Consider the following 57,078-nt stretch of genomic DNA (forward strand, 5'->3'; position numbering starts at 1 on the left):
CGGCGAGCCGGGAGGCGGCCGCCGCCGAGCAGGCCGCGCGCGCCGAGCTGGCCGGCGTCGAACCGCTGCGGGTGGCCGCCGAGCAGGCCGCCGAGCGCGCGGCGGCGCTCGACCGGCTGGCGCGCTCCATCGGCGACCCGGATGTCCTCGACAGGCAGATCGACCAGGTCGCCGCCATCGTCGAGGACCGGCTGGCGCAGGCCCGGGCGGCGCGCGAGCATGCCGCCACCGCACGGCGGGCCGCCGCCGCGGCCATCCGCCAGTCCGACGAGGCCCGCCGCAACGCCGACGCGGCCCGCGCCGAGAGCGCCGGCATCATCGGCGCCACCACCGACGACTCCGACCCCGACTCCACCCCCAGCCTCGACACGCCCAGCCTCGACTCCGCGGACGGCGCCACGGGCGGAGCGGGCAGCGGCGGGGCGGAGCAGCCAGTCGCCGTGCTGCGTGCCGCGTACGAGGCGGCGAGCAGGACGTTCGCCCAGGTCGAGGTCGGCGCGGATCTGCGCGGCGAGGTCGAGCGTGCCCGGCGGGAGGAGGCGGCCGCCCGGGCGGACGTCGACGCGGTGGACCCGGCCATCCGCGCACGGGCCCGGGAGCTGCTCGCCGGTACCAGCGGCGGGGACGGCGCGACCCGCGCCGCCGGTGAGGCCCGCGCACGACGCGAGAGCGCGGCGATCGGCGCCGAGCTGGACGAGTCCCGCGAGCGCCTCGGCGCGCTGCGGGAGGAGCTGCGTTCCGCCACCGCGGAGGCACGACGCTTCGAGGCCGCCCCGCTGACCGGTGACGGGGTACCCGCCGACCTCGACGAGGCCGAGCGGATGTTGCGCGGCGCGACGGCCGCGGTCGCCGCCGCCGAGCGGGACCACGCCCGGGCCAGAGCCACCCGCGAGGAGCTTGTCGAGGCGTCCGCCCGCCGGTCCGATGAGGTCGCTGCCTTCGAGGCCATCGCCGAGAACCTCGCCGACCTCGCCGACGCCGCCCCGTCCGGCGACACCCCGCCCGCTGCCACCACCACTCCCACCACCACTCCCACCACCAGGTCCGACACCGCCACCGTGCCGTTCACCGGCGACGCCCAGGCGGCCCGCGACGACGCTCGCCAGCTGCGCCTGGCCTGGCGGGAGACAGCCGCCGGCTACGGCCAGGCCGCCACGGCGGTGCGCGCCGCCGCCGAGGCCGTCAGCGCGTGGGCGGCGCAGGACCGGTTCGACGCGGTGCGCGCCCCGGCCCGCCGGCAGATGCTGCGCGCCGGCCGGGAGACGGTCGCCGACTCGGCGGCCGCCTGGGCGGCGGCGCTCGCTCCCCGGCTGCGCAGCCTCGACGACGACCTCTCCCACATCGGCCGCAACCGCGAGGCGATCGTCGCTCGCCTGGAGGGCATGGTCCGGGCTGCTCTCGGGACGCTGCGCGCGGCCGGCCGGCTGTCCCGGCTGCCCGACCGGCTCGGCGACTGGTCGGGACAGGACTTCCTGCGCATCACGTTCGCCGACCCCGACGACCGGGCGCTGACCGAAGCCCTGGGCCAGGTCGTCGACGACTCCGCCGCCGCCACGGTGGCCGCCCGGTCCCGCGCCGGTGCCGGCCGGCCCACCGGCGATGCCCGCACCACAGGCGGCGCGCTCACCAGCGGCGATGCCCGCGCCGGCGGCGGCGCGGCGGGTCGGTCGGCGGCGGCGGCCCGGCGCGACGGGATGGGCCTGCTGCTGCGTGGGGTGCGGGCGGCGATCCCGCGCGGGGTGCGGGTGGAGATCCTCAAGCCCGACGCGGTCCTGCGCACCGAACGCGTGCGGGTCAGCGAGCTCGGCGACGTCTTCTCCGGGGGCCAGCAGCTCACCGCCGCGATCATCCTCTACTGCACGATGGCGGCGCTGCGCGCGAACGACCGCGGCCACCTGCGGGCCTCGCATGCCGGCGTGCTGTTCCTCGACAATCCGATCGGCCGGGCCAGTGCCGGCTATCTGCTCGATCTTCAGCTCGCCGTCGCCGACCGCCTCGGCGTCCAGCTCGTCTACACGACGGGTCTGTTCGACACCGCCGCCCTGTCGGCGTTCCCGCTGATCGTCCGGTTGCGCAACGATGCCGACCTGCGGGCCGGACGCAAGTACCTGCGCGTCGAGGAGCACCTGCGCCCCGGCCTGACTCCGCCCGAGCCAGCCGGCCCCGCCGGGACGACCACAGGTGTGATCACCGCGACCCGGCTGTTCGCGCGCCCCCGCGCCAACCCCGAGCCACCGGCCGGCCACCATCTCGGCGCACGTGTGGGGCGCACCGAGGGCGCAGGCGGCGAGGCTCACTGACGCTGGGATATCGGCGGTCAGCGCTGGCCTCGCGCCGCCCTTTCCCGCCCGGCCCGAGGCGTTCCGCGGAACGCAATCCCTCATCAGAGATCTCGGGCGGTGGCGGTGCGCCGGCCTACGGCCGGACACGCGGCGGTGTCCGCCACCTGACCGGAGAAGATCCGTAGTTACTCACTGTCTGAGCTGGGACTACTCGTTAGCGTGATGACCGTGCCCGCTCGGGACACGATCAGGGACTTGGCGGGCGGATCTGGAGCTGCCATGATGACTAAGCCGCCCGGCACCCCCCGAGCCGGGCGGCACCATCATTTCCCGGGCGTCCCCACGGCGTGGGGCGTGGCGGAGGTCAGCTCGGGCAGGGCAGCACGGGTAGCGATCCCGGGTACTGCGCCCGTTTGCCGTTCAGGTCGGTGACCGCAGCCGTGTAGGTGATCGTGCCGGTCTGCGATGGAGCCGTAAGCTGCCCCGTCCAGGTCGAGCGGTCACCTGTCGCCGCGCCGAGGTTCATCGCCAGGGTCTGGCTCCGCCCACCGGGCAGGGTCGCCGCCAGCTGCACCGCGAAGATGCCGACCGCGTCGTCGGTCGTGACGGTGACCGTCGTCTGTGACGCCGCGGGGGCAGCGGCCGCGCCCGCCCCGGCGGACGTCGCAGTGGCGCCAGGCGGCGGCGCGGGTGCGCCGGCCGACACACCGCGGGGCGCCGTGCCTCCCGAGGACGCCGCGCTCTGGGAGGCGCCGCCCGTCGCCGGGCAGCCCGAGCGCACGATCCGCGCCGGCGCGGCGGTCACCGAGACGATCCGCGGTGAGCCGTCGACCTTGGCGGTGATGCGCAGGTCCGCACCGCCGACGCCGGTGCGGGCGGTGACGGGCACGGTCACGTCGACGGTACCCTCCGGCGCGGCCGCCCGGTCAAGAGTGATCACGAGGGGGACCTTCACCCCCGGGTCGACCCGCCGCTGGTTCGGGACGACCGCCAGCCACGAGGGGGTGCTGCCGACCGCCACGTCGACAGGCGCCGTCCCGTCGCCACGCAGGTCGACCCGCCAGACCGAGTCGACCGCGCCGAGGTCCACCGACGTCGCGCTCAGCCCGAGCACCGGCCCGCTCGGACGCGGCGCGACCGCTGGGGCCGTGGCGCCCGCGCCCCTGTCACCGCTGCGCGTGCCCCCCGTCCCGGCGCTGACTGACGGGGATGGCACCACCCCGTCGGGCGGGAGCACGTCGAGGGGGGTGGGCAGCGGCGTCGAGGCGGACGCGGACCCGCTCGGCCGTCGCGAGGTGGGGGTGGCGGCCAGCACGTCCGGCGGGGCGCCGCCGAGCGGGCGGCGCTGGGCGCTCGGCGTGCCGGAACGGCCGGAGTGACCGCTCTCGTCCAGCCGCAGCCGCAGAACCACCAGGCTTGCCGCGAGCAGCGCCAGCGCGGCCACGGCCGCGCCGATCCGACCCCACCGGATCGGCAGGATCCGGCCCGACCGACCCCAGGGAGAACGGTGCCGCCCCGCCGAGCCGGGGCCACCAGCAACATCGTGCGTCATCACGGTCGAGGCTAGGCCGACGGATTACCTCCGATGGGCCAATTAGCTCGTTTGCGTCACCAACTCGGCAAAATTCTCACTCCGTCCGCCCGCTGTGACGGTCCGTGCGGGCCCGCCGGCCCCACCAGACCCACCACGACAGCGTCCAGGTGACCAGTGCGAATCCGAACAGCAGATCCTCGATCGGCGCGTGCGCGATCCGCGGCCCGAGGATGGTGCCGGGATCGTAGACGACGATCCTGAACCCGGTCAGGACACCGTTGGCGATGAGCTGGAAGACAACGATGATCGCGTACGAGGTCCAGAAGATCCGCCGGGTCAGCAGCCGCGTGCGCAGCACCCACAGGTCCGCGGCGACCGCCCCGGCCACGCCGAGCACCGCGAGCAACGTGTAGCTCACCGCGGACCGTCCGCCTCACCGCGAGCGGGAGGCTCCTGCGCAGCGACTTCCTCCGCGGCGGGGGGCTCGTCGCCGGCTGGCCAGCCGCGTACGGCGCGTACCGCCTCCAGGGTCAGGATCGCGCAGACGGGGACGACCAGGAAGAACAGCAGCTCGTCCAGCGGCAGGCGGCCCGGCAGCCGGATGCCGGTGACCGAGCGCGGGTCGAAGGTCCACTGCCCGGCGGCGATGGCGTACACGTCCCAGGCGACGAAGACCGCCACGACCGGCAGCAACGTCAGCGCGAGCCGGCGCGGGCGGGCGTAGACGCGGGTCCCGAAAAACCATTCCAGCGGGGCCGTGCCGAGCAGGCAGCCAACGAGGACCGCGAGGTAGCTGAGGTGTCGCATCGACGCTGCCGGCCCGCGGCGAGGCTCAGCCGGCGCGCAGCCGGCGGGCGAGCGCCGCGGCCTCGGCCCCCGGATCGGCGGCCGCTGTCAGGGCCCGCACGACGACAACCCGGCGGGCTCCCGTCGCCAGGATGTCGTCCAGGGTGTCGGCGGACACGCCCCCGGTGACGAACCAGGGTTTCGACCCGGGTTCGAAGGGCGGGGCGTGGCGCGCGGCGAGCCGGGGCAGGCCGAGGCCGACCGGCGGGCGGCCCTGCTTCGTCGGGGTGGCGTGGACGGGGCCGACGCAGACGTAGTCGACGTCGGGATCGGCGAGCGCGGCGAGGAACTGCTCGGGGCTGTGCGTCGACTGGCCGATGAGGACGTCCGGGCCGACGATGCCGCGGGCGAACGCGGGTGGCACGTCGTCCTGGCCGACGTGCAGGATGTCGGCGCCGGTGAAGGCGGTGAGGTCGGCGCGGTCGTTGGCACTGACCAGCGTGCCCCGCGCCGCGCCGGCCGCCCGGATCTGGCGCAGGCCGCGGACCTCGTCGGCCCACTCCAGGCCCTTCTCCCGCAGCTGCACCAGGTCGACGCCGCCGCGGTCAGCGGTGCCGACGACCGCGTCGAGGAACGGGGCGAACTCGGCGCGCCGCGGCGTGCACAGGTAGAGCCGGGCATCGGCCAGCCGCCGCAGCCGGTCGGCCCTGAGCTCACCCACCGGCGACGGCACGGACGATCTCCAGGGTGTCGCCGTCGGCGAGACGGACGCGGGTGGACTCGGAGGCGGTCAGCGCCTCGCCGTTGAGCTCGACGATGACCGATCCAGGCCGCAGGCCGAGCCCCGCCAGCAGCTCGGGTAGGGGCTGACCAGTGGGAACGCCCCGACTCGCGCCGTTGACGACGATCCGCGCCTCGGTCCGGGCGGACGGGGTCCGCGTGGCAGCGGGCGACGCGGCCGCAGCCGACATCGCGGCGGCTGACATCGTGGCAGCTGAGGTGGCGGCGGCGGGTGATGGGGTGGCGGGCGGGCGTTCGGCCATGACCCGACACTACGGGAGCCGGGCATCAGCCATCCGGGAGAGCAAGACGTCGGTGACCCTCGTCCCCGTCTCGGGACGGCGCGGCGTGCGAGACGGCGCGGCGTGACGGACGGGCCCGCGTGGGTCGGGCCGTCCGGTCCCACCATGTCGGGACCGGACGGCGGACTGCCAGCGTGCGAGCCGGGTGACGCGGACGGCTCAGAAGGCGAGGGCCTGCGCCCTGCGCTTGACTTCCTTGCTGCGGTTCTCCGCGAGCGCCCGCATCGGCGTCCCCGGCAGGCTCGGATCCTCCCGGAAGATCCAGTCGAGCGCCTCGTCATCGGTGAACCCGGCGTCCGCCAGCACGGTGAGCAGGCCGGGCAGCCCCTTGATCACGGCACCGTCGATGATGAAGTCCGCCGGCACCCGTAGGACGCCGTCCTCCCGCCGGGCCAGCAACGTCCGGTCGCGCACCATCTGGCGGACTCGGGTCACGGGAACCTGCAGCTGCGCCGCGGCGTCAGGCAGGGTCAGCCAATCCATGGTCAACAGTAAACACCTAAGTCGGGACCCGGTCGTGGCCCAGCCCGGCCGCGATCGTCCGGCACTGCCGAGGTCATAGGTCTGTCCCGTCCCGCCCCGACGGGTCAGGGCCAGGACGGGTCAGCGCGGCGCGGCCTGCTCGCCGCCAGCGGCGGCCGAGCGGGCGGCCGCCTCCAGCACGGCGACGACCGGCCGGGCGGACTCCACGCCGTGTCCCGCCAGCGGCCAGCCGGAGACCAGCAGGTCGGCCAGATCGTGATAGAAGCCCCCGGCGGCCTCCGCCGCGGGCGGCACCGGATACCGGGTGTCGACCCCGTCGTGGGTGAGCAGCAACAGCGCGTCGCCGGCGCCGGGCGGGCCCGACTCGGCCGCGAACGGGCCGCTCGACGGGCCGGCGTGCCGTCCGCCCGGGCGGATGGGACCGACGGCGGAGTCACCTGGCCCGGTGGGGGCGTCGAGCACGAGGCAGCCGCCGCTGCCGAGCACCTCCAGCCACGGGCGTGGAGCCGCGGCCAGGTCCGAGATGGTGATCTGCGCCTCGGCGCCGCCGGCGAAGCGCAGCAGCAGCCGGCTGTGGTCGGCGTTGCTGACGTGGTGCCAGACCCGCTTGAGGGTGGACGCGCTGACCCATTCGACCGGTTCGTCGACGAGGCCGAGCACCGCCTCGACGGCGGCGACGCCGCGGTCGAACAGCTGGCCGCCGCTGATGCGCTCGTCGTCGTGCCAGGTGCCGAGCGGGCGGCGCGGGCCACCGCGGTAGGCCTCCAGCCGCATCGGCTCGCCGACCACGCCCCGGCGCACGGCGTCGCGCATCGCCCGCAGGCCCGCGTCCCGCTCGCTCGCGGCGCACACCGCCAGCACCCGCGAGCGGGCGGCGGCGAGTTCGGCGAGCTGGTCGACATCGGCCGGCGACAGGCACATCGGCGCCTGCACGACGACGTGCTTGCCGGCCTCCAGCGCCCGCCCGGCCCACTCCAGGTGGGTGTGGGTCGGGGTGGCGACGATCACGACCCCGAGCTCGGGGTCGTTGACCAGGTCGTCCGGGTCCTCGACCCGGCGGGGCTGGCGCCCGGGGGCGTGCGCGGGCCCGCGGGCGGCGCTACCGTCGCACAGGGCGGTGAGCGTCAGCCCCTCGGTGGCCTCGACGGCCGCGTGGTGAGCGGCGGCGGTGTCGGGCGTGCCGAGCAGACCGACGCCGACGGGGGCGGTGTCGCGCACCCCCAGGCAGTGCCGCAGCCAGCGACCGACGAGCCGCTGGTAGGCGGGGTCGGCGAGCACCTCCGCGCCGCTGCCGAGGGTGAACATGCCCAGGCCCGTCGACGGCCGCCAGGTGCAGACCGGCTGCTCGGCCATCTCGTGCCGGATGAGGATGAGCCGCTCGACGTCGTCGGCGACCTTCTCCGGGACGACCCAGCTCTCCCGGGGCCGGAACCGCCCGTTCCGGGCCATGATCTCCCCGCCCTGCGGCCCTGGCAGCAGCCGGACCTCGTGCGGGGCCAGGAATCGGCCGGGGATGAGGCCGGAGGCCTCCACAAGCGGGCTGTCCGCCGGTAGCGCGCGCACGGTCGGGCCGGCGAGCAGCACCGGGACGGTCTGGCGGGCACGGTCGAGCAGCTCCTGCTCGACGTGATCCAGCGGCCGGTCGATGAGAACGAGAAGCGCGTCCGCCGACCGTGCCGAGGTCGGGCCGAGACCCGCTGCGCGCAGATGGTCGCCGAGCGCGTTCACACCGGGCAGGTTCGATACCAGGTGAATGCGAGGCACGCCCGGCACTCTAGTGGGCTAACCCACCATGTACCCATTCGGGTGGGGAACGGACGACCGCCCATCCCAGCATTCCGGACGGTTCGTCCCATATCTCCGCAGCCGACGGACGCGAATTCGTCACCTGACCATCCCCACACGGACCAGCGGGTTCCGTCAGCCTGCCGCGACGAGTTCCTTCATCGTCACCGCGACGTCCGCGAAACGCGTCGGGTCGATGCCGCCGCCGGCCATCATCAGCCGACGGGCGGCCACCATGTCCATCGGCCGGCCGACCGTGACCATGCCGCGCAGATGCCCGTCGGGCGCGAACCAGCCGGCCGACCAGCCCACCGGACGGCTGCCGTCCGCCGGCCGCGGCGCGTCCGGGTCACCCCGCCAGACCAGCGCGTCGCCCTCGACGCCGGACATGCCGGCGAACTGCACCATCCAGCCGAACTGTTCCGACCAGAAGTACGGCACCGGGTCGTACACCGCCGCGTCGCCCTCGTCCCCACCGAGCAGGGTCGCGGCGCCGACCGACGGCGACTGCTGCGCGGTGTCCCAGTGCTCGACGCGCAGCCGGCGCCCGTAGCGGCGCGACCACCAGGCCGCGCAGTCCCCGACGGCGACCACCGGCGGGCCGTCCACGCCCTCCCACGAGGCGGCGAGACGCTCGTCGGCGACGACGCCGCGCTCCAGCGCCAGCCCGCTTCCGGCCAGCCACCCGACGCTCGGCCGGGCGCCGATGCCGATGAGGATCTCGTCCGCCGGCAGCACCTCGCCGCCGGCCAGAACCAGCCCGTCCGCGGTGGTCCGCTCCACCGCCGTGCCCAGCCGCAGGGTCACGCCGGCCCGGGCATACCAGGCGATCGTGCGGGCGCCGACCACCGGGCCGAGCGCGGCTCGCAGCGGCGAGTCGGCCGCCTCCACGACGGTCACCTCGGCGCCGATCGCCGCGGCGGTGGTGGCGACCTCCGCGCCGATCCACCCGGCGCCGACGATCACCAGCCGCAGGCCGGGGCGCAGCGCGGACCGCAGGCCGTGGGCGTCGTCGATGGTTCGCAGCACCCGCACCGGACCGTCGCCGGGCAGGGTCACCGGATCGGCACCGGTGGCGATCACCAGGCCGTCGTGCTCGAGCGGGCCGGCGTCGGTCTCCACCGTGCCCGGGCGCAGCGCCGTCGCCCGCCGCCCGGTGAGCACCTCGACACCGTCGAGATCGAACGGGAGGGTCGTGTCGTCGATCCGGCCGGTGAGCACCGCCTTGGACAGGGGCGGCCGGTCGTAGGGCCGGTGCGCCTCCGCGCCGACCATCGTGATCTCACCGGTGAAGCCCCGCCGCCGCAGTTCGACGGCCGTCCGGCCCCCCGCCATTCCCGCACCAGCAATGACGATTCGCCGCATCGCCGCAGACTATTACGCCCCGCCGTCGAGAATCACCTCACGCGCGCCCGCCCCGCTCATCCGGCCGGGCTCGCGTCCACCAGCGGGAAGGCGTCCTTCCACACCGGTTCGTAACCGGCCTCGACCAGCATCGCGGCGACCTCGGCGGGCGGGCGCTCATCCGAGATCGAGAACTGTTCCTGGGCGGTGCCCGGCGTGGAGTAGCCGCCGGGTTCGGTGGACGAGCCGGCGCTCATCGTGGTCACCGCGATGCGGACCAGGCCGTCGCGGATCGGCGCCGGCTCCCTGGTGGACAGCGACAGCGCGAGGTCCGGGCCGAACAGCCGCAGCGCCGCGTGCGCCTGGGTGAACTCGGCGTCGGATACGACGACCACCGGCGGGAAGTCGCTCGCCGACGGCTTGATCCGCGGCAGCGCCACGGACACCTCCGTCCGCCAGTACCGGCGGGTCAGGAACGCGGCGTGCGCGCCGAGGGCGAGCACGTCGGCTCGCCAGTCCGGGGCGAGGCCGAGCAGAGCGCCGATCCCCAGGCGCCGCGCCCCGGCGGCCGCCGCGCGCTCGAACGACGACAGCCGCCGGTCGTAGTCACGTTTCCAGCCGGCGACGTGCACCTGCGCGTAGCGGGCCCGGTCGTAGGTCTCCTGGTAATGGACGACGCCCTCCAGTCCCGCCCGCACCAGCCGAGCGTAGGTGTCGTCCGACCAGGTCTGCGTCTCGATGGACAGCGACGGGAACAGCGGGCGCAGCCGCTCGACGACGGCGACCAGGTAGTCGGCGGACACCTCGACGCGGTGCTCGCCGGCGACGAGCAGCAGGTGGCGGAACCCGCGGGCGGCCAGCAGCCGCCCCTCCGCCTCGACCTCGTCGACGTCGAGCGTGCGGCGGGCGACCGGCAGGCCGCGGGCGAACCCGCAGTAGGTGCACGACGAGAGGCATTCGTTGGACACGTACAGCGGCGCGAACAGGCGCACGGCGCGGCCGAAGCGGCGCAGCGTCGTCTCCCGGGCGGCCAGCGCCAGCTCCTCGAGCCGCTCCCCCGCCGCCGGCGAGAGCAGGACGGCGAGCTCGGCGAGCCCCAGCTGCGCCCGCGCCGGGGCCGGCCGCCCGGCACCGCCCGGGGCGATGCGGCGCAGCAGTGCGTCGACCTGCGCGGGCGTCGCGTCGCGCGACCGGGCCGACAGGGCGGGCAGGTCGACGCCGGCGAGCTCGCGGGCGAACAGTCCCGGCTGCGCGCTCACCCCGCACCCCCGCCCACGCCGCCCCTGGGGGCCGCGGAGGCCGTCGGGGCTGTGGAAGCTGACGAGGCTGACGGGGCTGACGGGGCTGTGGAGGCTGACGGGGCCGCGGGCGCCACCGCGCCGAGGGCGCCGAGAAAGCCGGTGAGGGGCGAGGAGGCCGACGCGACGGTGGCTCCACCGGTGCCGACACTGGCACCGGCCGGCCCGGCGAGATGGCCCAGCCGCCCGGCGACGGTCGCGAGGGCGAAGGCGCGCGCCATCCGCACCGGGTCGTCCGCCACCGCGATCGCGGTGTTGACCAGCACCGCGTCCGCGCCGATCTCCATCGCCTCGGCCGCGTCCGACGGCGCCCCGAGGCCGGCGTCGACCACGACGGGCACCCCCGCGCCGGCGACGATCGCCTCGATCGCGTCGCGGGTGCGCAGCCCCCGGTTGGAGCCGATCCAGCTGCCCAGCGGCATGACGGTCGCGCAGCCGGCCTCCTCCAGCCGACGGGCGAGGATCGGGTCCGCCGAGCAGTACGGCAGCACGGTGAAGCCGTCGGCGACCAGCAGCTCGGCGGCGCGCAGCGTCTCGATCGGATCGGGCGCGAGAGTCCGCGGATCCGGGGTGACCTCCAGCTTGACCAGACCCGTCCCGGTGGCGGCGCGCCCCAGCCGGGCGAGCCGGTGCGCCTCGCCCGCGTCCACCGCGCCGGACGTGTTCGGCAGCAGGGTCATCCCGGCGGGGACGAAGTCGAGGACGTCGCCGGCGCCGGCCCGGTCGAGGTCGACGCGGCGCAGCGCGACGGTGACGATCTGGGCGCCGGAGGCGAGCAGGCTGGCCCGCATCGCCTCGTGTGACGAGAACTTCCCGGTGCCGACCAACAGCCGGCTGCGGTAGCCGCGCCCCGCGATCACCAGTTCGTCGATCTCGGCGGCGACTCCCCCGACGGCGTCGGCCGCGGTGTCACCAACCGGGTGCTGCGACATGACGATCATCCTCCCCACGCGCGCATGACCGCGATCGGGTCTGCGGGTCGCCGACGGCAGTCCTGGCCAGCCTCTCAGCCCGCCTCCGCGGGCTCCCCGGTACGAAGCCACAGTCTAGACGCTTACGCCCGCTTCCCGTTCCGCCGGCTTCCAGCACACCGCGCGTCGGCGCCCGCGCTCCGCCCGGCGAAGATGCTTCGCCGCCCGCCCGACGGTGCCGTACCGTTGGCGGTGAATTCCGCGGGTTCGCGCCGCTGTCGGCGTACCGCCGGGCGCTGGAGGCGTGTTCCCCCCGGCAGGCCGGACGCATCTCGGCGGGTAAGCCCGCGAGGCTCCGGTAGCGAAGCCGGTCGGCATCGATCGTAAACTGTCGCCCGTGGATGCCACCGTGGCCGACCCTGTGATAGGCCGGCTTCTCGACGGCCGCTACACGGCGCAGGAACGTCTTGCCGTCGGCGGCATGGCGACGGTGTACGTCGCGCACGACAACCGGCTGGACCGACTCGTCGCGCTCAAGGTCATGCATCCCAACCTGAATCACGACCCGGAGTTCGTCGGGCGTTTCCACCGCGAGGCCAAGGCCGTCGCCCGGCTGAACACGTCCCGCGTCGTCTCCGTCCTCGACCAGGGCTCCGATCACACGCCCGCCGGCCTGGTGAACTACCTGGTGATGGAGCTGGTGCGCGGCCGCTCGCTGCGCCAGCATCTCGGTGCGCGCGGCCGGCTGCCGGTCGCCGAGGCCGTCGAGATCATCGAGCCGGTGATGGAGGCGCTCGCCGCCGCCCACAACGCCGGGATCATCCATCGCGACATCAAGCCCGAGAACATCCTGCTCGGCGACGACGGCCAGGTGAAGGTGGCCGACTTCGGCCTCGCCCGGCCCCTCGGCCAGCCCACCCAGGCGCTGACTGACGGCGTGGTCCTGGGTACCGTCGGCTACCTCGCCCCCGAGCAGGTCACCCACGGCACCGCCGACACCCGCAGCGACGTCTACGCCGCCGGGGTGGTGCTGTTCGAGACGCTCACCGGCCAGCTCCCGCACAGCGGGGCGACCCCGATGTCGATGGCCTACCAGTCCGTCCACGGCGACGTGCCGGCGCCGTCCACCGTGGTCGAGGGTATCCCCGCGGAACTGGACGGGCTGGTGCTGCGGGCGACCGCGCGCGATCCCGACCGCCGCCCGGCGGACGGCTCGGCCCTGCTGGAGGAGCTGGCGCGGATCGCGCCGTACCTGCCCGAGCAGGTGGAGTACCACACCGGCTTCACCGGCGAGGTCCAGCGCATCGGCCTGATGGACCCCCCGCCGCCCGGCACGCCCGACCACACCCAGGCGTTCACCGCCGACGAGTACCACGCCGACGGGCTCAGTCCCCGTCCCGGCAGCGTCGCGGTCCCGCCACCCGCCGGTCAGCCCGGCGCCGGTCCCGCCGGTGGCCCGCGCGCGTCAGCGATGGCCGACTTCCCGCCGACGCAGGCCCACCCGGGCCCGGTCGCCCCCGACGCCACCGCGGTCGCCGCCTTCGGTACCGGCCCGGACGTCACCGCCTACCAGAGCGGCGGGTCCTTCCCGGGGGACGACAGCCCCGCGCCCGACACGGCTGGCCTGTACCACCCCTCGGCCGGGTCGGCACGGATGCCGGCCGGCGGGGCGGGCGGCGGCCGCGGCCGGCGGCGGGCCGGCGGCGCCCCGAGCCGGCGGCCGCCGACTCCCCTGCTCGTCGGCGGCGCGGTCATCCTGGTGCTGATCATCGGGTTCGTCTCACTACGCGCGCTGACCGGCGGCAAGGTCGAGGTCCCCCTGCTGGCGAACGTCAGCAAGTCCGACGCGGAGACGATGCTGCGCGACGCCGGGCTGAAGGTGACCTACCTCGACCCGGTGGCGGACCCAAAGGTGCCCGCCGGCCACGTCGCGAAGCAGGACCCGCATGACGGCGCCCGGGTCCACAAGGGCACCCTCGTCACGCTGCGGCTGAGCTCGGGGCCGGCGGCGATCCGCGTGCCGGACGTCGCGAACCTCACCCAGGAGCAGGCCACCACCCGGCTCAACCAGGTCAACCTCACCCCCGGCGGCGTGATGCCGCAGGCCAGCGACACGGTCCCGGTCGGTCACGTCATCTCCACCAACCCGGCCGTCAACACGGTGCTCAAGCCCAAGGACAACGTCAACCTGATCGTCTCGTCCGGGCCGGACACCCGCCCGATGCCGCCCGACATCATCGGCAAGTCCTTCGACGACGCGAAGGCCGAGATCGAGGGCCTCGGGGTCGCCGGACTCACCATCCAGCAGGCGGTGGCCGTGACGACGGACGGGAACACGGGCAGCGTCGTCGGCGTCGCGCCCCAGGTGGGCCAGCCGATCCCGCCGAACAGCACGGTCACCCTGACCGTCGCGGCCGCCCCCGACGACGGGACCGGCGGCGGGGACACCGGCGGCGGCACGGGCGGCGACGGCAGCGGCATCCAGGTCACCGTGCCGAAGCTGGTCGGCAAGTCGTTCCGCGACGCCGAGAGCGCCCTGCGCCAGCGCGGCCTGTCGATCAGCAGGTCGAACATTTTCGGCGGCAGCCCGAACGACCGCGTGGTCGCCCAGTCCGTCCGCGCCGGCTCGAAGATCGAGAAGGGTAGTACAGTGGCGGTCAACACTGCGTGGCAATTCGGTAACTGAACGACCTGACAGCTACACCGCTGGTCGGGCTGGCACGGGGGCAGCCGAGCTTCCCCCTGCACCGGTCCACGACCGGCCACGGGGAGAGGACGTGAGGGCAGCGCGCGGTCGCGATCGGGATCCCCGCGGCGAGCCGCGCCCCGGCGGATCCCATCGGTCAGCCGGGCCTGGCCCGCCCAGGTGGCCGTCGCGGCCCTTCTCCTTCTGGCGTCCGGGATCCCACTCAGCCCGCCGCGTCGCCGCCATCCTCGACGGCACCCGCCCACCGAACAGCCCCGCCGAGCGGCACCTCGTCACGATCGCCGACGCCGCCCGCGGCCTGCCCCGACCCCAGCTGGATCCGGCCAGCCACGACGCGCTGCGCGCCCAACTCCTCGCCGCCCTGGCCAACCCCGCGACCACCCCCACGACGGCCGCCCCCACCATGGCCGCCTCCGCTATGGCCGCCTCCGCTACGGCCGCCTCCGTGGGCGCGACCCACCCGGCCCCCGCAGCCCCCGCGGCCGCGGCGACCACCGCGACCACCGCGGCTGGGTCCGCGACGACGAAGCCCGCAGGGGCGGCAGGCAAGGACGCCGGCGGCGGGCGATGGGTGCCGCGGACCGTCGCGAGCCGCGGTCGGCTGCCTCGCGTCGTCCGCTCGTTGGCTGCCGCCGGGCTCAGCGTGACCGTGGTGCTGGTCGGCCTCGCCGTCAGCGCCCGCGGGGCGCTGCCCGGTCAGCCGCTCTACACCGTCAAGCGGCAGGTCGAGAACCTCGAGCTGTCCCTGGCACCGGATCCGGTGACCCGAGCCAGAACGCGCCTCGGCGTCGCCGGCACCCGCATGGACGAGCTGCGCACCCTCACCGTCGGCACCCGTCCCGACCGTGCCTCCACCCGAACCGGCCGTGGGTCGCCCGCCGGCACCGGGGCCGCCAGCACGCCCGCCGCGGGCGGCATCACCGGCTTCGGGATCGTCGGCCCGCCGTCAGCCACCAGCGCCCCGCTCGGGGCGGCGGGCATCGGGATCTCCCCGGTCATCTCATCCTCCCCGGCGGCGACCACCGATACCGCCCCGACCGCCCCGACCGCCCCGACCGCCGATACCGCGCCGACCGCAGCCGGCCCGTCCAGTCCTGGCCCGTCCGCCTCGCCCACCGGCGCACCCGCCGATGGGCGACATGCCGATGCCCGCACGGTCAACGGCCTGCTGCGGGCCTGGTACGCCCAGACCAGGGCGGGATCGACGGTGCTGCTGGCGCAGGCACACGCCGGCGACGCCGACGCCCGGCGCACGATGGACGCGTTCACCTCCGAGCAGTCGGAGCGCCTGAACGACGTCCTGACCGCCCTGCCACCCGGGACGTCCGAGTCGGCGCGGGACGCCGTCGATCTCATCGGCGATCTCCGCGTGGCGCTCGACCCTCAGACGTCCTCCCCCGCGACCTCTCGTGCGGCCCGCTCCCCGAGCACGTACGCCGCCGCGTCGACGCCCACCGACGCGCCGGAGACCACCACCACGCCCGAGACCACCAGCACACCTGGAACCACCAGCGCGTTCGAGACCACCAGCACACCGGTGACCTCCCCGGCGACAGACACGACCGCATCGCTTCCGGCCACATCGCCCACAGCGGGACCCACCCCACGGGCTCAGCCGGAGGAGGACGCCGACATCCTCGGCGCCGCCACCTCCCCACCATCGTCGTCCGCGCCGACACCGGTCTCCCCCTCGGCGCAATCCGCCGCCCCGGCAGCCACGTCCACGTCCACCGCGGCAGCCACCACCGCGGCAGCCACGCCCGCCCTGACGCTGACCCCCAAGGCCGCGTCCCCGCCCGGCGGACCGGGCGCGGCGACGCCGAGTGGCACGGATGGCGGCGCGGCCGCGACTCCCTCGGCGGCGCCCGCCTCTCCCCCGGCCGGCGCCGACGCGGACAGTCCGCCCCCGGACCACGAGGGCGCCGCGGTCAGCACGCCGCCCGCCCGCTCCGACCCGCAGCCTGCGCCGGCCGCCGCCGCGTCGTCCGACGACCGTTCCGCCTCACCTACCAGCACGCCGACGGCCGAGTCGGCCGGCGACTAGGACGCGGGGGGAGGCGTGATCTTCCCAGCTGCCGTCGCGACGACAGCCACTCCAGCGCACCAGCCCGTCGCCTGCGCCGCCGACCACAGGCCTTGGATGGAGATCAGGCTGGCTGGGCGGGAAGGTGGGGCTCGGGTGCGGCGGCCGCGGCGGCGCGCTCGCCGCGGGCGTGCTGAAGCATCTCGGCGACGAGGAACGCGAGCTCCAGCGCCTGGCCGGTGTTCAGGCGCGGGTCACAGGCCGTCTCGTAGCGGCCGCCGAGGTCCTCCTCGCCGATGAGTTCGGCGCCGCCGAGGCACTCGGTGACGTTCTCGCCGGTCAGCTCGATGTGCAGGCCGCCGGGGTGGGTGCCCAGCGCCTTGTGCACCTCGAAGAAGCCGGAGACCTCGTCGAGCACGTCGTCGAAGTGGCGGGTCTTCACGCCGGCGACGTCGCGGGTGTTGCCGTGCATCGGGTCGCAGGACCAGACGACCGGCGGGCCGGCGGCGTTGACCTTCTCGATGATCGGCGGCAGCGCGTCACGGACGCGGCCGACACCCATTCGCGAGATCAGGGTGAGGCGGCCGGGGATGTGCTGCGGATTGAGCCGCTCGGCGAGCTCCAGCACCTCGTCGGGGCTGGCCTTCGGGCCGATCTTGCAGCCGATCGGGTTGCCGACGCGGGAGAGCAGGTCGACGTGGGCGCCGTCGAGGTCGCGGGTGCGCTCGCCGATCCAGATCATGTGTGCGGACAGGTCGTACGGGTTGCCGGTGGCGTCCTCGACGCGGGTCAGTGCCCGCTCGTACTCCAGTAGCAGACCCTCGTGGCTGGTGAACAGCTCCACGCCGGTCAGCGCCGCGGTGCGGTCGAGATCGATGCCGCAGGCGGCCATGAAGGCCATCGCGCGCTCGATGTCCGTGGCCATCGCCTCGTAGCGGCGGCCGGCGGCCGAGTCGCGCACGAACGCCTTGTTCCACTCGTGGACCTTCGACAGGTCGGCGAAACCGCCGGTGGCGAAGGCACGCACCAGGTTCAGGGCCACCGCGCTCTGGTGGTACGAGGCGACCATGCGCATCGGGTCGGGACGGCGGGCCGCGGCCGTCGCGGCGATGTCGTTGACCGCGTCACCCCGGTAGGACGGCAGGCCGGTGCTCGCCTCGATGTCAGCCGAACGCGGCTTGGCGTACTGGCCGGCGATGCGCGCGACCTTCACCACCGGGGTGCTCGCGCCGTAGGTGAGCACGACCGCCATCTGCAGTAGCGTCTTCACCTTGTCGCGGATCTTGTTGGCGGTGTTGGCCGCGAACGTCTCGGCGCAGTCGCCGCCCTGCAGCAGGAACGCCTCGCCGCGGGCGACCATCGCGAGCCGGTCGGTCAGCGAGCGCACCTCGGGCGCCGTGACCAGCGGCGGGAGCGCCGCGAGCTGGTCATAGGCCGCCTGCAGTTCGACCGGGTCGGGCCAGGAGGGCTGCTGCTTGGCCGGGAGGGTCCGCCAGACGTCCAATGCGCTCACGAGACACCAGAGTACGGCCCGCGCGGCCGGGCCGGCGCGACGTCACCCGAAGAAAGACGTCAGCCGAAGAAGACCTCCGCCTCCCGGTAGAGCTCCTCGGGCACCGTCTTGAGCTCACGGGTCGCCTCCGCCAGCGGTACCCGGTCGATGCGGGTGCCGTGCAGGGCGACCATGCAGCCGAAGTCGCCCTCGTGGACGGCGTCGACGGCGTGCAGGCCGAAGCGGGTCGCGAGCCAGCGGTCGAACGCGCTCGGCGTTCCGCCGCGCTGAAGGTGACCGAGCACGGTGGCGCGCGCGTCGCGGCCGGTGCGCCCGCGGATCTCGGTCTCCAGCACGGTGGCGATGCCCTGCAGACGGACGTGACCGAACGCGTCCAGCTCGTCCTCACGGGTGACCATGGTCCCGGCGAGCGGGACGGCGCCCTCGGCGACGACGATGATCGGCGCGTAGTGGGTGGCGAAGCGGGACTCGACGAACGCGGCGACCTTGTCGAAGTCGAACGGCTTCTCGGGGATGAGGATGACGTTCGCCCCGCCGGCCATGCCGCTGTGCAGCGCGATCCAGCCGGCATGGCGGCCCATGACCTCGACGATGAGCACCCGGTGGTGGCTCTCGGCGGTCGTGTGCAGCCGGTCGATCGCCTCGGTGGCGATGTTGACCGCGGTGTCGAAGCCGAACGTGTAGTCCGTCGCGGACAGGTCGTTGTCGATCGTCTTCGGCACGCCGACGACCGGCACGCCCTCGGCGTGCAGCCGGGCGGCCACCCCGAGGGTGTCCTCGCCGCCGATCGCGATGAGCGCGTCGACCCCGGCTGTGGCCAGGTTCTCCCGTACCAGCACCGCGCCGTCGGCGGCGGCGAACGGGTTCGTCCGGCTGGAGCCGAGGATCGTCCCGCCCCGCGGCAGGATGCCGCGCACCGCGGCGGTGTCCAGCCGTATCGTGTCGCCGGTCAACGGGCCGCGCCAGCCGTCCCGGAAGCCGACGAAGCTGTGCCCGTAGACGCCCTCGCCCTTGCGGACGACGGCCCGGATCACCGCGTTGAGCCCCGGGCAGTCCCCGCCACCGGTCAGTACGCCGATCCTCATCCCGCCTCCTCCAGTCGCCTGCGCACGACCCCCCGCCGGCGGCAGCGTAGCGGCCGGGACGGGCAGACGGAGGCGTTGCATCATCACCGGGCGTGGCGCAAATGTGACAGTGAGCGTCCACAGTGGTGCGGACCAGCGGCGTCGGCCGGCCGCGTCGGCGAGCAGCAAAGGTCAGTCAGCGCCGCTGGTCCGCCTGGCTCACGTCGTCCGCGGCGCGCCCCGGCCGGGGCGAGAGGGCCCCCCGGCCGGGGGCGGGAAAGGATCAGCGGCGCGGGGGCACGGAGGCACGCAGCGGGGCGAGGACCTCCCAGCGCGCACGGTTGTGCAGGGCGTCGGCGAGCGCGTCGTGGGCGTTGGCCGGCGGCGGGGGCAGCGTCGGGCGGCCGACGTCGTCCCACAGCTGGCGCAGGTCGCGCGTGAAGCGCGGCAGCTGTGCGGGCAGGTCGGTCATCGTGCCGAACAGCTGGCAGAGCACAACGTGGTCGTAGGCGCCGTACCAGGCCCACAGCTCGGGCGTGCCGTCCGCGGTGAGCAGCTCGGTGATCTCGGCGCGGATGCGGGCGCGGGAGCGCCACGCCGGGTCCGCCGGGGACGGGAGCTGGTCGAGGACGTTGCGCTGGACCCACGGCACGGCGAAGGCCGGGTCGAACTCGGTGGACACGGCGTAGTACCGGCGCGCGCCATCCTCGCTGACGATGCCGATGCTGACCAGGTCGAGCCAGAGATGATCGCCGTCGCGCCGCTCGATGAACTCGGTGTCGTAGAAGAAACGGGTGCCCACCGGCTCAGTCTCCCGCGCGCCCCGCCGACGGGTCCCGGGCGGTCCCCGCGGTCAGCACGCCCGGGCCCGCCGCAGGTCCCGGACCGCCCTGACCCAGGCCGCCGCGGCGGCGCCAGGGACGCAGCACCGCGGCGAGCAGCGCCGCCGCCCCCGCGGCACCGATCAGCGGCAGTAGCCACAGCAACGGCCCGGAGTACGCGTCGTCGCCGCCGTCGGCGTCATCTCGACCCTGGATACCACCGCCGGCACCGAGGCCACCATCACCGCCCGGGCCTGCGCCTACCGCGGCACCATGCGCCGACGCCGCGCAGCCGGCCGCGCCCGCATCATGCGGCGGCGTCACCGGCGACCCGCCGCCGACCGCCGGGGAGACCTGTACCTGGACCCGCGCCGCCCCGGGCTGGGCCACCACGCACAGCACCCCCGCGCCAGGCGCCGAGGTGACCCGGGCACCGCTGACCCGCACCTGATAGCCGTTCGGATACGACCAGGCCGGCAGGCTGATGGCCGTCGGGGTGCTGGCCGCGAGCGCCGTGCCGGTCGGGGACACCGGGCGGTAGACGACGGTGAGCACGCCCGCGGCGTCGAGGCGCAGCGCCTCGGGAGTGCCGGCGATGGCCTCCGGGTACGGCCGGACGAGCTGCGCCGGCGCGGCGGGCAGCGTGCCGCCGGCGGCGCCCGGCGGATCGTAGAACCAGCTCAGGCCGAAGGTGTCGGCCGCGGCGGCGAGACCGGTGAGCGTGGCGGGGGTGCCGTCCTTCCAGCCGATGAGATAGCCGGTCGGGTCGTTGACGGCCACCCGCGCGGCCGCGTCGAACGGTGCCGGGCGCTCCCGCCACAGCAGGTGGTGGGTGTCCTGGGCGGCGACCGCGCCGAGCAGCTCCGCGCCGTCGCCCTGAACGGTGCCGGTGCCCGGGGTGGCGGGTGCCTCGTAGCCGAGCAGGCCCGGCTCGTCCCGGAACCGTGCGGCGAGGCGGGCGAGACCGGCCGTCAGGGTGGCGGTGGACAGCCCTGACGAGGTGCGCGCCGACGCCACGGGCACCAGGCGCAGCGTCACCCGCAGGCCGCGCGCGGTGAACAGCCGGGTGAGGCCGACGGCCTGGGCCAGTCCGGGCTCGTCGCCGGCACCCGCGTCCGGGGCGGGCCAGCCGGCGACGGCCGGGAAGTGGCCGCCGGTCGCGACCGGGACCGCCAGGCGTACGCCGGTGAAGCCGTAGCCGATCCAGGTGTCCAGGACGGCGGCGCTCGGCGTCACGCCGGCGGGCACCGACATCCCGCGGATGACCACGGCGCGGTGCTGGTCGTCGGTCAGGAAGGAGCCGGACCGACCGACCGTGGCCGCGGGCGCCGCCGCGGCGGTGGCGGGCGCGGTCAGCCCCGCGCCGGGCGCGGTGGTCGCGGCCGGGGCGGCCAGGGCCGCGACCGGTGACCCGACGACGCCCGCCAGCACGCCCGCCCCCACGCCGGCCGCGAGCAGGGCCCGGGCGCCGGCCGTCCGCGCGGCGCGCCATCGGCATCCCCCGGGCCGCCTGGCGGCCTGGGGACGGGGTTGGGCGCAGGCGGAGCCGCCCCCTGTTCTGTCGTCGAGTTCGGGCCCGGGAGCGCCATCGCCACGCACAGGACCAATCCTGCCGTGCCGGTGGATGCCGGGTCAGACCGCCCGGTCGACGGAGTCCTCGGCGGCCGTGGAGCGCGGCGCCGCGGGCCGGGTGCCCGCCCCGTTCCCACCCGGATCCGCCGTCGCGGCGGGCCCCGCGCCGGCCCCGGACCCGGGAGTGGAGCCGGCGCTGGGCGCGTCGGCACCCGTTGGCGTCGCCGGGGACGCCGTCGCCGACGAGGCGGTCGCGCGGGCGGCGGCCAGCTCCTCCTTGGCGCGCTTGGCGTACATGTCGACGTACTCCTGGCCCGACAGCGCCATCAGCTCGTACATGATCTCGTCGGTGATCGACCGCAGGACGAACCGGTCGTCGGCCATGTCGGCGTAGCGGGAGAAGTCCAGCGGCCGGCCCACCCGCATCCCGATCCGGCGGATCTTGGGGATCAGCTGGCCGGGCGGCTGCACCTCGAAGGTTCCGATCATGGCGACGGGGATGACCGGCACGCCGGCCTCCAGCGCCATCCGGGCGACGCCGATCTTGCCGCGGTACAGGCGACCGTCCGGGGAACGGGTGCCCTCCGGGTAGATACCGAGAAGCCGGCCCTGACGCAGCACGCGCACGCCGGAGCGCAGCGCGCCCTCACTGGCCTTGCCGCCGCTGCGGTCGATCGGGATCTGCCCGGCGCCGCTGAAGAAGATCCGCTTGAACCAGCCCTTGACGCCGGCCTCGGTGAAGTAGTCGCTCTTGGCCAGGAACGTCACCCGCCGCGGGACGACCAGCGGAAGGAAGAAGTGATCGAGGAACGACAGATGGTTGCCGGCAAGGATCGCCGCCCCCTCGGCGGGAATGTTCTCCGCGCCCTCCACCCAGGGGCGCCAGAACACCCGCAGGACGGGAGTCAGGATCACCTTGAGCATCCAGTAGAACAAGGACAGCTCCCGCCTGGTCACCGTCGTGAGACGACCCCACCCCGGGGCGCCCGCCTCCGGCCGCCCTCCCGCCAACGCCGATCACACCAGACCCGAGCATCCCACCGCGCGCGGGGTCGGCGTGCCGCGGCACCCAGGCCGGTCATGAGCCTAGGGAGCCGGTCATCGTCCCGTCCACCGGAACCCGCCCGGGCGGCCACACGAAGCCTGGCCGGGCGGGCGCGCACCATCGAGTGCCTATATCATTTCAGCGGGGGCGTCCTCGTCCCGGCGGGTCGGTCGGCGTACTGATGGGATACGTACGACCGTGGCTTTGGCCCGCGGACCGTGCGAGCATGCGTTTACCGGCGTTTTTCACCGCGCCGCGCCGCTACGTGGGGTGCGGGCGCGGGCACGAAGGGCGGACAGCGATGGCGGATTCCACCGGTACGGCCCTGCTGCCCGGCGCGGAGCCGTTCGCGTTCCCGGGCGGTCGGGTCGGCGTCCTGCTGGTCCACGGCTTCACCGGCTCACCGGGGAGCATGCGGCCCTGGGGCGAGGCGCTGGCGGCCGCCGGGCTGACGGTGTCCTGCCCGCTGCTGCCCGGGCACGGTACCCGCTGGCAGGACATGGTCCCCACCACCTGGCCGGACTGGTACACGGTCGTGCGGGGCGAGTTCCTGCGGCTGCGCGACGAGTGCGAGCGGGTGTTCGTGATGGGCCTGTCGATGGGCGGCACGCTGACGCTGCGGCTGGCCGAGGAGTATGCCGCCGACCTCGCCGGCGTGGTCACCGTCAACGCGAGCCTGGCCACCGAGCGGCGGCTGGCGTCACTGGCCGGCCTGCTCGGCAGGGTCGTCCCGTCCCTGCCCGGCGTCGCCGGCGATGTGAAGGCCGCGGGCGTCCCCGAGGTCGGCTACAGCCGGGTGCCGCTGCTGCCGTTCGCCTCCCTGCGCCAGCTGTGGGCGCTCACCCGGGCGGACCTCGCGCGGGTCACCTGTCCCGTGCTCGCCTACCGCAGCGTCGTCGACCATGTCGTCGAACCCGGCTCCGGGGCGATCCTGCTGGCCGGCGTGCGGGGGCCGGTCGAGGAACGCCTGCTACCGGACAGCTACCACGTCGCCACGCTCGACAACGACAAGGAGAAGATCTTCGCGGGCAGCCTCGAGTTCGTCCGCCAGCACGCGGCCGGCGCGCTCCTGCCCGAAGCGGTCGTCGCTGATGCCTGAGCGCCCACCCGCCGACCAGCCGGGCCCCGGCGGCGCGGAGCAGCCCGAGGCGCCGAAGCAGTCCGCCGGCTCCGGACCGGCCGACGCCCAGCCGGCGCCGCGGTCGCAGGAGGCCGACGACGCGGCGTTCTTCGAGCTCGTCGCCCGCTTCGACGAGCCCGTCGAACACGATCCGGCCGACAGCGAGCCGGACGGGCGCCGCTGGCCGGCCGCCGAGGACGTCGGTGACACCCGCCGCCCGACGGTCATCATCCTGCGCCCGCCGTTCGACCCGGGCCCGCCGTTCGGCCCCGGTTCACCGCCCGCGGCGGACGACCGCACCGACCCCGGCCTCGACGAGCCGCGCCCGCTCCCCGGGATCGGCCCGCACGGCCTGCGCCCGGACGACGACGCCGACGAGGTGGTCGTCATCGACCTCGGCGCGGCGGCCGGCGCGGGCGATCCGCGCGACGACCTCGGTGACCTGGACGACCCGGATGACGACCACTACATCCCACCGGAGCCTCCCCCGCTGCCCCGGATACGACCGGTCACCCGCTGGGCCCTCGGTTCGATCGCCCTGGGGATGGTGTTCCTCGTCGTGCCGAGCCTGATCGGCCTCAACCAGTCCCGATCGCAGGACGTCACCGGCGTGATGCTCATCCTCGGCGGCGTCGGCACCCTGGTCGCCCGCCTGGGCGACCGACCCCCGACGGACAGCGACGGCCCTGACGACGGCGCGGTGATCTGACCGCGACGGTCGGGCCACTGATCCCGCCGCGCTGATCCTGCGGCGCCCACGTCCGGGCACCACAACGGCACCGAACAGCAGCAGGCAGCAGGCAGCAGGAGGTCGTGCACGTGCGTTACCACGAGAAGGTCGAGGTGCACGGTCACCTCATGGACACCGGGGTGCTGGCGAGGGTCCTCGACGACGTCCTGGACTACGGCGGCGACTACCGAGTGGATCACATCGACCTGGGACGCAGCCACGACGACGAGTCCCACGCCGTCATCACCGTCGGTGCCGAGACGTCACGCCGGCTCATCCGCATCCTCATGCGTATCCAGGTACACGGCGTCAACAAGGTCGACGCGGGCACGGCACGCTGCGAGCCCGCCGACCGCGACGGCGTCTTCCCGCCCGACTTCTACTCCACGACCAACCTGGAGACCGTCGTCCACCTCGACGGTCAGTGGGTGCCGGTGGAACACCCGGAGATGGACTGCGGTCTGGTCGTCTCGCACGGCCGGGTCCGCACGGTCCCGGTCACCGACGTGCGCGCCGGCGACCAGATCGTCTGCGGGGTGGACGGGGTGAAGGTCGTCCTGCCGGTGACCGACCACTCCAGCCGGGTCCATGAGAGCGACACGTTCGGCGCGCTGCCGAGCTCCACCCAGCCGCAGGCGGTCCTCGTGCGGGCGATCGCCCGCCAGATCCGCGAGGTCAAGGCCGAGGGCGCCCAGGTGCTCTGGGTGGCCGGCCAGACCGTCGTCAGCACCGGCGCCACCTCCGCCCTCGTCGCCCTGGTCGAGGCGGGGTACGTAGACGTCCTGTTCACCGGCAACGCGCTGGCCACCCTCGACATCGAGGCGGCGCTGTACGGCTCGCCGCTGGGCGTCGGCCCGCTGCGCGGTGGGCGGGTGCAGCGCGGCAGCGAGCAGCACATCCGCGCGATCAACGCGATCCGCCGCGAGGGCTCGATCCGCGCCGCCGTCGAGTCCGGCCTGCTGACCGAGGGCATCATGCACGCGATGGTGAAGGCGAACAAGACGTTCGTCCTCGCCGGATCCGTCCGCGACGACGGCCCGCTGCCGGACGTGCACACCGACGTCGTCGAGGCCCAGCGGGCGATGCGGGGGGCCCTGCGCGGCGTCGGCTACGCCCTGATGGTCGCCTCCGCGCAGCACTCGGTGGCGACCGGCAACATCCTGCCGGCGTCGATCCCCGTGGCCTGTGTCGACGTCAGCCCCGCCACCGTGCACGCGCTGACCGAACGCACCAGCGCCCACGCCGTCGGCGTCGTCGCCGACACCGGCCTGTTCCTCGAGGAACTCGCCACCGAACTCGTCCCCGACTACCGCCCCGCCCGCCCCGGCAGCGGCGCCATCCTCTGACGTCGGCCGCCTCCGACCACGGGTCGCCCCCCTGACCCAGGGCAGCCTCCCGAGCGACGTCAGGTGACCGCCGGCCGCCTCCGGCCAGGGGTCCGCCCACCGACCCCTGGCCGCGTCGCGGGTCGGGCGACCGCCGTCTTCCGCGGTATGGCAGCCGTGGCTGGCGGACGGCGCCATCTCCCGCCAAAGCCCCGAAGAAGCCCGGTCCCGCGGGACCGTCCCGCAGGAGCCATAGGCGTATGTCGGGCGGACTTCCCGTGGGTGGGAAGCGCAGGCGGGGACGACGGCGCCGTGTCGCGAACTCCGCGTGTCGCCTCCGTTTTGTCCACCTGTTCGCGACACAGGCCGCTGTGAAGGTGCCAGGACGCTGCCCTGGACGCCCCGCGCCCCGCCAACGTTCGTGGTCAGCCCACTAGATGCGGGCGAGGTCGGCGGCGCCGACGAGGCCGGCCTGGGAGCCGAGCTCGGCGATGACGACCTCGGCGACGGGGCGGTGGCCGCGGCCGGGGACGGCCTCGAGGAACCGCTCCCGGGCGGGGGCGAGCAGCAGGTCGCCGGCATCGGAGACGCCGCCGCCGATGACGTAGCGGTCGGGGTCGAGCAGGGCGGCGAGGCTCGCCATGCCCTCGCCGAGCCAGTGGCCGACCTCCATCAGGCAGCGGATCGCCGCCGGATCGCCCTTGCGGGCCGCCTCGGTGACATCGGGGCCGGTGAGGCCGTCGACGTCACCGCCGGAGGCCTCCAGCATCGCGGTGGCCGCCGCCGGGTCGTCGGCGGCGATCTGGCGGGCGAGGCGGACCAGCGCCCGACCGCTGGCGTACTGCTCCCAGCAGCCCTCGTTGCCGCAGCCGCACGGATGACCGCCCGGCACGACCCGCATGTGGCCGGCCTCGGCGCCGATGCCGAACGCGCCGCGGTACAGCTCGCCGCCGAGGATCAGACCGCCGCCGATGCCGGTGCCGACGGTCAGGCAGACCAGGTCGCGCCGCCCGCGACCGGCGCCGAAGCGGTACTCGGCCCAGGCCATGGCGTTGGCGTCGTTCTCGACGACGACGGGCAGGCCGACCCGCGCGGCGACCTCGTCGCGCAGCGGCTCGTCGCGCCAGGCGAGGTTCGGCGCGAACACGACCCGGGAGCGCTCGGCGTCGATCCAGCCGGCGGCGCCGATGCCGACCGCCCAGACCTCGTAGTCGGCGGTGAGCTCGGCGACGACGGCGGCGATCGTGTCGGCGACCTCGGGCGCGGAGTGCCCGGGGGTCGGGCGGCGCACGGCGTGCAGCACGGTGCCGGCACCGTCGACGACGCCGGCGGCGACCTTGGTGCCACCGACGTCGACGCCGATGGTCAGGCCCTGGGTCCGCCGGTCGTCACCGGACGCCAGCGACTCGGCGGCGGTGGTGGCCGTGGCCGGCGGCAGCGGGCTGCGCGGGGCGTCTGAAGCGGGGGTGCTCACGTGACATCGATCCTCTGGACGCGGGGTCTGGGCGCTGGAGTGGTTCGGGGGCCGGGCGCGCCCGGCGGCCTCGGGCCGCGGCCCTGCGGTACCTCGACGGTGGCTGCCTCGACGGCGGCCCTGAAGGCGGCGACCAGCGACTCGCCGGCGGCGACGAGATGACGCATCACCTCGGAGCGGTCCGCGGACAGCGCCGCCATCAGCCGGCACAGGGGGCAGGACGTGCACGGCCGCTCCTCGCCCGCGCACCCCCGAGCCGCCCGCGTGGCCGAGTCCGCGGCGGCCGGGTCGGCGGCGACGCCCGCCGGATCGGGTCCGCCGGCCGGATCGGCAGCGGAGGCCGGGTTGGCAGCAGAGGCGGCAGAGGCGGCGGCCGGGTCGGCGGCAGCGGCGGTGGCCAGGCCGCGCAGGGCGTCGAGGAGCAGGGCGGCCTCGACGGCGAGCGGGCCGGGGGTGCTCATGCGCGGACCCACCGGTCGGGGTCGGGGACGAAGGAGACGACCAGACGGTCGCCGCGCATGCTCGCGGCGCTCACGTCGCAGCGGCGCAGAGCCGCGGGCAGTGGCACCGCCCGGCGAAACGCTCCGATCGTCACCACCAGATCGTCCCCGAGACGGGCAAGATCAATCTGTGATCCGTCGACGAACGGCAGCCCGAACGAAAGGGCGAAGCCGTCGTCGGTGCGGTCCACCCGCGGCTGGTCGCCCGCACCGGCCGCGGAGGCACCGAGCACGCCGGCGGGGTCGAGTTCGCCGTAGGTGGCGGCGCCGAACGCGGCGAGCTCCTCCAGGCCGACCGGCTCGCCGGGGCGGTAGCCCACCGGCAGGATGGGGGTCGGGGCGACGGCGGCGGTGATCTCGGTGAGGGCCTCGCGGTGGGCGGCGGCCCAGCCGGCGCGCCAGGCGTCGGCGCCGGCCGGCGAGAAGATCCGGTTCACGATGACGCCGTCCAGGGTGAAGCCGTGCAGCGCGAGGGCGGTGAGGCTGCCGCGGGCGGCGGCCAGGGCGCCGCTGTCGGGCGTCAGGACCAGGCGGACGCTGGTCGCGGCGTGGTCGGTGAGGATCGCGCGCAGGTCGACGGCGGCGCGGTGCACCCGTGAGACCGTGTCGTAGGCGGGCGCGGCGAGGTTCCCGAAGCGGCCGCCGAACGCGGTGGCCCAGCCGAAGCCGGGGCGCAGCCAGCGGGCGAAGGCACCATCGGGCGGCAGCAGCCGCCGGCAGTACCACGACAGCGTCTCGGGAAACGCGAGCAGGCGCAGCAGCCCGGCGACGGGGCCGCCGTCGACGATGACGACGTCGTGTTCGGTGCTCGCCAGCACGTCACGCAGCTCCAGCAGGGTCAGCGTCTCGATGGCGCCGGGCAGGAAGGCGAGCTCCTCGAGCTCGACCGGGTCGACGTCGATGGACGGCCAGCTGCCGGCGAGGACCTCGCGCACGGCCGGCCAGCGGGTGGCCACCGCGCGGCGCAGGTCGACCTGCGCGCCGGCGAGACCCGGTTCCAGCTCCGTGACCTCGGCGCCGACCGGATGGTCGAGGGTGCCGGCGAGGCCGGCGGCCGGGTCGAGGGACAGCACCAGGGTGCGATGCCCCCGCTGGGCGGCGAGGACCGCGGTCGCCGCCGCCACCGTCGTCGTGCCGGCGCCGCCCTTGCCGGTGACGAGCACACACCGCACCTGGGCTCAGCTCTCGACGTGCTTCTTGAGATCCTTCAGAGCCGCGTCGACGATGCCGCTCTGCACCTTGCGCCGCAGCAGCCCCGGAATCTTGATCTTGGTCTCGGCGGTGAGGTCGTAGGTGACCTCGGTGCTGCCGTCACCCAGGTCGCGCAGCGTGTAGCTGCCGTCCTGCGACGACATCGCCTGGCCCTGGACCATCGACCAGGTGACCTGCGCGTCGTCCGTCCAGGTGTACTCGTTGACGAACTCGTCCTTGATGACGACGGCGTTGACCCGGAAACGGGCCCGCCTGGGCCGCCCGTCCGGGCCGACCTCGAGGATCTCGGCCTCCTCGATCTGGCCGACCCAGGTCGGGTAGGCGGGGATGTCGGCGATCGCGCCCATCACCGCGGCCGGCCGGGCATTGATGACGATCGTCGATCGGGCATGGTCCGCCATGGAGACAGGCACCTCCACATTCGTCACGTACGTCTGAAGCTCAGAGAGCCCGGATCATTCCCCGACCGATCGCCTGAGGCTACCGGAACCCGGGCCACTTCCCGTCGAGCGGCCGGATCCGATCGCCACCGGCTACCACTCGAGGACGAACGGCGTCCCGCGGGCGTTGAAATGGCCGACGTTCACGCACCGGGTGCCGTCGATGTCGAGGCTCGCGGTCAGCGGCTGGTGCACGTGGCCGAAGAGCACGTAGCGCGGCCGGGTCTCGTGAATGGCCGCGAGGATCGCCGTGCTGCCCCGCTCGAAGCGGCGGGCCTCGACGTCGTAGACCAGCTCCGGCAGGTGCGGCGGAATATGGCAGCACAGCACGTCGACCTCGCCGACCGCGGCCACCTTGGCGGCGAAGTCCTCGTCGTCGATCTCGTACGGGGTACGCATCGGACTGCGCAGACCGCCGCCGACGAAGCCGAACCGCCAGCCGCCGATCGTCGTGGTCTGGCCGTCCAGCAGGGTGATGCCCTCACGCAGGTAGTCGGGATACAGATGCGGCAGGTCGACGTTGCCGAAGGTGAGGTAGGTCGGCGTGGGGAAGGCGGCGAACAGCTGCTCGTACTGCCGGCGGATCGCGGCCTCCACGATCCGGTCGCGGTCGCCGCCCAGGCGCGCCCACAGCGAGCGCGACCAGTCCCGCGCCTCGTCGAAACGCTGCGCCGTGCGCAGCTCCACCATCCGCCCGACGGCCTCGGCGCCGAACAGGTCGCCCATGATCCCGCGGCCGTGGTCGTGGTAGTCGATGAACAGGATGAGGTCACCGAGGCAGATGAAGACGTCGGCGCCCTCGGCGGCCGCCGGGATCGCATCCGCGCGGCCGTGCACGTCGCTCACCACGTGGACCCGCATACCCCTGAGCTTAGGTGCCTTCAGGGACGCTCCGGGCACGGCGCGGTCCGGCGCGGTCGCCAACATCCGCTCGGACCGCTAACGTCTGGTGCCCAGAACGGTCGTGTGCCTCCACGGAGCGTTCCCGTCCGCCCGCGAGCTGGTTGGAGTAGCAGTGCGCGAGTTCACCTCCGTCCCGATGGTCACGATCGCCGACGACGCCACACTGACCGACGCCGTCTTCCGCAACGCGCGCGAGCGTCCCGGCAAGGTACTGCTGCGGTACAAGGTGGGCGAGCGGTTCGCGGGCCTCACGACCGCCGAGTTCCGCGACGCCGTGGTGGCCACCGCGCGCGGGCTCGTCGCGGCCGGGCTGACCCCCGGCGGGCGGGTCGGCATCCTCAGCCGCAGCCGGTACGAGTGGACCGTCCTGGACTACGCGACCTGGGCCGCCGGTGCGGTCGTCGTGCCGATCTACGAGACGTCCAGCCCGGCGCAGATCGAGTGGATCCTGCGCGACGCCGCGGTCGAGCTGCTGGTCGTGGAGGACGCCGAGCTCGCCGCGCGGGTCGCCCAGGTGCGCGCGGCCGCCCCGGCCCTGCGCGAGGTGCTCGTCCTCGAGGACGGCGCGTTCGCGGACCTGGCGACGCGCGGCGCCGAGGTCGACGAGGAGCGCCTCACCGCGGCCCGCGCGGGCGTCGACGCCGCCAGCCTCGCCACGATCATCTACACGTCCGGGACGACCGCGCAGCCCAAGGGCTGCGAGATCACCCACCTGGCGCTGCTCTACACCGCCGAGAGCAGCATCGCGATGCTGCCCGAGGTGTTCCGGCCGGACTCGTCCACGCTGCTGTTCCTGCCGCTGGCGCACGTGTTCGCCCGGATGCTCCAGGTCGGCGTGGTGCAGGGCGGCTACGACCTGGCCTACACGCCCGACTCGCGCACCCTGTTGCCCGACCTGGCGCTGACCAGCCCCACCTTCCTGCTGGCCGTGCCCCGCGTGTTCGAGAAGGTGTACGCCGGGGCGCGGCACAAGGCGCACAGCGAGGGCCGCGGCCGGATCTTCGACGCCGCCGAGAACACCGCCGTCGCCTACAGCGAGTCCCTCGACGGCACCGGCCCGGGCCTCGCGCTGCGGCTGCGCCACCAGGTGCTCGACCTGCTGGTGTACCGCAAACTGCGGGCCGCGCTCGGCGGGCGGGCCGAGTTCGCGATCAGCGGCGGGGCGCCGCTCGGGGCGCGGCTGGGCCACTTCTTCCGCGGCATCGGCTTCACCGTGCTGGAGGGCTACGGCCTGACCGAGACGACCGCCCCCGCGGCGGCGAACCGGCCGCACGCCGTGCGGATGGGCACCGTCGGGCAGCCACTTCCGGGCGTCACGATCCGGATCGCCGACGACGGCGAGATCCTCATCCGCGGGCAGCTGCTGTTCCGCGCCTACCACAACAACGAGACCGCCACCAAGGAGGCGTTCGACGCCGAGGGCTTCCTGCGCACCGGCGACGTCGGCGCGCTGGACGACACCGGCCACCTGCGCATCACCGGCCGCAAGAAGGAACTGCTCGTCACCGCGGGCGGCAAGAACGTCGCCCCGGCCCCGTTGGAGCACGTCATCCAGTCCCATCCGCTGGTCAGCCAGGCCATGCTGGTCGGCGACGGGCGGCCGTTCATCGCGGCGCTGGTCACCATCGACCCGGAGGCGTTCGAGCGCTGGCGCACCGGCGCCGGGCTGCCCGCCGACGCGGCCATCTCCGGCCTCACCGAGGACCCGCGGCTGCGCGCCGAGGTACAGCAGGCGGTCGACGCGGCGAACGCGACCGTCTCGCGGGCGGAGGGGATCAAGAAGTTCGTGATCCTGGCGCACGACTTCACCGTGGAGTCCGGCGAGCTCACCCCCAGCCTGAAGGTCCGCCGCTCCCTCGTGCTCGAGCGCTTCACCGACGCCGTCGAGGGCCTCTACCGCTAGGCCGCGTGTCAAGTTGTGATCTCTCGGGCCGTCCTCGTGTGGACGCGTCCGCCCGCCTCCCGTCTACGGCGCCCCGACACCACCCGTTCATGATCAACCTCGGTGTGGGTGGCGACCGGAACGCCGAGGAGGCGGGGGACTTCCCGTGGAGGGGAAGTAGCCGCCGGGGAAGGCGGCGTGATGCCAGTTTCCTGGTGTGTCGTGTCCGGTTTGTCCCTAGGTTTCTGGCAGAGAACGCCGTGACGGTGTCAGAACGCTGTCACGGACCGCCGGCCGCGAACGGCCTCGAACCGCTGGCGCGACAGGCCGACACAAAGATCGCGACCCGAGGCACGGCCTAGCTGTCGGCGCCGTTCGCGGTGTCGGTGCCGGTGCCGGTGTCGATGCCGGTGCCCGTGCCGGTGCCCGTGCCGACCAGCAGGGTGCGCAGCTGGGCGGCCAGGACGTCCCAGCGCCAGCGCAGCTCCACCCAGGCGCGGCCGGCTGCGCCCATCGACGCGGCCAGGTCCGGGTCGGCAAGCAGGTCGCCGACGGCGGCCGCGACCTCGTCGACGCCGCTGCCGTCCACGACGAGGCCGGTGCGCCCGTCGAGCACCGCGTCGGGCGCGCCGCCGCTGCGCCCGGCGACCACCGGCAGGCCCGTCGCCGACGCCTCCAGGTAGACGATGCCCAGGCCCTCGACCTCCAGCCCGCCGAGCCGGGACCGGCATGGCATGGCGAACACGTCCCCGGCCGCGTAGTGGGCGGGCAGCTCCTCCCACGGCACCGAGCCGGTGAACGTCACGTGGTCCGCCACGTCGACCTCGCGGGCGAGCCGCTCCAGGTCCTTGCGGTACGGGCCGCCGCCGACGATCAGCAGGGCCGCGCCCGGTACCCGGCGACGCAGCGCCGGCAGGGCGCGGACCAGCACGTCCTGGCCCTTGCGGGGCACGAGCCGGCTCACGCACACCACCACCGGGCGCCCGCCCAGCCCGTACCGGCGGCGGATTTCCTCGCGCCCGACGCCCGGGCGGTACAGCGCCGCGTCGACCCCGCTGGGCAACCGGGCGAGCGTCGGATGGGTGCCGAGGGCAGGGCCGATCCGCAGCCGGGTGTAGTCGGTGAGATAGGTGACGACATCCGCCGCCCCGCCGATGCGCCGCAGCAGCTGGCGCGCCGCCGGCAGCGCCGCCCAGCCGACCTCGTGGCCGTGCGTGCTCGCCAGCACCCGGCGCACCGCCGTCTCGCGGCGCAGCCGGTCGCCCAGCAGGCCGAGCGGGGCGGCGGCACCGAACCAGACGGTGTCGCAGCCCTCGGCACGGGCGATCTCCCGGGCACGGCGCAGCACGTCCCGGGTCGGCAGCATCAGCGACGTGCGGTGGCGCACCACCGGGAACGGCTGCGCGGCGTCGAACTCGGGCGCCCCGGACCAGGCCGGCGCGTAGACCACGACCTCGCCCGCCGGCAGCCGGGAGACGAAGTTGTGCACGTAGGCCTGGATCCCGCCGGGGCGCGGGGGAAAGTCGTTCGTCACGGCCAGGACCCGCATGGCCCCATCGTGCCGCACCGGCCCCCGCGGCCACCCGCCGGGCGGCGCGTTCAGCCAGCGCGACCCGGTGGCGGGAGCAGCCGGGCGGTGCGCTCCAGCACCGAACCGGCCATCTCTCCCGGCGGCGGCAGCAGGCCCGCGGCGGCCAGCACCCCGAGGGCGCGGAACTCCTCCGCGTCCCACCCAGGGCTCGCGGCGGCGCCCGGGCGATCCGCGCCGGCGAACATGACAGTGACGACGCAGCCGGCGCACCGAGCGCCGCGCGCGACACAGGAGTCGCAGTCGATCAACATCGCACTCACCTTCCCGATATCCCGACGTCACCGACGGTAGGACCCGGGTCTGACAATTCCCGGCGGGAGCGTGCGCGCGGGCCGTCGGACGAGGCGGCTCGGCGGGTGAAGCCGCTCGGCGGGTGAGGCGGCTCAGTGGGTGAGGCGGCTCAGTGGGTGGAGGGGATGCGGCTCAGCGGGTGAGGCGGGCCAGCAGGGCGGAGGACGGCACGGCCCGGGCTCCGGCGGCCGTGCTGTTGTCCGCCACCTCACGGTCGGAGGTGACGACGAAGACCGGCCGGCCCTCGGGCTCCAGCCGCACCAGCCGGACGATCTCGTCGTCGGCCAGCCGGCCGGGCCGGCTGAACAGCACCCGCACGCCACGCGGCATCGTCACGCCCACCGGGCGCGCGACCACGGCGGTCGCGTCGAACACCGCCGTGATCTCGCTGTCCGGATTGCGGCCGGCCAGCGCGCCGAGCCCGGACAGCAGGCGCTCGCGCTGCGCCTGCAGGGTGAGCTGGCCATAGCCACGCTTGGTCACGTTGTACCCGTCGACGATCAGATGCACGCCGGGCACGGCGAGCACCTCGTCGATGAGGGTGGGGTCGTCGTCGGGCCGGCCGCGGGCGCCGACGAACGCGTGCGGGGCGCTGCTCGGGCCGTCGCCGCCGCGGGCGAGCAGATCGGCCGGGCGGCTGACCATCGTGGGCAGGTCGAGCTCGCGGCGCACCCCGTGCGCGGAGGCGATCAGGGTGTCGAGCAGCACCCGCATCCGGGCGTCGTCGACGCTGCGGGTGTCGCGGGTCTCCCGGCGGGCCACGGCCAGCGCGTTCTCCAGCTCGGAGACCCGCCCCCGCAGCCGGCGCACCTCCGCCTCGGCGTCACGTTCGGCCGCCAGCGCCGCGTCGCGGGCCGTCTCGGCGGCGACCACCGCGTCCCGCGCCTCGTCCTGCGCCCGGCGCACCTTCTCACCGGACGCGCGCAGCCGGCGCCGGGCCTCCTCGGCGTCGGTGCGGGCCGCGGTGGCCCGTTCCCGCAACTGCTCGGCCTCGGCCGCGGCGGCGCGCTGGCCCGCCTCGAGCTGGTCGGAGAGCCGGCGGATGGTCCGCTCGGCCTCGTCGGCCCGGTCCCGGATCTCGTCCTGGGATGCCTGGTCGGCCGCGGCCCGCACCAGCTGCGGCCAGTCGGGCGCCCGCAGCAGGTAGGCGATCGCGGCGACGCGCTCCGGCGGCGCGGCCGGCGGTGGCCCGTCCGTCGCCTCGACGGCCTCGGCGAGCTCGGGATGGTGCCGGCGGATCCACTCGGCGACCCGGCCGCGGAACACGTCGCCGTCGACCGCGGCGGCCAGCGGCACGGCCCCCAGCCTGGTCCGCCGGGACTCCTTGAACCGGCGCACCGCGACCAGCGACGGCGGGACCTCGGCCTCGGGCAGGTCGGCCAGCGTCCGCGCGGCGAGCTCGATGACGGCCCGGCGTACCTCGGCGGGCAGCGGCTCACTCATCAGCGCCGCCCCCGGCGGACATTCGTCAGGGATCCGACTGTCTCGACACGTTCTATCCCGGACGGGGCAAAGTGGACACGATCCCGCGCCCTGAACCCCGGCACCTCCCGCTCCGCCCGCGCGTCGGTCCGACGGGATCCGCGCCGGAAATGTCCGTCAGCATCCGAATGACGGCGACGAGACGACGGGCCGCGCCGCCCGCGGCCCGTCCGATCGGCCAGGCAGCAAGGCACGTGGGACTCCGGAGCCGACGGGAAGAAACGATGACGGTACAGCCTAACGGCCCCGCTCAGGAGGGGTCGCGCGTGCCACAGGTGTGGGATCACCGCCCGTCCGACCCGTGTCGGGGCGGGCATTGTCTCATGTGATAGTCGGCTTATGTAGCCTCGCGTGGTGCGTACCCTACGCGCGATTTCTTCCAAACGCGGCCCTGGCTGCGCCGGAGAGGAACCACCGTGACCGACCAGAACCCACCGCACCAGCCACCCGGCGGGGGCGGCAGCCAGGAGCCGTGGAACCAGCACAACAGCTCCTGGCCCCAGCCGCCCGCCGACGGCTCCGGCGGCGGGCCCGACCAGTCCGACGAGAAGACCCAGCTGGCCTGGTCCGGCGCCGCCCCCGGGACGGGGGGTACGCCGCCCAGCGGACCGCAGCCGCCGATGCCCGCTCCCGGCGGCCAGCAGTGGGGCACCGGGCCGCGCCCGGGCGCCGACCAGTCGTGGCCCCCGCCCCCGCAGCAGGGCGCCGGCGGCTGGGGCCAGCCGGTCCCCGGCACCGACCCGCAGCAGGGCTGGGGCCAGCAGACCCCGGGCGCGGACCAACAGGGCTGGGGCCAGCCCGGGGCCGAGCAGCAGGGCTGGGGCGCCCAGGGCCAGCAGGGGGGTTGGCAGCAGGGCGGCTACCCGCCCGGCGGCACCAGCCCCTACCAGGGCGGCGCGGGCTACCAGACGCCCGGCGGCTATCCCGGCACCGGCCCGGACCCGTACCAGCAGAACCAGCAGGGTGGCTACCCGCCGCCCGGCGGCTGGCAGCAGCAGCCGGGTGGGCCGCAGCCCCCGCGGCCGCGACGCAACCCGCTGATGATCATCATTCCGCTGGCGGTGGTCGCCGCGATCGTGCTCGGCGTGGTGATCGCGCTGGCCGTCGGCGGCGACGACAAGAAGGACGATGTCACCTCGCCGGTGCCGCTGCCGTCGGCGACGGCGCTGGGCGTGCCCGGCGGCGGCAGCACGCCGACCCTGCCGAGCCCCACCGCGACCAGCCCGGTCCGTTCGTCGAACTGCGTGCCGGTGACCGCGCCGGGGGCTCCGGGGGCGGGTGTCGCCGGCATCGGCGGCTCCGGCACCGTGGTCGGCGAGGCCAACTCGTCGGTCAGCGACTTCGAGGCGAAGGTGACGCTCAACAGCGTCTGCACCACCTCCGGCACGGTCACCAGCTACGGTGACCCGCCGACCCAGGGGGCGTACTACGTGCTGAACGTGACGGTCGAGGTGAGCCGCGGGGACACGTCCGCCTCGCCGTCGGACTTCTACATCCAGACGCCGGACGGGACCCGGTACGACGGAAGCTATGACAACGTCGAGCCGCGGCTGTCCGCCTCGACGGTGAAGGCCGGCCAGAAGGTCCGCGGCAACGTCGTCATCGACGCGCCGCCCGGCCACGGGGTACTCAACTGGGAGCCGCTGTTCGCGGTCGACACAGCCAAGTTCCAGCTCTGAGCCACCGCGGTCCGCGCCGGCGCCGAGTCCGTGCCGGCGCGGACCGGCCCGGCACGGACTCGGGGATCAGCACGGGGCGGTCAGGACAGGGCCGCGCGGATGCGCTCCGCCGCCTCGTCCAGCGCCGCCGGATCGGGATCGTGGTCGGCGGCCGCGAAGGTGATCTGCTTCTCATTGTCGATGGGCACCAGGTGGACGTGCGTGTGCGGCACCTCCAGACCGCCGACGATCACCGCCACCCGCCGGGGCTGGAACGCCTTGTCGATGGCTCGCCCGACCTTCGCCGCGGCGAGCCACAGCGCCGACTGGACATCGTCGGGCAGGTCGATCCATCGGTCGATCTCGACCCGCGGGACCACCAGGGTGTGACCTGGGCGGATCGGCGCGATCGTGAGGAGCGCGACCGTGTCCTCGTCGGAGTACACGATGCGCCCCGGCAGCTCGCCATTGATGATCCGGGTGTAGACGCTCGGCATGGCTCACGACCCTATCGGGACCGGCTCCTCCGCCTTCGCCACACGTCGCACCCGCCCGCACGTCACACATAGGGTCGGGCGAAACCCGCTGGCCCGGCCGTCATCACGCGGAACTCGTTGCCCTCCGGATCCGAGAGCACATATCCGCGCTCGCCGTCGTCGTCGTACCGACCGACCCGGCGCGCCCCCAGGGTGGACAGCCAGCCGATGACCCGCTCCGCGTCCACCGCGTAGAGGTCGAGATGCAGCCGGCTCGGCCCGCCTCCGCGGCTGGCCCCAGGCCGCAGCAGCAGTTTCGGCCCCGCCCCCGCGGGATGGCGCAGCACCGCCGCGTCGCCGTCCCGCCGGACCACCTCATAGCCCAGTGCGGCGGCCCAGAAACGCACCATCACCTCCACGTTCGCACAGTCCAGTGCCACGCGCCCCACCCGAATCCCGTTCGTTTCGAACCACGCCACCCGCGCATGATTTCGCATTTCCGCTGGGTTGGCCCGTCGTGTGGCGGTCGCGTGTCTCCGGCGTGGCGAAACATGGCGCGGACCGCAGACACGACGACTCGACAACGGTCGACATCGGGTCACCGCCGAGGCCCGCCAACCAGGTCATCTCGGTCGATGTCGCGCGCGCCGGTGACGGAAACTGTCGGCGGCCGGTCCTACGGTGTCCCGGTGCGCCCAGACCCCGCCTCCCCGCAGGCACGCCCCCGGCAGGCAAGCCTCGACGACCTCGGGCGGCCGCTGGCCGAGGTCACCTTCGTCGTCGTCGACCTGGAGACGACCGGCACCTCGGCGGCGACCAGCGAGATCACCGAGATCGGCGCGGTGCGGGTGCGCGGCGGAGAGATCCTCGCGGAGATGTCCACGCTGGTGCGGCCGAGCGCCGGCATCCCGCCGATGGTCTCGGTGATCACCGGGATCACCGACGCGATGGTGGCCACCGCCCCCGCCGAGGCCGAGGTCGTGCCGACCTTCCTGGAGTTCGCCCGCGGCGCCGTGCTCGTCGCCCACAACGCGCCGTTCGACCTCGGTTTCCTGCGCGCCGCCGTCGAGCGCTGCGGCTACCCGCAGCCCGCCTGGGAGCATCTCGACACCCTGCGCGTCGCCCGGCGGGTGATCAGCCGCGACGAGGCCCCGGACTGCCGGCTCGGCACGCTGGCCCGGCTGTTCCGCAGCACCACCGCGCCCTGCCACCGGGCGCTGGCCGACGCCCAGGCCACCGTCGACGTGCTGCACGGCCTGTTCGAGCGCCTCGGCAACCTCGGCGTGCGCACCCTGGAGGAGGTGCACGAATACAGCTCCCGGGTCTCCTCGGCCCAGCGGCGCAAGCGGCATCTCGCCGACGGGCTGCCCACCGGCCCCGGCGTCTACGTCTTCCGCGGCGCCGACGGGCGTGCCCTGTACGTCGGCACCTCGCGGTCGGTGCGCTCGCGGGTGCGCACCTACTTCACCGCCAGTGAGCCACGTACCCGGATGGCCGAGATGGTGGCGCTGGCCGAGCGGGTCGACGCGATCGGCTGCGCGCACGCGCTGGAGGCCGAGGTGCGCGAGCTGCGGCTGATCGCCGAGCACAAGCCGCCGTACAACCGCCGTTCCCGCTTCCCCGAGCGTGCCGTGTACGTCCGGCTCACCGACGAGCCGTTCCCCCGGCTGTCCCGAGTGCGCGCCGCCCGCGACGACGGCACCTACCTCGGCCCGTTCGGCAGCGTCCGGGAGGCCGACGACGCCGCCGACGCGCTGCTCGCCGCCGTGCCGCTGCGCCAGTGCACCCCCCGGTTGTCGCCGCGGGTGCGCCGCCCCGCCTGCGCCCTCGCGGACCTGGGCCGCTGCGGGGCCCCGTGTGACGGGCGGGAGGACGTCGACGCCTACGCCCGCCACGTCGCCGCGGCCCGCGCGGCCATCACCGGCGATCCCGCGCCGGTCGTCGCCGTGGCGACCAGGCGGATGGACCGGCTGGCCGCCGAGGAACGCTACGAGGAGGCCGCCGTCACCCGCGACCGGATGATCGCCTTCGTGCGCGCCGCCGCCCGCGGGCAGCGGCTGGCGGCGCTCACCCGGGTGCCGGAGCTCGTCGCCGCCGCGCCGACCGCCGACGCCGGCTGGGACCTGGTCGTCGTGCGATACGGCCGGCTGGCGTCGGCGGTGACGGTCGCGCGCGGGATCGACCCGCGGCCGTGGGTGGACGCCGCGGTCGCCAGCGCCGAGACGGTGCGCCCGGGGCCGGGGCCGGCGCCGTGCGCGTCGGTCGAGGAGACCGAGCGGATCGGCCGCTGGCTGGCCGGTTCGGGGGTGCGGCTGGTGCGCCTCGACGGCACCTGGAGCTGGCCGGCGGCCGGCGCGACGCGGGCCGCCCGCAGCTATGCCGCCCCGACCACGGCAGCGACCCCGACCACGGCAGCGACCCCGACCCCGAGCCCGACCGCGACGGCCTCGACCGCGACGGCCTCGACCACGGCGGGCCCTGCCGCGGCTGCCTCCACGGCAACGGCCGCGGGGCCGGCCCGCCCTCCCGGGTGGACCGGCCCCGCGGCCGTCAACTGACCTGCGTCCGTGCCGTCGGCGCTGGTCGCGCCATCCGGCTCAGGGCCGTCGGCTCAGTGTTCCTTCTCCTCGACGAAGAAGCCGCTGACGGCCTTCCCGGCCCGCCGGGCGAGTCCCTTGCCGTCGCCGTCCCCGTGCCCGTTCGCCGACGGCAGCGCGTAGCGGTCGGTCGGGACGAGCGGGTGGTCGGGCGTCGGCTCGGGCTTCGGCCGGTGGTCCTCCACGAACTCGCCGCTCGGCAGCTGCCGGATGATGCCGGTCTCGATGCCGTGGTGGGCGACCTCGTGGTCCTTCTCCTGCAGGTGCAGGCAGAGCTTCTTCGTCACCGCGTAGGCGATCGGCGGAACGATGATCAGCCCGATGCGGCCGGCCCAGGTCATCGCGTTCAGCGAGATGCTGAACGTCTTGGCGATGACGTCGTTGCCACCCGAGATCCACAGGACCAGGTAGAAGCTGATCGACATCGCCCCGAGCGCGGTCCTGGTCGGGGCCTCCCGCGGCCGCTGGAGCAGGTTGTACGACTTGGTGTCGCCGGTGAACCTGGCTTCCAGGAACGGGTAGATCGCCAGCAGCGTGAACAGGATGCCGGGCAACACCGCCGTCGGCCAGAACACCGCGGGGACCGTGTGGCCGAGGCCGCGGAACTCCCAGGGCGGCATCAGTCGGGTCGAGCCGTCGAGGAAGCCGATGTACCAGTCGGGCTGGGACGCCGAGGACACCTTCGACGGGTCGTACGGACCGAACATCCAGATCGGGTTGATCTGCGCCAGGCCGCCGAGCAGCGCGAGCATGGCGAAGACCATCATGAAGAACCCGCCGGACTTCACCGCGAACACCGGGAACACCCGGTGGCCGACGACGTTGTCCTCGGTCTTGCCCGGCCCGGGGAAGTCCGTGTGCTTCTGGTGCCACAGGATGCCCATGTGGGCGCCGATCAGCGCCAGCAGGACGCCCGGCACCAGCAGGATGTGGATCACGTAGAGCCGGGGCAGGAAGTTCTCGCCCGGGAACTCGCCGTTGAACAGCATGAACGACGCCCACGTCCCGATGATCGGGATGGACTGCGCGATCGACGCGGCGATCCGCAGACCGGTGCCGGACAGCAGGTCGTCGGGCAGCGAGTAGCCGGCGAAGCCCTCGAGGATGGCGAGGATCAGCAGGCCGACACCGATCAGCCAGTTGACCTCACGTGGCTTGCGGTAGGCACCGGTGAAGAACACCCGCAGCAGGTGGACGACGATCGACCCGACGAAGACCAGCGCCGCCCAGTGGTGGATCTGGCGGAACACCAGCCCGGCCCGGGTGTCGAAGCTGATGTCCAGCGTCGAGGCGTACGCCCGGCTCATCTCCACGCCCTTGAGGGGCACGTAGGAGCCGTTGTAGATGATCTCGGTGTTCGACGGGTCGAAGAACAGCGTGAGGTAGATGCCGGTCAGCAGCAGGACGACGAAGCTGTAGAGCGCGATCTCCCCGATCATGAACGACCAGTGGTCGGGGAACACCTTGTTCAGGTTGCGCCGCAGCCCGGCCTGCGTGCCGAACCGGTCGTCGATGGCCCGGTTGGCCTTGCGGACCGGACCCGGTCGCTTGACGAACTCGGGCGGGGATGCGGTTGTCATGAGCGCTCCCAGAAGGCTGCACCGACGGGCTCGTCGTAGTCACCGTCGCGGGCGTGGAGGAAGCCGTCCGCGTCCGCGGCGATGGCCAGCTGCGGCAGGGACCGGCTCGCCGGCCCGAAGATCGCCCGGCACCCGTCCCGCACGTCGAAGACCGACTGGTGGCAGGGGCAGAGCAGGTGGTGCGTCTGCTGCTCGTAGAGGCTCACCGGGCAGCCGGCGTGCGTGCAGATCTTGGAGTAGGCGACGTGGCCGTCGACCGACCAGTTCTCCCGCCCCTTGCGCGGCTGGTCCACCCCCGGTGGCAGGCGGATGAGGATCGTGGTGCTGTCCGCCTTGGTGTGCAGGTCGGTCTTCGGCTTGTAGGTCACCGAGCCGTCGGCGGCGGTGACCGGGATGGCCGGGAAGACCGTCTCGATGCCGCCGATGGACACGTCACCGAGCTTGACGTACCGGCCGTCCTCGGTGACCAGGCGCGCGCCCTTCACCCAGGAGGTGTGGTCGAGCTTCTTGCCGGGCTTGGAGTTCGTCAGGTTCAGCAGCGGCACGACGACCAGGCCGCCGAGCACCGTGCCGGCGCCCAGCAGGGTGCGGCGCAGCAGCGGATGCCGGGCCAGCCCCGTGTCGGCGAAGCCGCTGGTGATCTCCGCTTCGGTGACCGCGATCTCCTCCTTGGGGGAGGTGAACGCGTGCCGCTCCTGGACCGCATGCTCGTGCGGCATCAGCCGCTTGGCCCACAGGATGAGCCCGATGCCGAGGCCGCCGACGGCCATGCCGAGGGCCGAGCCCAGGCACGGCGTGTAGTACTGCTTGTGCTTGTCACCGACGAAGTTCGTGATGACGAAGCCGACCGTGCCGACGACCGAGATCATGAACCAGAAGGCGATCAGCCGCTCGGCGCGGCGCTCGGCCCGGTGGTCGACGTCCTCCGCCCGCGGCGGCCGCGGGGTGACCCCGCCCCCGTGCGCCCCCGGCCGCATCACCGTGGTCTCGGGATCGCGGCTGGAGTCGGTCTGGTGCGGCGGTGTCCCCAGCGCCTCCGGACCGTCGTGCGTGCCGGCCGGCACGTCCGGCCCGCCGGCCGAGACGTTCGACCCCTTCACCGGCCGTCCCGCCGTGTCGACCGGGTGCTTCGACCGCGCGAAGACGCTGCCGGCCGACTCGGCTGGATCGCCCGGTCCCGCCGTCCCCGGGCCCGTCTTGTCACTCATACCTTCTGCCTCGCTCCGATCCACAGGCACACGGCCAGCAGGCCGCCCACGCCCACCAGCAGGCCCAGCAGACCCTCGGGCACCGGACCGTACTTGCCGAGGCTGTAGCCACCCGGGCTCTTCGAGTCGTTCAGGTGCCGGATGTACGCCGCCACCGCGACGGCGTCCTCCTCGTTGATCTGGCGGTCACCGAAGACCGGCATGGACTCCGGCCCCGTGCGCATGGCCTCGACGATCTGCGTCGGGGTGGACTCGCTCAACGAGGGGGCGAACTTGCCGTAGGTCAGCGGGGCTCCCTGGGCGACGGCCTGGTGGCACTGCGCGCAGTTCGCCCGGTAGAGCTCACCACCGTGCGACAGGTCGGCGTCGTCCAGCGCCGCATCGGTGACCTTGGGAACCTCAGGTCCACCACCGAGGCTGTCAATGTACGCCGCGAGCTGGTCGATCTGGGTCCGGGAGTAGAGCGTCGGCTTGCGGTCGGCCTGCGCGGCCGGCGCCGCCAGCGGCATGCGGCCGGTGGAGACCTGGAAGTCGACGGCGGCGGCGCCGACGCCGATCAGGCTGGGGCCGGTGGTGGTGCCGCCGGCGCCGAGCCCGTGGCAGGTGGAGCAGCCCTGCTGGTAGAGGGCCCTGCCCTGGCGCACCGCGGCGTTGTCGTCGGTCTGCTGCGCGGCGTTGCCGCCGGGCGCGAGGACCGTCCACAGCACGCCGGTGGCCAGCAGGCCGAACATCAGCACGAGCGCCGAGGAACGGCGGCGGCGGCGCGCGGACAGTCCCGGTCCGCGCTCGCCGCGACGACGGCCCAGCCGCCGGGTTACCGCGGTCGACGCGGCGGTCGCGGCCGGCTCAGGTGCCGCCGAGTCGTCGGCCGCCGCGACGGGCTCGGTGGCCGCGGTCGACGTGGGTTCCGGCGGGGTGTCCGGCGAGGTGCCCGAGGATTCAGTCATGTCGCTCACTGGAGGAGGTAGATGGTCGCAAAAAGGGCGATCCAGACGACGTCGACAAAGTGCCAGTAGTACGACACGACGATCGCCGATGTCGCCTTCTCCGGCGTGAAACGCCCATACGTGGACCGGCCCAGCACCATGACGAACGCGACGAGACCACCGATGACGTGCAGGCCGTGGAAGCCGGTGGTCAGGTAGTACACCGACCCGTAGGCATGCGACGCCATCGTGAACTTGTTCTCGCCGAAGTACTCGTTCGCCTGGCCGCCGACGAAGATCAGCCCCATGATCAGGGAGATCAGATACCAGCGGCGCAGCCCGAACACGTCACCGCGCTCGGCGGCGAACACACCGAGCTGGCAGGTGACGCTGGAGAGCACCAGGATCACGGTGAAGAACAGCGCGTACCCGACGTGCAGCTCCACGGGCCCGTGCTCGGAACCGGCGGGGTCGCCGGTGACCGGCGGCCAGTTGCCGCTGTTGACCGAGCGGATCGTGAAGTACATCGCGAACAGGGACGCGAAGAACATCAGCTCCGACGACAGCCACACGACCGTGCCGACCGAGACCATCGAGGGACGGTTGGCCGTCGGGTGTGGTGGAGGAGCCTTCTCGAGGACGGGGGCTGAGGCCACGTCGGTCATTCTGGCACGCGTCGGCGCAGGCGCCACCGTAGGTTCGACGTTCGGTAGGACTACGACTCGTCGATGACCGACCCGCGGCGGCGCGCGGAGCCCGGCACAGACCGCGCAAACCGCTGCACCACAAGGAGAAACGCAGGCCACGGACCCGAGGTCGACCCCCGCGAAAAAAGCCCACCGATCGGGTCGATCTCGACGGATGTTGCGTGCCTCACCCGTCCCGCGTCCTCCCCTTGAGCCGGGTCGCCCGGCACCCGCGCACCGGGCCGGTCGGCACGCGCGGCACCGGGAGTCCCCCGCGGACGGGCTCGGCGGGACCTCGCCAGCTGGACAGCACCGTCCGGCCGGACAGCACCGTCCGGCCGAACGGCATCGTCCGGCCGAACGACGGCGTCCGGCCGGACGGCATCGCCCAGGCGAGTCTCAACCGCCCGGGCGTCTCGACATGGCTCAGCCGGACATCGCGGCCAGGGCGCGCAGGCCCTCGGCCGGCAGCGCGATCCCGGCGTCGGAGCCGGGGTCCACGGCGAGCAGCAGGTCGTCGGACGGCCAGATCCGGCCCAGGGTGGCGATCTGGACGGTCCGGTAGCGGTCCACCTCGGGCAGGGCCTCGGCGAGGCGGTGCTCGGAGGTGAACGTCGGGACGAACTGCGTGCCGTCCTGGCGCTCGGCGACGGGCAGCTGCAGGACGTCGCTGTCCTCGTCCGCGAGGTCGCTGACCTCGTTGCCGAGATCGGGCAGCAGGACGTCGGCGAGCGCCAGGTCGCCGAGCGCGGAACGCTCGTCCTCCCCCGCGGCCAGCCGGCGCAGGGCCGCTCGGGCCGCGCTGCCCTGCTCGGACGCCCGGGCGCCGGGCACCCCCGCGAGGGCCGCGGGGCCGGGGACGCTGTCGGGACGTAGCTGGTCATCGGTCACGGGGACTCCCTTGACGTGGATGAACGTGCTGACGTGTCGTGCCGTAAGGCCCGGGTACCCGGCCACGGCGCCGCCGAACAGCCCAGCCCCAACAAGTTTCCCGTTCGCGGATGTTCGTCAGGCGCGCAGGGCCAGGTCGGCGATCAGCGCCCGGCGGGTCGCGCCCGTCAGCGGCGTGCCGTCGCTGTACTCGGGATGGTCGACGACGAGCTCCGCCGGCACGGCGGGATCGCGGAACGCGTCGCGCAGCTCGTCGTCGAGGACGAAGCGCACCATGTGCACCGAGACGGTCTCGGTGGGCACGTCCGGGTCCTCGTCGAGGCCGGGGATCTCCTGCCCGGCCACCTGCCGGCCACCGATCTCGAGGAACACGCTGTGCTGCAGCCCGGCGAGGCGGCGCAGCTCCTCGCGCACCGTCTCGAGGACCGCGAGCTCGACGAAGACGGTCGCCGTCAGCACATGACTGCCCGGCAGCAGCCGCGAGTACGCCTCGACCTCGTGGGCGACGTCCGCGGAGGCGGTCAGCCGCTCGGTGTAGACCATCTCCTGCACCTGGTAGCGCAGGGTCTGCTCGTTCTCGAACTCGACGACGACGATGTCCCCCACCCGGACGCGGCGCTCGGCGCGCACAGGGAGCATCTCCCGGCGCAGCTCGGGTCGACGCGCCGCGTACGCCTGGTGGTCGGTGGTGATGTCGGCGACGGTGAGCGCCATGATGCGGCCTCCTGTCCGGACGGACGGTGGTCGGTAGGAGTCGGTGGTCGGTAGGAGTCGGCGGGAAGTCGGTGGGAATGGTGCGAGAACGGCGCCGGCGACCGGTCCCGGGCGCGGGAACGCCCGGGAGGCCGGCCGCCGGTGCGGTTCAGCTCAGCTCAGCGCGGTGCGGCGCCACGAGCCCCGTGCCGCGTGGAGCCGAGGTACCAGGCGCCGCTCAGGCGTCGGCGGTCTCCTCGGCGTTGAGCGCGTCGAGGGCCTTCTTGAACCGGCCGGCGTGGGTCTTCTCCGCCCGGGCGAGGGTCGAGAACCAGTCCGCGATCTCCTCGAAGCCCTCCTCGCGGGCGGTCTTCGCGAAGCCGGGGTACATGGCGGTGAACTCGTAGGTCTCGCCGGCCACGGCGCTGGCCAGGTTCTTCGTGGTGGTGCCGAGCGGCTCGCCGGTGGCCGGGTCGCCGACCTCGGCGAGGAAGTCGAGGTGGCCGAACGCGTGGCCGGTCTCGCCCTCCGCGGTGTCGCGGAACAGCGAGGACGCGTCGGTGAGGCCCTCGATGTCGGCCCGGCGGGCGAAGTACAGGTAACGCCGGTTCGCCTGGCTCTCCCCGGCGAACGCCTCCTTGAGGTTCTCGTGGGTCTTGGTGCCGTCAAGCTTCGGCATGGAGCGCTCCTTCGGAGGGGGTTGTCTGACGGTCCGAGCCCTGACAGTCCGGGCACAGTCCCCGGAACTGCAGGTCGTAGCCGGTGATGGCGAAACCCGAGCGGCGCGCGATCTCCGCCATCATCCCGTCGGGGACGGGATGATCGAGGTCGACCGCCCGGCCACAGCCGTCACAGACCGCGTGGTCGTGCCGACGGGTGTTGGCGTCGTACCGCGCCGCCGCGCCGTCACCCAGGGTGAGTTCCAGGGCCCGACCGGTCGACACCAGCAGCGCCAGAGTGCGATACACCGTAGCGCTGCCGATCCCCGGCGACGCGCGGCGCACCCGCTCGTACACCTCCGCGGCCGTCGGGTGGTCGTCCGCGGCCCGCAGGACCTCGAGCACGGCCATCCGCTGGGGGGTCAGTCGAAGATCGGTCTGGTCGGTCATCAGTCACGCCCGTCGGCTTCATTGAGAACGACTCTCAGTATCACTCCTTAGGCCGCCCGAGGGCAACCGGCCCCACCCGGGGGCAACCGGGACGCCACGCGGACCCGCGCCCGACCGGGTAATCTTCGGGACGGATCGCGCCGCCGGCCAGCGGCGGGCGCAACTCGGGAAGGGCCGCGGACGCCATGAAGACCGTCCTCGTCTACGCCGACCGTGCTGACGTGCGCGCGCGTGTCATCTCCGTCCTCGGCCGCCAGCCCGCCGAGGACGTGGGCCCGCTGGCGTTCACCGAGGCCGCGGATGCCACCGAGGCCATCGCCGTCGTCGATCATCACGAGGCGGACCTCTGCATCTTCGACGCCGAGGCCACCCCCAGCGGCGGCATGGGCCTGTGCCGGCAGCTCAAGAACGAGGTCGCCGACTGCCCGCCCACCATCCTGCTCGTCGCCCGCCCGGATGACCGCTGGCTCGCCACCTGGTCGCAGGCGGACGCGGTCGTCACCCACCCGGTCGACCCGGGCCAGCTCACCGAGGCGGTCGTGACCCTGCTGCGGGCCCGTGCCGGCGGGGCGGCCGCGCGCCGGCCGCTCACGGGCGCCCAGCTGGCCGGCTGACGGCGGTGACCGTCGAGGCAGCCGCCCCGGTTCCCGCCTCCGCCAGCACCGTCGCGTCGAGCTGGCCGGAGCTGATCGGGACGCTGCTCGCCGGCGAGTCTCTCTCCCGCGGGCAGACGGCGTGGGCGATGGACCAGATCATGGCCGGCGCCGCGTCGCATGCGCAGATCGCCGGCCTCGCCGTGGGCCTGCGGGCCAAGGGCGAGACGGCCGCCGAGATCGGCGGCCTGATCGAGGCGATGCTCGCCCACGCCGCGCCGCTGCGCGTCCCCGACGAGACGCGCGCCCGCGCGGTGGACACCTGCGGCACGGGCGGCGACCGCTCGAACACGGTCAACATCTCGACGATGGCGGCGCTCGTCGTCGCCGGCGCCGGCGTGCCCGTGATCAAGCACGGCAACCGCGCGGCGTCGTCGTCCTGCGGCTCCGCCGACCTGCTCGCCGAGCTGGGCGTGGTCGTCGACCTGCCGCCGGCCGGGGTGGAGGAGTCGCTGGCGGCGGCCGGCATCGCCTTCTGCTTCGCCCGGATCTTCCACCCGGCGTTCCGGCACGTGGCGGTCCCACGCAGCGATCTCGGCGTGCCCACCGCGTTCAACATCCTCGGCCCGCTGACGAACCCGGCGGGCCCCGGCTCCCAGGCCATCGGTGTCGCCGACCCGCGCCTCGCCCCCGTCGTCGCCCAGGTCCTGGCCGACCGCGGCACCCGGGCGCTGGTCTTCCGCGGCGACGACGGCCTCGACGAGCTCACCCCGGTCACGACGTCCACCGTGTGGGTCGTCGGCGCGGCGGACCAGCCGCGCCGGGAGCGCTTCGACCCGCGCGACGTCGGCATCCACGTACCGGATGTCGCCCTCCTGCGCGGCGCTGACGCCCCGCACAACGCGGCCGTGGCCCGCCGGGTACTCGCCGGTGAGCCCGGCCCGGTCCGCGACGCGGTGCTGCTCGCCGCGGCCGCGGCCCTCGTCGCCGCCGGCGGCCCGACGACGGCCCCGGTCGCCGAGCAGATCGCCGCCGCCCTGCCCGCGGCCGCGGACGCCCTCGACTCCGGCGCCGCCGGCAGGGTTCTCGCCGGCTGGGTGGACGCCAGCCAGGCCGCCGCCAGGAGCTGAGCCGCCGGCCAAGGGGCGGGCACAGCGGGGCCAGGGCGGGCAGCGGACCATGGGCGGCCTCCTGAGCCAGCAGGCCGCGACAACCCGGGCGCGACAAGACCTCAGGCAACGCGACAGACCTCAGGCAACGCGACAGGGGCCGGGCAGCGCCACCGTGAGGTGGGCTGCCCGGCCCCTGTCGGTCGTGCCGCGCTCGGCGCCGCGGGCTCAGTCCTCGGGAATCGGCGGGTGCCAGAAGTTCTCGAACACCAGGCAGGTCACGAACGTGACGACCAGCGCCCCGCCCAGGACGACCAGCCAGATGCCGAAGACGAACCCCATCGCCGCGGTCACCGCGCTCGCGCCGATGAAGAACGGGTAGTAGCTGCCCGGGGTGAAGTGCCCGAGCTCGCCCGCACCGTCGGCGATCTCGGCGTCGGGCAGGTCCTGCGGTCGCATGCCGATCCGGCGGCCGGTGAAGATGAGGTAGCCGCCCACCAGCAGGCCGAGCCCGGTGGTGAGGGTGAGCGCCGCGGTGCCGGTCGGGTCCTTCGCCCAGAACCAGTAGACCAGCGCCACGACCCCGGCAAAGATGCCGAAGAAGCTGAAGATGATGCCTTCCACCTTCATACGATCGCCGCCCTAACCGATCTCGGGTGTCGCATGGTAGTCGACCCGGCCGACGGTGGCCGGGAAGTGCAGGTCGAACGCCGGCCGCTCGGAGCGGATCCGGGGCAGCGACCGGAAGTTGTGCCGGGGCGGCGGGCAGGAGGTCGCCCATTCCAGCGAGTTGCCGTAGCCCCAGGGGTCGTCGACGACCGCCAGCTGACCCTTCCGGTACGAGTGCCACAAGTTGTAGATGAACGGCAGCGTCGAGATCGCCAGCAGGAACGAGCCGGCGGTCGAGAACGTGTTCAGCGTGGTGAACCCGTCCGTCGGGCTGTAGTCGGCGTAGCGCCGCGGCATGCCCTTCAGGCCCAGCCAGTGCTGCACCAGGAAGGTGGCGTGGAAGCCGAGGAAGACCGTCCAGAAGTGGATCTTTCCGAGGCGGTCGTTCATCATCCGGCCGGTCACCTTCGGGAACCAGAAGTAGGTCCCGGCGTAGGCCGCGAACACGACGGTTCCGAAGATCACGTAGTGGAAGTGCGCGACGACGAAGTAGCTGTCGCTGACGTGGAAGTCGATGGGCGGGCTGGCCAGCAGCACGCCGGTGAGACCACCAAAGAGGAACGTCACCAGGAAGCCGATGGAGAACAGCATCGGCGTCTCGAAGGTGAGCTGCCCGCGCCACATCGTGCCGATCCAGTTGAAGAACTTGATGCCGGTGGGCACCGCGATGAGGAACGACAGGAACGCGAAGAAGGGCAGCAGTACCGCGCCGGTGACGAACATGTGGTGCGCCCACACGGCGACCGACAGGGCGCCGATGCCGATGGTGGCGTAGACGAGGCCCTTGTAGCCGAACAGCGGCTTGCGGGAGAACACCGGCAGGATCTCACTCACGATGCCGAAGAACGGCAGCGCCAGGATGTAGACCTCGGGGTGCCCGAAGAACCAGAACAGATGCTGCCACAGCAGTGCGCCGCCGTTGCCCGCGTCGAACACGTGCGCGCCGAAGCGGCGGTCGGCCTCCAGCGCCAGCAGCGCCGCGGCGAGCACCGGGAACGCGATCAGCACGAGGATCGACGTGACCAGGAAGTTCCAGCAGAAGATCGGCAGCCGGAACATCGTCATGCCGGGGGCGCGCATGCACAGGATCGTGGTGATCATGTTGACGGCACCGAGGATGGTGCCGAGACCCGACACGGCCAGACCCATGATCCACAGGTCGGAGCCGGCGCCCGGTGAGTACACCTCGTTGTTCAGCGGGGCGTAGGCGAACCAGCCGAACGACGCGGCTCCGTTCGGCGTCAGGAAGCCGGCCACCACGGTGAGGCTGCCGAACAGGAAGAACCAGTACGACAGCGCGTTCAGCCGCGGGAAGGCGACGTCCGGAGCGCCGATCTGCAGCGGGATCAGGAAGTTCGCGTACGCGAACGCGATCGGCGTCGCGAACATGAGCAGCATCAGCGTGCCGTGCATGGTGAACAGCTGGTTGAACTGCTCGTTGGAGAAGTACTGCAGCCCCGGCCGGGCGAGCTCGGACCGCATCATGATCGCCATGATGCCGGCGAACAGGAAGAACGCGAACGAGGTCACGAAGTACATGACCGCGAGGTCCTTGTGGGACGTCGTGCGCAGGTACCCGAGCAGGTTCGTCCGCTTGGGTAGATGAGGCTGCTCGGGCTCGGCGTGGCCGACACCCGGTTCGTGCACGAGGGTCACTGTCCGCTCCCGGTGGCTGCGGTGCTCGCGGACGCCGCGACCGAGGTGGACGCGACGGGGGCGTTGAGCCGGTCCGCGATGAACTTGTTGTACTCGTCCTGCGGCACGACCTTCACGTAGAAGTTCATCCGGTCGTGGTCGGTTCCGCAGAGCTCGGCACACCGACCGATGAACGTTCCGGTCTTGGTGACGGTGAGCTCGAACTGGTTGATCCGCCCAGGGATGACGTCCCGCTTGAACAGGAACTCGGGCACCCAGAAGGAGTGGATGACGTCCGGCGACGTCTCCACGAACCGGATCGAGCGGCCCTGCGGGAGCACCAGCACCGCGGGCTCACCGGGCCGGCCGGTGACCTCGATCTGGTTCGGCCCCGTCTGGCCGGTGCCGGGGTCGATGTACTTGAACTGCCAGTTCCACCGGAAGCCGATGACGTCGACCGTCACATCCGGATGGGCCGACAGCTTTGTGACCTCGGACTCGTCGCGCGCCGTGTAGAAGAACATCGACGCCACCACGACCACCGGTACGACCGTGTACAGAATTTCGACCGGCAGGTTGTAGCGCACCTGACGCGGCAGCACGTCACTGCGGCGGCGGAAGGCCACCACCGCGTAGAGGATCATGCCCCACACGATTACGCCGACGACAAGGGCGGCGATCGCCGAGCCCTGCCACAGATTCAGCAGGCGCGGCGAATGATTCGTCACACCATCGGGGTAGCCGAAGTTCGGCCTGTCGCAGGCGGTCGCCGCGAGCCCCACGAGCGCGAGCGGACCGACCAGTCGCAGGCGCCGCCCGCGCGAGCCGGCCCGGCCGGCTCCAGCGCCAGCGGACACATCCGCGACCGACGGCCGGGTCCGACCGAAGGATCTCCTCACCAGGTCCTGCCTCCCACGACTAGCGGCTCGCGCCGCACGGCGAACCCCGTCCACCGGTGCCCGCGAAACCCCTTCAAACGCCATGTCACCCCGGTAGATCCCGCCGGACGACAGGCTGTCTTCGACACGCTGTAGATGGTGCGGCAGCAGCGTATCTCAGCGGCTCGGCAGCTTCTCGCCTCAGGCCCCATCAAGGGGCTGTGACGAAGACCCCCGCCGGGCCCCGTCCCGGCCGGTTCTCCGGCGTAGCGTCAGGCCCGTGCCGGCCTATCTCGACCACGCGTCGACCACTCCCCTGCACCCCGTCGCCCGGCAGGCGCTGCTGGTAGCCCTCGATGAGGGCTGGGCCGACCCCGCACGCCTGTACCGCGAGGGCCGCCACGCCCGCAGGCTCCTCGACGCCGCCCGGGAGACGGTCGCCGGGGTGCTCGGCGCCCGGCCAGATGAGATCAGCTTCACGGCCAGCGGCGCCACCGCCGCCACCCTGGCCCTGCTCGGCACCGCCGCCGCTCGCCGCCGCGCCGGCGACGCCGTCATGGTGAGCGCGGTCGAGCACTCCAGCGTGCTGCACGCGGCCCGCCATCACGAACAGGCCGGCGGCCGCGTCGTCGAGGTCGGTGTCGACCGCCTCGGCCGGGTCGACCCGGCGGCGTTCACCCCGGTTCCCGGCACGGCCGTGGCCAGCCTCCAACACGCCAACCACGAGGTCGGCACCCTGCAGCCGGTGGCCGAGGTCGCTGAGCGGCTGCACAACGCCGGGGTACCCCTGCACACCGACGCCGCCGTCACCGTCGGCCACATCCCGGTGGACCTGGGCGCGCTCGGCGCGGACCTGCTGACCGCCAGCGCGCACAAGTACGGCGGCCCGGCCGGCGTCGGCATCCTCGTGGTGCGCACCGGCACCCGCTGGCGCGATCCCCGCCCCGGTGCCGGGCCCGACGCGGCCGCCGGCGGCTTCCCGGACGTCCCGTCGGTCGTCGCCGCCGCGGCCGCGCTCGCCGCCCGCGCCACGGAGATCGCCGAGGAGGCCCCGCGGCTGGCCGGCCACGTCGCCGAGCTGCGCCGCCGGCTACCGTCCCTGATCGACGACGTGGAGCTGCTCGGCGACCCGGCCGTGGCGCCGACGGTGGGGCACATCAGCGCCTTCTCCTGCCTGTACGTGGAGGGCGAGGCGCTGCTGGATGGGCTGGACCGGGCCGGGATCGCGGTCAGCTCGGGCTCCAGCTGCACCTCGGACGTGCTGACCCCGAGCCACGTGCTGGTCGCGATGGGCGCGCTGACCCACGGCAACCTGCGGGTGTCCTTCGGCCGGGACTCCACCCAGGCCGACCTCGACGCCCTGCTCGACGTCCTGCCGGGCGTCGTCCGCTCGGTCCGGGCCAGCCTCGGCGCCCCCCACCTCGGCGCATGAGCGAGCCCCGGCGCGACGGCGTCATCGACGCGCGCGGCCGCCGCTGCCCGCTGCCGATCATCGACCTGGCGCGCGCGTTCGGCGCCGTCCCCGTCGGCGCCACCATCGCTCTGTGGGCGGACGACCCTGCCGCCGGCCCGGACGTGGCTGCCTGGTGCCGGCTGCGGGATCAGGAGCTCGTCTCCACCCGCACGCTCCCCGACGGCGGCGAGGAGTTCGTCATCCGCCGCCGGAGCTAGCACCACGCCGCCTCGGCCCTCTGGACGAAGCTCGCGCCAACGGTTGCGAAGATCACAACCCGGGCCCGGGTTCGGCCGCTCCCCATAAGCCGCAAATCGGGCTGACCTCCCGCGGGTGGGAAGCGTGTACGGGAGACAGCGCCACCGTGTCGCGAATTCGCGCCGGCCCGTCCGTTCTGCCCGGATTATGCGACACGGGCTGCCGCGAACGGGCGCCGCGAAGATCGCAACCCGAGACACACAACCTAGGCGGGCAGGTGGGCGGCGATCTCGGTGGCGGCGTCCGCGCCGTAGGCCTCGGTGATCCGCTTGACCACCTCGGACGTCTCGGCGGAGTACTCCTGGGTGCCCACGGTCTCCAGCACCAGGGTGGCGAGCAGGCAGCCGACCTGGGCGGACCGCTCCAGCGACAGGTCCCACGACAGCCCGGCGAAGAAGCCGGCGCGGAACGCGTCGCCGACGCCGGTCGGGTCCGGGGTGGCCCGGGCGGGAACCACGGGGACGCGGATCGGGTCGCTCTCCGGCGCCTCGATCACGACGCCGTCCTTGCCATGGGTGGTGACCCGCACGCCGACCCTGGCGAGGATGTCCTCGTCCGTCCAGCCCGTCTTACTGGCGAGCAGGGCCTTCTCGTACTCGTTGCAGAACAGGTAGGCGGCGCCGGCGACGAGCTCGCGGATCTGCGGGCCGTCCATCCGGGCGAGCTGCTGGGAGGGGTCAGCGGCGAACGGGTACCCGCGCTCGCGGCACTCCTGGCTGTGGCGCACCATCGCGGCCGGGTCGTTCGGGCTGACGATCACCATGTCGAGCCCGCCGAACCGCTCGGCGATGGGGAGCAGCTCGATGCCGGCGGCCTCACTCATCGCGCCCGGGTAGAAGGAGGCGATCTGGTTGAGGTCCTCGTCGGTGGTGCAGACGAACCGGGCGGTGTGAGCGATCTCACTGACGTGCACCGAGGTGGCGTCGACCCCGTGCCGCTCCAGCCAGGAGCGGTAGTCGGCGAAGTCCTCGCCGACCGCGCCGACGAGGATCGGGCGCAGGCCGAGCCGGCCCAGGCCGAAGGCGATGTTGGCCGCCACTCCGCCGCGCCGGATCACAAGCTCGTCGACGAGGAAGGACAGCGACACGCTCTGCAGCTGGTCGGCGAGCAACTGCTCGGCGAACCGGCCCGGAAAGCGCATGAGGTGGTCGGTGGCAATGGAACCCGTCACGGCGATACGCACGATGGTGGAGCCTACCCGCCCCCTCGGGGCACCCACCCACGTCCTCGGTGGACCCACCCACACCCGGAAAACACGGAACCCGCCGCGGCCGGAGAGGATCCGGGCGCGGCGGGTTCCGTCAGGCGATCAGTGGAACGAGTCGCCGCAGGCGCAGGAACCCTGCGCGTTCGGGTTGTCGATCGTGAAGCCCTGCTTCTCGATCGTGTCGACGAAGTCGATCGTCGCGCCGCCGAGGTACGGCAGGCTCATCCGGTCAACGGCGACCTTGACGCCGGTGAAGTCCAGGACGGTGTCGCCGTCGAGCGAGCGCTCGTCGAAGAACAGCTGGTAGCGCATGCCCGAGCAGCCACCGGGCTGCACCGCGATGCGCAGCTTGAGGTCATCCCGACCCTCCTGCTCCAGCAGGTTCTTCACCTTGCCGGCGGCGGTGTCGGTGAGGATGACGCTCGAGGGCTGCGCCACGGTCTCCGTCGTGTCCTGAACGGTCATGGGGACTACTCCTGCCCTAACTGTGACAAGCCTGGCGAGAGGCTCTCGTGGTTCCGGTCGGGTACTGCGCTCTATGGGCTCTACGTGCCCAGCTTCAGTGTCGAAGCTTCTGGTCGGCCCAACACCAGCGGACGGGATCCGCTTCCCATCGTAGCGAGGCTCCTGGCAGGCGACCACGTCGCTGTCCGGACCAGGGCGAGACGCCGGTCACCTCGCCTCGCACGTCAGCACGCATACGATGGCCAATCGGAGTTAGAGTCTCATCGACCATTCGTGGACGGAGGCGGCCAGGCCCGATACGGCCGGTCGACCGGAGGAGTCGCCATGACCATCAACCTGCTGCTGCTCGGCCGCGGGTCGGACCCGGCCAGCGAACGCGGCGTCGACTGCCCCGGCGAGCTGCCGCCCGCGGCGGATCCCGACCTCGCGGCCCGCGCCGCCGCCGCCAAGGCAGCCCTCGGCGACCGGGTGTTCGTCCTCGGTCACCACTACCAGCGCGACGAGGTCATCGCCTTCGCGGACGTCACCGGCGACTCGTTCAAGCTCGCCCAGCAGGCCGCCGCCCGCCCGCAGGCCGAGGCGATCGTCTTCTGCGGCGTCCACTTCATGGCGGAGAGCGCCGACATCCTCACCGGGCCGCACCAGCGGGTCGTCCTCCCCGACCTGGCCGCCGGCTGCTCGATGGCCGACATGGCCACCGCCGAGCAGGTCGAGCAGGCCTTCGACGACCTGCTCGACGCCGGCGCCGCCGCGGGCACCGTCCCGGTCAGCTACATGAACTCCTCGGCGGCCATCAAGGCGTTCACCGGCCGTCACGACGGCACGATCTGCACGTCGTCGAACGCGAAGCGCGCCCTGGACTGGGCGTTCGGCGAGCGCGGCGGCGAGCGGGTGCTGTTCCTGCCCGACCAGCATCTCGGCCGCAACACGGCCATCGGCGAGCTGGGGATGACCGAGGACGACTGCGTGGTCTACGATCCGCGCCGCCCCGGCGGCGGGCTGACCCCCCGGCAGCTGCGCGAGGCGAAGATGATCCTCTGGCGCGGCCACTGCTCGGTGCACGGCCGGTTCACTCGCGCCAGCGTCGACGAGGTGCGCGCCCGCGTCCCCGGCGTGACCGTCCTCGTGCACCCGGAGTGCCAGCGCGAGGTCGTCCTCGGGGCGGATCTGGTCGGCTCGACGGAGTACATCATCTCCGTCGTCGACGCGGCCCCGCCCGGCTCGGCGTTCGCCATCGGCACCGAACTCAACCTGGTCCGCCGCCTCGCGACCCGCCACCCCGACAAGACCATCGTCTTCCTGGACCGTACGGTGTGTTTCTGCTCCACCATGAACCGGATCGACATGCCACACCTCGTGTGGGCACTGGAGTCCCTCGCCCGCGGCGAGATCGTCAACCAGATCACCGTCGATCCGGATGTGGCCACCTATGCCCGGAAGGCACTCGATCAGATGTTGGCACTGCCCTGATGGCCCTGCTCCCACGGCGCGGGGGCGCCGCTCCGGAACCCGACACCGAGCAGGTCGACGAGGTCGAGACGGAATTCGCCGACGATCCTCGGCGCACCGCGGGCAAGGGCCGTCCCACGCCCAAGCGGTCCGACGCCCGCGCCGCCCGCACCACCGCCGCGACCCGCGCGCCCGCGAACAAGCAGGAGGCACGCTCCGCCCGGCGCAAGCAGAGCCAGGAGTACCGGGCGGCGATGATGTCCGGGGACGTCAGCCGGCTGCCGCCGCGCGAGCGCGCCCCGGAGCGGGTCCTCGCCCGCGACTTCGTCGACACCCGG

The 57,078-nt window shown here is 73.8% G+C and carries 52 protein-coding genes and 1 pseudogene (1 of these 53 only partly in view); 15 read left to right on the plus strand and 38 right to left on the minus strand.

Annotation, left to right across the window (positions count from 1 at the left end; translation table 11 throughout):
* A pseudogene (locus AC6EXY_RS11605) lies at positions 1-2,300 on the plus strand (hypothetical protein); the annotation flags it as partial.
* A gap of 346 nt (positions 2,301-2,646) precedes the next feature.
* On the opposite strand, the gene AC6EXY_RS11610 reads toward AC6EXY_RS11605, so the two are convergent.
* The 10 genes from AC6EXY_RS11610 to AC6EXY_RS11655 form a co-directional block, all read right to left on the minus strand.
* The gene (locus tag AC6EXY_RS11610) at positions 2,647-3,726 is read right to left on the minus strand and encodes a hypothetical protein (protein ID WP_499817621.1); all 1,080 of its coding nucleotides are present in this window, start codon (positions 3,724-3,726) and stop codon (positions 2,647-2,649) included.
* 184 nt (positions 3,727-3,910) lie between these two features.
* Entirely contained in the window at positions 3,911-4,234 is a 324-nt protein-coding gene (locus AC6EXY_RS11615; RefSeq protein ID WP_101833643.1) for a lycopene cyclase domain-containing protein, read from the minus strand.
* Positions 4,231-4,623 (minus strand): lycopene cyclase domain-containing protein, encoded by a 393-nt coding sequence (locus AC6EXY_RS11620; protein WP_499817622.1) that lies wholly within the window; start codon positions 4,621-4,623, stop codon positions 4,231-4,233. The genes AC6EXY_RS11615 and AC6EXY_RS11620 overlap by 4 nt, the downstream gene beginning before the upstream one ends.
* A gap of 25 nt (positions 4,624-4,648) precedes the next feature.
* Positions 4,649-5,335 (minus strand): thiamine phosphate synthase, encoded by a 687-nt coding sequence (locus AC6EXY_RS11625; protein ID WP_101833644.1) that lies wholly within the window; start codon positions 5,333-5,335, stop codon positions 4,649-4,651.
* Positions 5,316-5,588 carry a sulfur carrier protein ThiS gene (gene thiS, locus AC6EXY_RS11630; protein ID WP_101833645.1) on the minus strand — a complete coding sequence of 91 codons (273 nt, stop codon included), beginning with the start codon at positions 5,586-5,588 and terminating at the stop codon, positions 5,316-5,318. The genes AC6EXY_RS11625 and thiS overlap by 20 nt, the downstream gene beginning before the upstream one ends.
* 255 nt (positions 5,589-5,843) lie before the next feature.
* Positions 5,844-6,167 (minus strand): Rv2175c family DNA-binding protein, encoded by a 324-nt coding sequence (locus tag AC6EXY_RS11635; protein ID WP_101832021.1) that lies wholly within the window; start codon positions 6,165-6,167, stop codon positions 5,844-5,846.
* Positions 6,168-6,287: 120 nt separating this feature from the next.
* Positions 6,288-7,931: a Gfo/Idh/MocA family protein gene (locus AC6EXY_RS11640; protein ID WP_101832025.1), complete on the minus strand. Its 1,644-nt coding sequence runs from the start codon at positions 7,929-7,931 to the stop codon at positions 6,288-6,290.
* Positions 7,932-8,087: 156 nt separating this feature from the next.
* On the minus strand, positions 8,088-9,317 hold the full coding sequence (locus AC6EXY_RS11645; protein ID WP_101832022.1) for an NAD(P)/FAD-dependent oxidoreductase: 1,230 nt from the start codon (positions 9,315-9,317) through the stop codon (positions 8,088-8,090).
* A 56-nt stretch (positions 9,318-9,373) separates the two neighbouring features.
* Positions 9,374-10,555 carry a 2-iminoacetate synthase ThiH gene (thiH, locus tag AC6EXY_RS11650; protein ID WP_499817623.1) on the minus strand — a complete coding sequence of 394 codons (1,182 nt, stop codon included), beginning with the start codon at positions 10,553-10,555 and terminating at the stop codon, positions 9,374-9,376.
* Positions 10,552-11,526 carry a thiazole synthase gene (locus AC6EXY_RS11655; RefSeq protein WP_499817624.1) on the minus strand — a complete coding sequence of 325 codons (975 nt, stop codon included), beginning with the start codon at positions 11,524-11,526 and terminating at the stop codon, positions 10,552-10,554. Before AC6EXY_RS11655 ends, thiH begins: the two co-directional genes overlap by 4 nt.
* Positions 11,527-11,914: 388 nt before the next feature.
* Between AC6EXY_RS11655 and AC6EXY_RS11660 the strand changes: the two genes are divergently transcribed.
* Together AC6EXY_RS11660 and AC6EXY_RS11665 are read left to right on the plus strand one after the other, a co-directional pair.
* On the plus strand, positions 11,915-14,191 hold the full coding sequence (locus AC6EXY_RS11660; RefSeq protein WP_243407552.1) for a Stk1 family PASTA domain-containing Ser/Thr kinase: 2,277 nt from the start codon (positions 11,915-11,917) through the stop codon (positions 14,189-14,191).
* Between the two features lie 91 nt (positions 14,192-14,282).
* The gene (locus tag AC6EXY_RS11665) at positions 14,283-16,256 is read left to right on the plus strand and encodes a DUF5667 domain-containing protein (protein ID WP_499817627.1); all 1,974 of its coding nucleotides are present in this window, start codon (positions 14,283-14,285) and stop codon (positions 16,254-16,256) included.
* A gap of 103 nt (positions 16,257-16,359) precedes the next feature.
* On the opposite strand, the gene AC6EXY_RS11670 is transcribed toward AC6EXY_RS11665, so the two are convergent.
* From AC6EXY_RS11670 to AC6EXY_RS11690, 5 genes are all read right to left on the minus strand, one after another.
* Positions 16,360-17,748, minus strand: coding sequence for a class II 3-deoxy-7-phosphoheptulonate synthase (locus tag AC6EXY_RS11670; protein WP_101830724.1), 1,389 nt, complete (start codon positions 17,746-17,748; stop codon positions 16,360-16,362).
* Between the two features lie 59 nt (positions 17,749-17,807).
* On the minus strand, positions 17,808-18,833 hold the full coding sequence (locus tag AC6EXY_RS11675) for a 6-phosphofructokinase (RefSeq protein ID WP_499817628.1): 1,026 nt from the start codon (positions 18,831-18,833) through the stop codon (positions 17,808-17,810).
* A 262-nt stretch (positions 18,834-19,095) separates the two neighbouring features.
* Positions 19,096-19,614 (minus strand): polyadenylate-specific 3'-exoribonuclease AS, encoded by a 519-nt coding sequence (locus tag AC6EXY_RS11680; RefSeq protein WP_101830726.1) that lies wholly within the window; start codon positions 19,612-19,614, stop codon positions 19,096-19,098.
* A gap of 4 nt (positions 19,615-19,618) precedes the next feature.
* Complete coding sequence (locus tag AC6EXY_RS11685; RefSeq protein WP_499817629.1) at positions 19,619-21,232, minus strand: hypothetical protein; 1,614 nt, start codon at positions 21,230-21,232, stop codon at positions 19,619-19,621.
* A 33-nt stretch (positions 21,233-21,265) separates the two neighbouring features.
* The gene (locus AC6EXY_RS11690) at positions 21,266-22,141 is read right to left on the minus strand and encodes a lysophospholipid acyltransferase family protein (RefSeq protein ID WP_101830735.1); all 876 of its coding nucleotides are present in this window, start codon (positions 22,139-22,141) and stop codon (positions 21,266-21,268) included.
* 410 nt (positions 22,142-22,551) lie between these two features.
* On the opposite strand from AC6EXY_RS11690, the gene AC6EXY_RS11695 reads away from it, so the two are divergent.
* From AC6EXY_RS11695 to AC6EXY_RS11705, 3 genes are all read left to right on the plus strand, one after another.
* Positions 22,552-23,349, plus strand: a complete 798-nt coding sequence (locus AC6EXY_RS11695) for an alpha/beta hydrolase (RefSeq protein WP_101830728.1) — start codon at positions 22,552-22,554, stop codon at positions 23,347-23,349.
* Positions 23,342-24,079, plus strand: coding sequence for a hypothetical protein (locus AC6EXY_RS11700; RefSeq protein ID WP_101830729.1), 738 nt, complete (start codon positions 23,342-23,344; stop codon positions 24,077-24,079). Before AC6EXY_RS11695 ends, AC6EXY_RS11700 begins: the two co-directional genes overlap by 8 nt.
* 110 nt (positions 24,080-24,189) lie before the next feature.
* Positions 24,190-25,446 (plus strand): ornithine cyclodeaminase family domain, encoded by a 1,257-nt coding sequence (locus AC6EXY_RS11705; protein WP_101830736.1) that lies wholly within the window; start codon positions 24,190-24,192, stop codon positions 25,444-25,446.
* Between the two features lie 412 nt (positions 25,447-25,858).
* Here the strand turns inward: AC6EXY_RS11705 and AC6EXY_RS11710 are convergent, their stop codons facing one another.
* The 5 genes from AC6EXY_RS11710 to AC6EXY_RS11730 form a co-directional block, all read right to left on the minus strand.
* Complete coding sequence (locus AC6EXY_RS11710; protein ID WP_101830737.1) at positions 25,859-26,827, minus strand: ROK family glucokinase; 969 nt, start codon at positions 26,825-26,827, stop codon at positions 25,859-25,861.
* A gap of 68 nt (positions 26,828-26,895) precedes the next feature.
* Positions 26,896-27,360, minus strand: a complete 465-nt coding sequence (locus AC6EXY_RS11715) for a hypothetical protein (protein WP_133150589.1) — start codon at positions 27,358-27,360, stop codon at positions 26,896-26,898.
* Positions 27,357-28,571 (minus strand): ArsA family ATPase, encoded by a 1,215-nt coding sequence (locus AC6EXY_RS11720; RefSeq protein WP_101830731.1) that lies wholly within the window; start codon positions 28,569-28,571, stop codon positions 27,357-27,359. The genes AC6EXY_RS11715 and AC6EXY_RS11720 overlap by 4 nt, the downstream gene beginning before the upstream one ends.
* A gap of 6 nt (positions 28,572-28,577) precedes the next feature.
* Positions 28,578-29,012 (minus strand): SRPBCC family protein, encoded by a 435-nt coding sequence (locus tag AC6EXY_RS11725; RefSeq protein WP_101830732.1) that lies wholly within the window; start codon positions 29,010-29,012, stop codon positions 28,578-28,580.
* A gap of 132 nt (positions 29,013-29,144) precedes the next feature.
* Positions 29,145-29,912 (minus strand): metallophosphoesterase family protein, encoded by a 768-nt coding sequence (locus AC6EXY_RS11730; protein ID WP_101830733.1) that lies wholly within the window; start codon positions 29,910-29,912, stop codon positions 29,145-29,147.
* Positions 29,913-30,066: 154 nt separating this feature from the next.
* Here AC6EXY_RS11730 and AC6EXY_RS11735 point away from each other — a divergent pair, with 154 nt between their 5' ends.
* Positions 30,067-31,857 (plus strand): AMP-dependent synthetase/ligase, encoded by a 1,791-nt coding sequence (locus tag AC6EXY_RS11735; protein WP_499817630.1) that lies wholly within the window; start codon positions 30,067-30,069, stop codon positions 31,855-31,857.
* A 337-nt stretch (positions 31,858-32,194) separates the two neighbouring features.
* Here AC6EXY_RS11735 and AC6EXY_RS11740 read toward each other — a convergent pair whose 3' ends face one another.
* The 3 genes from AC6EXY_RS11740 to AC6EXY_RS11750 form a co-directional block, all read right to left on the minus strand.
* On the minus strand, positions 32,195-33,385 hold the full coding sequence (locus AC6EXY_RS11740) for a glycosyltransferase family 4 protein (RefSeq protein ID WP_499817631.1): 1,191 nt from the start codon (positions 33,383-33,385) through the stop codon (positions 32,195-32,197).
* A 50-nt stretch (positions 33,386-33,435) separates the two neighbouring features.
* Positions 33,436-33,678, minus strand: a complete 243-nt coding sequence (locus AC6EXY_RS11745; protein WP_499817632.1) for a hypothetical protein — start codon at positions 33,676-33,678, stop codon at positions 33,436-33,438.
* Between the two features lie 172 nt (positions 33,679-33,850).
* Entirely contained in the window at positions 33,851-35,161 is a 1,311-nt protein-coding gene (locus tag AC6EXY_RS11750) for an NYN domain-containing protein (protein ID WP_101835023.1), read from the minus strand.
* Between the two features lie 455 nt (positions 35,162-35,616).
* Between AC6EXY_RS11750 and AC6EXY_RS11755 the strand changes: the two genes are divergently transcribed.
* Positions 35,617-36,879, plus strand: coding sequence for a DUF4352 domain-containing protein (locus AC6EXY_RS11755; protein WP_499817633.1), 1,263 nt, complete (start codon positions 35,617-35,619; stop codon positions 36,877-36,879).
* Between the two features lie 80 nt (positions 36,880-36,959).
* Here AC6EXY_RS11755 and AC6EXY_RS11760 read toward each other — a convergent pair whose 3' ends face one another.
* Positions 36,960-37,355, minus strand: a complete 396-nt coding sequence (locus tag AC6EXY_RS11760) for an HIT family protein (RefSeq protein WP_101835020.1) — start codon at positions 37,353-37,355, stop codon at positions 36,960-36,962.
* Positions 37,356-37,417: 62 nt separating this feature from the next.
* Positions 37,418-37,831, minus strand: a complete 414-nt coding sequence (locus AC6EXY_RS11765; protein ID WP_101835018.1) for a VOC family protein — start codon at positions 37,829-37,831, stop codon at positions 37,418-37,420.
* Between the two features lie 192 nt (positions 37,832-38,023).
* On the opposite strand from AC6EXY_RS11765, the gene AC6EXY_RS11770 reads away from it, so the two are divergent.
* The gene (locus tag AC6EXY_RS11770) at positions 38,024-39,892 is read left to right on the plus strand and encodes a DEDD exonuclease domain-containing protein (RefSeq protein ID WP_499817634.1); all 1,869 of its coding nucleotides are present in this window, start codon (positions 38,024-38,026) and stop codon (positions 39,890-39,892) included.
* A gap of 53 nt (positions 39,893-39,945) precedes the next feature.
* On the opposite strand, the gene qcrB is transcribed toward AC6EXY_RS11770, so the two are convergent.
* From qcrB to AC6EXY_RS11810, 8 genes are all read right to left on the minus strand, one after another.
* Entirely contained in the window at positions 39,946-41,511 is a 1,566-nt protein-coding gene (gene qcrB, locus AC6EXY_RS11775) for a cytochrome bc1 complex cytochrome b subunit (RefSeq protein WP_101835014.1), read from the minus strand.
* Positions 41,508-42,719 (minus strand): cytochrome bc1 complex Rieske iron-sulfur subunit, encoded by a 1,212-nt coding sequence (gene qcrA, locus AC6EXY_RS11780; RefSeq protein WP_499817635.1) that lies wholly within the window; start codon positions 42,717-42,719, stop codon positions 41,508-41,510. Before qcrA ends, qcrB begins: the two co-directional genes overlap by 4 nt.
* The gene (qcrC, locus tag AC6EXY_RS11785; protein WP_101835029.1) at positions 42,716-43,666 is read right to left on the minus strand and encodes a cytochrome bc1 complex diheme cytochrome c subunit; all 951 of its coding nucleotides are present in this window, start codon (positions 43,664-43,666) and stop codon (positions 42,716-42,718) included. The genes qcrA and qcrC overlap by 4 nt, the downstream gene beginning before the upstream one ends.
* A 5-nt stretch (positions 43,667-43,671) precedes the next feature.
* Entirely contained in the window at positions 43,672-44,310 is a 639-nt protein-coding gene (gene ctaE, locus AC6EXY_RS11790; RefSeq protein WP_101835010.1) for an aa3-type cytochrome oxidase subunit III, read from the minus strand.
* A 447-nt stretch (positions 44,311-44,757) separates the two neighbouring features.
* Complete coding sequence (locus tag AC6EXY_RS11795) at positions 44,758-45,222, minus strand: SseB family protein (protein WP_101835006.1); 465 nt, start codon at positions 45,220-45,222, stop codon at positions 44,758-44,760.
* A 117-nt stretch (positions 45,223-45,339) separates the two neighbouring features.
* Positions 45,340-45,936: a DUF3501 family protein gene (locus tag AC6EXY_RS11800; protein WP_101835004.1), complete on the minus strand. Its 597-nt coding sequence runs from the start codon at positions 45,934-45,936 to the stop codon at positions 45,340-45,342.
* Between the two features lie 217 nt (positions 45,937-46,153).
* The gene (locus AC6EXY_RS11805; protein WP_101835002.1) at positions 46,154-46,594 is read right to left on the minus strand and encodes a rubrerythrin family protein; all 441 of its coding nucleotides are present in this window, start codon (positions 46,592-46,594) and stop codon (positions 46,154-46,156) included.
* Complete coding sequence (locus AC6EXY_RS11810) at positions 46,581-47,024, minus strand: Fur family transcriptional regulator (protein WP_101835000.1); 444 nt, start codon at positions 47,022-47,024, stop codon at positions 46,581-46,583. Before AC6EXY_RS11810 ends, AC6EXY_RS11805 begins: the two co-directional genes overlap by 14 nt.
* 185 nt (positions 47,025-47,209) lie before the next feature.
* Here AC6EXY_RS11810 and AC6EXY_RS11815 point away from each other — a divergent pair, with 185 nt between their 5' ends.
* Positions 47,210-47,638 (plus strand): response regulator transcription factor, encoded by a 429-nt coding sequence (locus AC6EXY_RS11815; RefSeq protein ID WP_101834999.1) that lies wholly within the window; start codon positions 47,210-47,212, stop codon positions 47,636-47,638.
* Between the two features lie 5 nt (positions 47,639-47,643).
* Positions 47,644-48,747, plus strand: coding sequence for an anthranilate phosphoribosyltransferase (trpD, locus tag AC6EXY_RS11820; RefSeq protein ID WP_101834997.1), 1,104 nt, complete (start codon positions 47,644-47,646; stop codon positions 48,745-48,747).
* Positions 48,748-48,954: 207 nt separating this feature from the next.
* Here trpD and ctaF read toward each other — a convergent pair whose 3' ends face one another.
* From ctaF to ctaC, 3 genes are read right to left on the minus strand one after another with little or no spacing between them, the layout of a single operon-like run.
* Positions 48,955-49,356, minus strand: a complete 402-nt coding sequence (gene ctaF, locus AC6EXY_RS11825; RefSeq protein WP_101834995.1) for an aa3-type cytochrome oxidase subunit IV — start codon at positions 49,354-49,356, stop codon at positions 48,955-48,957.
* Between the two features lie 12 nt (positions 49,357-49,368).
* A complete protein-coding gene (gene ctaD / locus AC6EXY_RS11830) occupies positions 49,369-51,051 on the minus strand; it encodes an aa3-type cytochrome oxidase subunit I (protein WP_101834993.1) in 1,683 nt (560 codons plus the stop codon).
* Positions 51,048-51,929 (minus strand): aa3-type cytochrome oxidase subunit II, encoded by an 882-nt coding sequence (gene ctaC, locus AC6EXY_RS11835; RefSeq protein WP_101834991.1) that lies wholly within the window; start codon positions 51,927-51,929, stop codon positions 51,048-51,050. Before ctaC ends, ctaD begins: the two co-directional genes overlap by 4 nt.
* Positions 51,930-52,188: 259 nt before the next feature.
* On the opposite strand from ctaC, the gene AC6EXY_RS11840 reads away from it, so the two are divergent.
* Together AC6EXY_RS11840 and AC6EXY_RS11845 are read left to right on the plus strand one after the other, a co-directional pair.
* On the plus strand, positions 52,189-53,340 hold the full coding sequence (locus AC6EXY_RS11840) for a cysteine desulfurase family protein (protein WP_101834989.1): 1,152 nt from the start codon (positions 52,189-52,191) through the stop codon (positions 53,338-53,340).
* Positions 53,337-53,579: a sulfurtransferase TusA family protein gene (locus tag AC6EXY_RS11845; protein ID WP_101834987.1), complete on the plus strand. Its 243-nt coding sequence runs from the start codon at positions 53,337-53,339 to the stop codon at positions 53,577-53,579. The genes AC6EXY_RS11840 and AC6EXY_RS11845 overlap by 4 nt, the downstream gene beginning before the upstream one ends.
* Positions 53,580-53,824: 245 nt before the next feature.
* Here AC6EXY_RS11845 and AC6EXY_RS11850 read toward each other — a convergent pair whose 3' ends face one another.
* Both AC6EXY_RS11850 and erpA read right to left on the minus strand, forming a co-directional pair.
* Positions 53,825-54,802, minus strand: coding sequence for a carbohydrate kinase family protein (locus AC6EXY_RS11850; RefSeq protein WP_101834985.1), 978 nt, complete (start codon positions 54,800-54,802; stop codon positions 53,825-53,827).
* Between the two features lie 126 nt (positions 54,803-54,928).
* Complete coding sequence (gene erpA, locus AC6EXY_RS11855) at positions 54,929-55,291, minus strand: iron-sulfur cluster insertion protein ErpA (protein ID WP_101834983.1); 363 nt, start codon at positions 55,289-55,291, stop codon at positions 54,929-54,931.
* A 324-nt stretch (positions 55,292-55,615) separates the two neighbouring features.
* On the opposite strand from erpA, the gene nadA reads away from it, so the two are divergent.
* Together nadA and AC6EXY_RS11865 are read left to right on the plus strand one after the other, a co-directional pair.
* Entirely contained in the window at positions 55,616-56,761 is a 1,146-nt protein-coding gene (nadA, locus tag AC6EXY_RS11860) for a quinolinate synthase NadA (RefSeq protein ID WP_499817636.1), read from the plus strand.
* Positions 56,761-57,078 carry the 5' portion of a DUF3043 domain-containing protein gene (locus AC6EXY_RS11865; protein ID WP_101834979.1) on the plus strand. Its footprint extends 285 nt past the window's final position, so 318 of the gene's 603 nt are visible here — the first part of the coding sequence; its start codon is at positions 56,761-56,763; its stop codon lies beyond the right edge, outside the window. The genes nadA and AC6EXY_RS11865 overlap by 1 nt, the downstream gene beginning before the upstream one ends.

It is taken from the genome of Frankia sp. RB5 (genome assembly GCF_059816245.1).

Excerpts from the sequence above, each read along its gene's own strand:
- AC6EXY_RS11620 (WP_499817622.1), bottom strand. The coding sequence starts at position 4,623 with ATGCGACACCTCAGCTACCTCGCGGTCCTCGTTGGCTGCCTGCTCGGC.
- thiS (WP_101833645.1), bottom strand. The coding sequence starts at position 5,588 with ATGTCAGCCGCCGCGATGTCGGCTGCGGCCGCGTCGCCCGCTGCCACG.
- AC6EXY_RS11635 (WP_101832021.1), bottom strand. The coding sequence starts at position 6,167 with ATGGATTGGCTGACCCTGCCTGACGCCGCGGCGCAGCTGCAGGTTCCC.
- AC6EXY_RS11645 (WP_101832022.1), bottom strand. The coding sequence starts at position 9,317 with ATGCGGCGAATCGTCATTGCTGGTGCGGGAATGGCGGGGGGCCGGACG.
- AC6EXY_RS11655 (WP_499817624.1), bottom strand. The coding sequence starts at position 11,526 with ATGTCGCAGCACCCGGTTGGTGACACCGCGGCCGACGCCGTCGGGGGA.
- AC6EXY_RS11675 (WP_499817628.1), bottom strand. The coding sequence starts at position 18,833 with ATGAGGATCGGCGTACTGACCGGTGGCGGGGACTGCCCGGGGCTCAAC.
- AC6EXY_RS11695 (WP_101830728.1), top strand. The coding sequence starts at position 22,552 with ATGGCGGATTCCACCGGTACGGCCCTGCTGCCCGGCGCGGAGCCGTTC.
- AC6EXY_RS11700 (WP_101830729.1), top strand. The coding sequence starts at position 23,342 with ATGCCTGAGCGCCCACCCGCCGACCAGCCGGGCCCCGGCGGCGCGGAG.
- AC6EXY_RS11715 (WP_133150589.1), bottom strand. The coding sequence starts at position 27,360 with ATGAGCACCCCCGGCCCGCTCGCCGTCGAGGCCGCCCTGCTCCTCGAC.
- AC6EXY_RS11725 (WP_101830732.1), bottom strand. The coding sequence starts at position 29,012 with ATGGCGGACCATGCCCGATCGACGATCGTCATCAATGCCCGGCCGGCC.
- AC6EXY_RS11730 (WP_101830733.1), bottom strand. The coding sequence starts at position 29,912 with ATGCGGGTCCACGTGGTGAGCGACGTGCACGGCCGCGCGGATGCGATC.
- AC6EXY_RS11740 (WP_499817631.1), bottom strand. The coding sequence starts at position 33,385 with ATGCGGGTCCTGGCCGTGACGAACGACTTTCCCCCGCGCCCCGGCGGG.
- AC6EXY_RS11745 (WP_499817632.1), bottom strand. The coding sequence starts at position 33,678 with ATGTTGATCGACTGCGACTCCTGTGTCGCGCGCGGCGCTCGGTGCGCC.
- AC6EXY_RS11750 (WP_101835023.1), bottom strand. The coding sequence starts at position 35,161 with ATGAGTGAGCCGCTGCCCGCCGAGGTACGCCGGGCCGTCATCGAGCTC.
- AC6EXY_RS11760 (WP_101835020.1), bottom strand. The coding sequence starts at position 37,355 with ATGCCGAGCGTCTACACCCGGATCATCAATGGCGAGCTGCCGGGGCGC.
- AC6EXY_RS11765 (WP_101835018.1), bottom strand. The coding sequence starts at position 37,831 with ATGCGAAATCATGCGCGGGTGGCGTGGTTCGAAACGAACGGGATTCGG.
- qcrB (WP_101835014.1), bottom strand. The coding sequence starts at position 41,511 with ATGACAACCGCATCCCCGCCCGAGTTCGTCAAGCGACCGGGTCCGGTC.
- qcrA (WP_499817635.1), bottom strand. The coding sequence starts at position 42,719 with ATGAGTGACAAGACGGGCCCGGGGACGGCGGGACCGGGCGATCCAGCC.
- qcrC (WP_101835029.1), bottom strand. The coding sequence starts at position 43,666 with ATGACTGAATCCTCGGGCACCTCGCCGGACACCCCGCCGGAACCCACG.
- ctaE (WP_101835010.1), bottom strand. The coding sequence starts at position 44,310 with ATGACCGACGTGGCCTCAGCCCCCGTCCTCGAGAAGGCTCCTCCACCA.
- AC6EXY_RS11800 (WP_101835004.1), bottom strand. The coding sequence starts at position 45,936 with ATGGCGCTCACCGTCGCCGACATCACCACCGACCACCAGGCGTACGCG.
- AC6EXY_RS11805 (WP_101835002.1), bottom strand. The coding sequence starts at position 46,594 with ATGCCGAAGCTTGACGGCACCAAGACCCACGAGAACCTCAAGGAGGCG.
- AC6EXY_RS11810 (WP_101835000.1), bottom strand. The coding sequence starts at position 47,024 with ATGACCGACCAGACCGATCTTCGACTGACCCCCCAGCGGATGGCCGTG.
- AC6EXY_RS11815 (WP_101834999.1), top strand. The coding sequence starts at position 47,210 with ATGAAGACCGTCCTCGTCTACGCCGACCGTGCTGACGTGCGCGCGCGT.
- ctaF (WP_101834995.1), bottom strand. The coding sequence starts at position 49,356 with ATGAAGGTGGAAGGCATCATCTTCAGCTTCTTCGGCATCTTTGCCGGG.
- AC6EXY_RS11845 (WP_101834987.1), top strand. The coding sequence starts at position 53,337 with ATGAGCGAGCCCCGGCGCGACGGCGTCATCGACGCGCGCGGCCGCCGC.
- erpA (WP_101834983.1), bottom strand. The coding sequence starts at position 55,291 with ATGACCGTTCAGGACACGACGGAGACCGTGGCGCAGCCCTCGAGCGTC.
- nadA (WP_499817636.1), top strand. The coding sequence starts at position 55,616 with ATGACCATCAACCTGCTGCTGCTCGGCCGCGGGTCGGACCCGGCCAGC.